Annotated in this window: 47 protein-coding genes and 3 tRNA genes (2 of these 50 cut by a window edge); 21 read left to right on the plus strand and 29 right to left on the minus strand. The window is 59.2% G+C overall.

Translation table 11 applies throughout. The annotated features are described in order from the left end of the window. The 3 genes from ACQ4OE_RS02525 to ACQ4OE_RS02535 all read left to right on the plus strand — a co-directional run. A protein-coding gene (locus ACQ4OE_RS02525; protein ID WP_430945556.1) for an ATP-binding protein crosses the window boundary here: on the plus strand, positions 1-843 show its 3' portion. 162 nt of this gene lie to the left of the window's left edge; 843 of the gene's 1005 nt are visible here — the last part of the coding sequence; its start codon lies beyond the left edge, outside the window; the stop codon is at positions 841-843. Then, positions 825-1508 (plus strand): vWA domain-containing protein, encoded by a 684-nt coding sequence (locus tag ACQ4OE_RS02530; RefSeq protein ID WP_430945758.1) that lies wholly within the window; start codon positions 825-827, stop codon positions 1506-1508. The genes ACQ4OE_RS02525 and ACQ4OE_RS02530 overlap by 19 nt, the downstream gene beginning before the upstream one ends. A 373-nt stretch (positions 1509-1881) precedes the next feature. Beyond that, positions 1882-3441, plus strand: coding sequence for a TerC family protein (locus ACQ4OE_RS02535; RefSeq protein WP_430945557.1), 1560 nt, complete (start codon positions 1882-1884; stop codon positions 3439-3441). Positions 3442-3459: 18 nt separating this feature from the next. On the opposite strand, the gene ACQ4OE_RS02540 is transcribed toward ACQ4OE_RS02535, so the two are convergent. The 6 genes from ACQ4OE_RS02540 to ACQ4OE_RS02565 all read right to left on the minus strand — a co-directional run bounded on the left by ACQ4OE_RS02540 (position 3460) and on the right by ACQ4OE_RS02565 (position 12487). Next, positions 3460-4536 (minus strand): GGDEF domain-containing protein, encoded by a 1077-nt coding sequence (locus ACQ4OE_RS02540; RefSeq protein WP_430945558.1) that lies wholly within the window; start codon positions 4534-4536, stop codon positions 3460-3462. After that, positions 4520-5398 (minus strand): DUF4434 family protein, encoded by an 879-nt coding sequence (locus tag ACQ4OE_RS02545; protein WP_430945559.1) that lies wholly within the window; start codon positions 5396-5398, stop codon positions 4520-4522. Before ACQ4OE_RS02545 ends, ACQ4OE_RS02540 begins: the two co-directional genes overlap by 17 nt. Beyond that, positions 5398-8559 carry an NfrA family protein gene (locus ACQ4OE_RS02550; protein WP_430945560.1) on the minus strand — a complete coding sequence of 1054 codons (3162 nt, stop codon included), beginning with the start codon at positions 8557-8559 and terminating at the stop codon, positions 5398-5400. The genes ACQ4OE_RS02545 and ACQ4OE_RS02550 overlap by 1 nt, the downstream gene beginning before the upstream one ends. After that, on the minus strand, positions 8556-10730 hold the full coding sequence (gene nrfB / locus ACQ4OE_RS02555; protein ID WP_430945561.1) for a cyclic di-3',5'-guanylate-activated glycosyltransferase NrfB: 2175 nt from the start codon (positions 10728-10730) through the stop codon (positions 8556-8558). Before nrfB ends, ACQ4OE_RS02550 begins: the two co-directional genes overlap by 4 nt. Next, positions 10727-11881 (minus strand): non-hydrolyzing UDP-N-acetylglucosamine 2-epimerase, encoded by a 1155-nt coding sequence (wecB, locus tag ACQ4OE_RS02560; RefSeq protein ID WP_430945562.1) that lies wholly within the window; start codon positions 11879-11881, stop codon positions 10727-10729. Before wecB ends, nrfB begins: the two co-directional genes overlap by 4 nt. Before the next feature lie 174 nt (positions 11882-12055). Beyond that, positions 12056-12487 carry a thioredoxin family protein gene (locus ACQ4OE_RS02565; RefSeq protein WP_430945563.1) on the minus strand — a complete coding sequence of 144 codons (432 nt, stop codon included), beginning with the start codon at positions 12485-12487 and terminating at the stop codon, positions 12056-12058. 335 nt (positions 12488-12822) lie between these two features. On the opposite strand from ACQ4OE_RS02565, the gene ACQ4OE_RS02570 reads away from it, so the two are divergent. The 8 genes from ACQ4OE_RS02570 (at position 12823) to ACQ4OE_RS02605 (ending at position 19506) form a co-directional block, all read left to right on the plus strand. Next, the gene (locus ACQ4OE_RS02570; RefSeq protein ID WP_430945564.1) at positions 12823-13671 is read left to right on the plus strand and encodes a transporter substrate-binding domain-containing protein; all 849 of its coding nucleotides are present in this window, start codon (positions 12823-12825) and stop codon (positions 13669-13671) included. Between the two features lie 51 nt (positions 13672-13722). Beyond that, positions 13723-14385, plus strand: a complete 663-nt coding sequence (locus ACQ4OE_RS02575; protein WP_003225455.1) for an amino acid ABC transporter permease — start codon at positions 13723-13725, stop codon at positions 14383-14385. Between the two features lie 9 nt (positions 14386-14394). Beyond that, on the plus strand, positions 14395-15057 hold the full coding sequence (locus tag ACQ4OE_RS02580) for an amino acid ABC transporter permease (RefSeq protein ID WP_122590829.1): 663 nt from the start codon (positions 14395-14397) through the stop codon (positions 15055-15057). Next, positions 15054-15851, plus strand: a complete 798-nt coding sequence (locus tag ACQ4OE_RS02585) for an amino acid ABC transporter ATP-binding protein (protein ID WP_008078018.1) — start codon at positions 15054-15056, stop codon at positions 15849-15851. Before ACQ4OE_RS02580 ends, ACQ4OE_RS02585 begins: the two co-directional genes overlap by 4 nt. 30 nt (positions 15852-15881) lie before the next feature. Then, the gene (locus ACQ4OE_RS02590) at positions 15882-16271 is read left to right on the plus strand and encodes a RidA family protein (protein ID WP_430945565.1); all 390 of its coding nucleotides are present in this window, start codon (positions 15882-15884) and stop codon (positions 16269-16271) included. 157 nt (positions 16272-16428) lie between these two features. Further along, positions 16429-17193 (plus strand): IclR family transcriptional regulator, encoded by a 765-nt coding sequence (locus ACQ4OE_RS02595; protein ID WP_430945759.1) that lies wholly within the window; start codon positions 16429-16431, stop codon positions 17191-17193. Positions 17194-17232: 39 nt separating this feature from the next. After that, the gene (locus tag ACQ4OE_RS02600) at positions 17233-18447 is read left to right on the plus strand and encodes an amino acid deaminase (protein WP_430945566.1); all 1215 of its coding nucleotides are present in this window, start codon (positions 17233-17235) and stop codon (positions 18445-18447) included. A gap of 126 nt (positions 18448-18573) precedes the next feature. After that, the gene (locus ACQ4OE_RS02605; protein WP_430945567.1) at positions 18574-19506 is read left to right on the plus strand and encodes a sugar kinase; all 933 of its coding nucleotides are present in this window, start codon (positions 18574-18576) and stop codon (positions 19504-19506) included. 115 nt (positions 19507-19621) lie between these two features. On the opposite strand, the gene ACQ4OE_RS02610 is transcribed toward ACQ4OE_RS02605, so the two are convergent. Together ACQ4OE_RS02610 and ACQ4OE_RS02615 are read right to left on the minus strand one after the other, a co-directional pair. Beyond that, positions 19622-19897, minus strand: coding sequence for a peptidylprolyl isomerase (locus ACQ4OE_RS02610; protein ID WP_007912322.1), 276 nt, complete (start codon positions 19895-19897; stop codon positions 19622-19624). Between the two features lie 52 nt (positions 19898-19949). Continuing rightward, positions 19950-22487, minus strand: a complete 2538-nt coding sequence (locus tag ACQ4OE_RS02615; protein ID WP_430945568.1) for a PAS domain-containing protein — start codon at positions 22485-22487, stop codon at positions 19950-19952. Between the two features lie 131 nt (positions 22488-22618). On the opposite strand from ACQ4OE_RS02615, the gene ACQ4OE_RS02620 reads away from it, so the two are divergent. Beyond that, the gene (locus ACQ4OE_RS02620; protein ID WP_430945569.1) at positions 22619-23728 is read left to right on the plus strand and encodes a PilT/PilU family type 4a pilus ATPase; all 1110 of its coding nucleotides are present in this window, start codon (positions 22619-22621) and stop codon (positions 23726-23728) included. A 136-nt stretch (positions 23729-23864) separates the two neighbouring features. Continuing rightward, entirely contained in the window at positions 23865-27620 is a 3756-nt protein-coding gene (locus tag ACQ4OE_RS02625; protein ID WP_430945570.1) for a hypothetical protein, read from the plus strand. Positions 27621-27657: 37 nt separating this feature from the next. Here ACQ4OE_RS02625 and ACQ4OE_RS02630 read toward each other — a convergent pair whose 3' ends face one another. The 10 genes from ACQ4OE_RS02630 to ACQ4OE_RS02675 all read right to left on the minus strand — a co-directional run bounded on the left by ACQ4OE_RS02630 (position 27658) and on the right by ACQ4OE_RS02675 (position 40529). Continuing rightward, positions 27658-29613, minus strand: coding sequence for an acetoacetate--CoA ligase (locus ACQ4OE_RS02630; protein ID WP_430945571.1), 1956 nt, complete (start codon positions 29611-29613; stop codon positions 27658-27660). Positions 29614-29672: 59 nt separating this feature from the next. Beyond that, positions 29673-30446 carry a 3-hydroxybutyrate dehydrogenase gene (hbdH, locus tag ACQ4OE_RS02635; protein WP_430945572.1) on the minus strand — a complete coding sequence of 258 codons (774 nt, stop codon included), beginning with the start codon at positions 30444-30446 and terminating at the stop codon, positions 29673-29675. 7 nt (positions 30447-30453) lie between these two features. After that, the gene (locus ACQ4OE_RS02640; RefSeq protein WP_430945573.1) at positions 30454-31845 is read right to left on the minus strand and encodes a GntP family permease; all 1392 of its coding nucleotides are present in this window, start codon (positions 31843-31845) and stop codon (positions 30454-30456) included. Between the two features lie 284 nt (positions 31846-32129). Continuing rightward, positions 32130-33536 carry a sigma-54 interaction domain-containing protein gene (locus ACQ4OE_RS02645; RefSeq protein WP_430945574.1) on the minus strand — a complete coding sequence of 469 codons (1407 nt, stop codon included), beginning with the start codon at positions 33534-33536 and terminating at the stop codon, positions 32130-32132. Between the two features lie 76 nt (positions 33537-33612). Next, entirely contained in the window at positions 33613-35187 is a 1575-nt protein-coding gene (locus tag ACQ4OE_RS02650) for an ABC transporter ATP-binding protein (protein ID WP_430945575.1), read from the minus strand. A gap of 9 nt (positions 35188-35196) precedes the next feature. Continuing rightward, entirely contained in the window at positions 35197-36219 is a 1023-nt protein-coding gene (locus tag ACQ4OE_RS02655) for an ABC transporter permease (RefSeq protein ID WP_430945576.1), read from the minus strand. Then, positions 36219-37280 (minus strand): microcin C ABC transporter permease YejB, encoded by a 1062-nt coding sequence (locus ACQ4OE_RS02660; protein ID WP_430945577.1) that lies wholly within the window; start codon positions 37278-37280, stop codon positions 36219-36221. The genes ACQ4OE_RS02655 and ACQ4OE_RS02660 overlap by 1 nt, the downstream gene beginning before the upstream one ends. After that, the gene (locus ACQ4OE_RS02665) at positions 37280-39148 is read right to left on the minus strand and encodes an extracellular solute-binding protein (RefSeq protein ID WP_430945578.1); all 1869 of its coding nucleotides are present in this window, start codon (positions 39146-39148) and stop codon (positions 37280-37282) included. The genes ACQ4OE_RS02660 and ACQ4OE_RS02665 overlap by 1 nt, the downstream gene beginning before the upstream one ends. A gap of 133 nt (positions 39149-39281) precedes the next feature. Continuing rightward, positions 39282-39563 (minus strand): peptidylprolyl isomerase, encoded by a 282-nt coding sequence (locus tag ACQ4OE_RS02670; RefSeq protein WP_122590857.1) that lies wholly within the window; start codon positions 39561-39563, stop codon positions 39282-39284. A 96-nt stretch (positions 39564-39659) separates the two neighbouring features. Next, positions 39660-40529, minus strand: coding sequence for an esterase/lipase family protein (locus ACQ4OE_RS02675; RefSeq protein WP_430945760.1), 870 nt, complete (start codon positions 40527-40529; stop codon positions 39660-39662). Positions 40530-40864: 335 nt separating this feature from the next. On the opposite strand from ACQ4OE_RS02675, the gene ACQ4OE_RS02680 reads away from it, so the two are divergent. After that, positions 40865-41944, plus strand: coding sequence for a hypothetical protein (locus ACQ4OE_RS02680; RefSeq protein ID WP_430945579.1), 1080 nt, complete (start codon positions 40865-40867; stop codon positions 41942-41944). 57 nt (positions 41945-42001) lie between these two features. Here ACQ4OE_RS02680 and ACQ4OE_RS02685 read toward each other — a convergent pair whose 3' ends face one another. Continuing rightward, positions 42002-43078 carry a 3-deoxy-7-phosphoheptulonate synthase gene (locus ACQ4OE_RS02685; RefSeq protein WP_430945580.1) on the minus strand — a complete coding sequence of 359 codons (1077 nt, stop codon included), beginning with the start codon at positions 43076-43078 and terminating at the stop codon, positions 42002-42004. A gap of 634 nt (positions 43079-43712) precedes the next feature. Here ACQ4OE_RS02685 and ACQ4OE_RS02690 point away from each other — a divergent pair. The 7 genes from ACQ4OE_RS02690 to ACQ4OE_RS02720 all read left to right on the plus strand — a co-directional run bounded on the left by ACQ4OE_RS02690 (position 43713) and on the right by ACQ4OE_RS02720 (position 47883). Continuing rightward, positions 43713-44156: a GNAT family N-acetyltransferase gene (locus tag ACQ4OE_RS02690; protein WP_430945581.1), complete on the plus strand. Its 444-nt coding sequence runs from the start codon at positions 43713-43715 to the stop codon at positions 44154-44156. A 127-nt stretch (positions 44157-44283) separates the two neighbouring features. Continuing rightward, positions 44284-44925, plus strand: a complete 642-nt coding sequence (gacA, locus tag ACQ4OE_RS02695) for a response regulator transcription factor GacA (protein ID WP_024012761.1) — start codon at positions 44284-44286, stop codon at positions 44923-44925. A gap of 2 nt (positions 44926-44927) precedes the next feature. Beyond that, positions 44928-46751: an excinuclease ABC subunit UvrC gene (uvrC, locus tag ACQ4OE_RS02700; protein WP_430945582.1), complete on the plus strand. Its 1824-nt coding sequence runs from the start codon at positions 44928-44930 to the stop codon at positions 46749-46751. Between the two features lie 32 nt (positions 46752-46783). Further along, positions 46784-47344, plus strand: a complete 561-nt coding sequence (pgsA, locus tag ACQ4OE_RS02705) for a CDP-diacylglycerol--glycerol-3-phosphate 3-phosphatidyltransferase (protein ID WP_122590866.1) — start codon at positions 46784-46786, stop codon at positions 47342-47344. 60 nt (positions 47345-47404) lie between these two features. Next, positions 47405-47480, plus strand: a tRNA-Gly gene (locus ACQ4OE_RS02710). 46 nt (positions 47481-47526) lie between these two features. Then, positions 47527-47600, plus strand: a tRNA-Cys gene (locus tag ACQ4OE_RS02715). 196 nt (positions 47601-47796) lie between these two features. Beyond that, a tRNA-Leu gene (locus ACQ4OE_RS02720) sits at positions 47797-47883 on the plus strand. A gap of 71 nt (positions 47884-47954) precedes the next feature. Here ACQ4OE_RS02720 and ACQ4OE_RS02725 read toward each other — a convergent pair. From ACQ4OE_RS02725 to ACQ4OE_RS02770, 10 genes are all read right to left on the minus strand, one after another. Next, on the minus strand, positions 47955-48239 hold the full coding sequence (locus tag ACQ4OE_RS02725; RefSeq protein WP_430945583.1) for a hypothetical protein: 285 nt from the start codon (positions 48237-48239) through the stop codon (positions 47955-47957). A 110-nt stretch (positions 48240-48349) separates the two neighbouring features. Beyond that, positions 48350-48580 (minus strand): hypothetical protein, encoded by a 231-nt coding sequence (locus ACQ4OE_RS02730; protein WP_122590945.1) that lies wholly within the window; start codon positions 48578-48580, stop codon positions 48350-48352. A 118-nt stretch (positions 48581-48698) separates the two neighbouring features. Beyond that, positions 48699-48929 carry a hypothetical protein gene (locus ACQ4OE_RS02735; RefSeq protein ID WP_122590947.1) on the minus strand — a complete coding sequence of 77 codons (231 nt, stop codon included), beginning with the start codon at positions 48927-48929 and terminating at the stop codon, positions 48699-48701. Between the two features lie 71 nt (positions 48930-49000). Continuing rightward, positions 49001-50638 carry an ATP-binding cassette domain-containing protein gene (locus tag ACQ4OE_RS02740; RefSeq protein ID WP_430945584.1) on the minus strand — a complete coding sequence of 546 codons (1638 nt, stop codon included), beginning with the start codon at positions 50636-50638 and terminating at the stop codon, positions 49001-49003. 145 nt (positions 50639-50783) lie between these two features. After that, positions 50784-51821, minus strand: coding sequence for a DNA topoisomerase IB (locus tag ACQ4OE_RS02745; protein ID WP_430945585.1), 1038 nt, complete (start codon positions 51819-51821; stop codon positions 50784-50786). A gap of 72 nt (positions 51822-51893) precedes the next feature. Further along, positions 51894-52973 carry a molybdenum ABC transporter ATP-binding protein gene (gene modC, locus ACQ4OE_RS02750; RefSeq protein ID WP_430945586.1) on the minus strand — a complete coding sequence of 360 codons (1080 nt, stop codon included), beginning with the start codon at positions 52971-52973 and terminating at the stop codon, positions 51894-51896. A 3-nt stretch (positions 52974-52976) separates the two neighbouring features. After that, entirely contained in the window at positions 52977-53657 is a 681-nt protein-coding gene (gene modB / locus ACQ4OE_RS02755; protein WP_122590953.1) for a molybdate ABC transporter permease subunit, read from the minus strand. Beyond that, complete coding sequence (gene modA / locus ACQ4OE_RS02760; protein ID WP_122590955.1) at positions 53658-54425, minus strand: molybdate ABC transporter substrate-binding protein; 768 nt, start codon at positions 54423-54425, stop codon at positions 53658-53660. A 168-nt stretch (positions 54426-54593) separates the two neighbouring features. Beyond that, positions 54594-55658 carry an NAD(P)H-dependent flavin oxidoreductase gene (locus ACQ4OE_RS02765; protein WP_430945587.1) on the minus strand — a complete coding sequence of 355 codons (1065 nt, stop codon included), beginning with the start codon at positions 55656-55658 and terminating at the stop codon, positions 54594-54596. Between the two features lie 107 nt (positions 55659-55765). Continuing rightward, positions 55766-57671: the 3' portion of an autotransporter gene (locus tag ACQ4OE_RS02770; RefSeq protein WP_430945588.1), read on the minus strand. 536 nt of this gene lie beyond the right edge of the window; only the last 1906 of its 2442 coding nucleotides appear in the window; its start codon lies beyond the right edge, outside the window; it ends in the stop codon at positions 55766-55768.

Here is a 57671-nt window from a genome sequence, read left to right on the forward strand (position 1 = left end):
CTCGCCAGCGGCCAGTTCGTCACCTTGCCGTTGGGGGCGACCGAAGAGCGTCTGGTCGGCACGCTGGACCTCGACGCCGCACTGAGCGAAGGGCGCGCGCAGTTTTCCCCCGGGGTGCTGGCCAAGGCCGACGGCGGCGTGCTCTACGTCGACGAAGTCAATCTGCTGGCCGATCACTTGGTCGATCTGCTGCTCGATGTCGCGGCCAGTGGCACCAACCTGATCGAGCGTGACGGCATTTCCCATCGGCACTCGGCGAAGTTTGTCCTGATCGGCACGATGAACCCTGAAGAGGGCGAGTTGCGTCCGCAGTTGCTCGACCGCTTCGGTCTCAACGTGGCCCTCAGCGGACACACCGCGCCCATCGAACGCGGCCAGATCATTCGGCGGCGACTGGATTTCGACAGCGACCCGCAAGGGTTCTGTGCGCAGTGGGAAGCGCAGCAACAGGCTTTGCGCACGCGTTGCGAGAGCGCTCGGGCTGCTTTGGCGAATATTGCGCTGGACGATGCGGCGCTGGCGCAAATCACCGAACGTTGTTTTGCGGCCGGGGTGGATGGTTTGCGCGCCGATCTGGTCTGGCTGCGTGCGGCCCGCGCTCATGCGGCATGGCGGGGTGCCGCGGTGATTGGCGAAGAAGATATCGACGCCGTGGCCGAGTTTGCCCTGCGCCATCGACGCCGTGAGCAACCGCCAACCAATCCACAACAATCGGCGCAGTCGCCGGCTGAAAGTCAGGCCACGAAACCAAGCGACGGTCAGGGGCAGTGGGGCGATATGCCCGCTCCTGCGCTTGCCACCGGTGCCCGCCGCGAAGTGCCGAGCTGGCCAAAAAAGCCTTAGGCATTCGCCCCCGATCCGATGCGGGGGCGAATGCCAGACCCCGCGCCGGACAACTGGACAATGGACGCCAAGGTAAACGCCACACGGCCCGCAGCGGCACGGTAAATTGGCCGGGCACGCTGCTCAATGGACGCCCGCGCGCGCGCAAAGACCTGCTGTTTCAGTTGCGCACGCGGTCGCCTCACGAGCTGTGGCTGGTGATCGTCGACGCTTCCGCTTCGACTCGCCGTCATCAATCCTTGAGCGATGCCAAAGGCCTGCTTGCGCAGTTGTTCGATGACGCGTACCGGCAGCGTGCGCGACTGGCGTTGTTGACTGCCAGCGGCACGGTGCCGAAATGGCAGGTGCAGGGTTTGAAAGCGTCCAGCGGCCTGCGCGTCTGGCTGGATCAGCTGGGCGCCGGCGGCGGGACACCGTTGCTGGCGGCGTTGGCCCAGGCGCAGGAATGGTTGACGGTTCGGCGCAAGCGCTTTGCGGCCGAACAGCAGCGGTTGCTGGTGGTGACGGATGGGCGTTTGAAAGATCTGACGACGGTGTCGGCACCGGAGTGCCCGGGGCTGTTGATTGACATTGAGCGCGGGCCGATTCGGCTGGGCCGGGCGAGGGAGCTGGCTGCGGCGCTTGAGGCGGACTATCGGCATATCGATGAATTGCTTAGCTTCTGATATTTCCTGTAGCTGAACAGGCCTCATCGCGAGCAGGCTCACGCCTACATTTGAAACGCGTTTTTCCCAGTGGGAGCGAGCTTGCTCGCGATGCTTTTCAAGCTGCTACAGATTTTGAAATGATTTGCCGCTGTAGGAAATGTTCCCAAAGGCTGTACGCTCCAAGGCCATTTTTCCTTCAGGATTTACATGAACACCCTCTCGGAACCTCCCAGTTGTAGTTCCCCCACGCGCCATGGCGCGGTCTTGACGCACTCGCAGCATCCGGTTTTCCGACCCCCGACTATCGTTGTCAATGCGGCTCCCAAGCCTTCGCGTTGCGCTTTGCCGTGCCCGGCAGCCTGAATTCACTGAAGAGAGATCGAGACGTTTTATGGAATGGTTAGCGGATCCCACGGCTTGGTTGGGCTTGTTGACATTGATCGTGCTGGAGTTGGTGCTGGGCATCGACAACCTGGTGTTCATCGCAATTCTTGCGGACAAACTGCCGCCGCATCAGCGCGACCGCGCACGCATCATTGGTCTGTCATTGGCGCTGATCATGCGCTTGGGCCTGTTGGCGAGCATTTCCTGGCTGGTGACGCTCACCCAGCCGTTGTTCGAGGTGTTCGACAAGAGCTTCTCCGGTCGTGACCTGATCATGTTGTTCGGCGGTGTGTTCCTGCTGTTCAAGGCGACGATGGAGTTGCACGAACGGCTCGAGGGCCACGTTGGCGAGCGTTCGACGAATACCGCGTATGCCTTGTTCTGGCCGATCGTCGCGCAGATCGTGGTGCTGGACGCGGTGTTCTCACTCGACGCGGTGATCACTGCCGTGGGCATGGTCGATGAGCTGGCGGTGATGATAATCGCCGTGATCATTTCCATTGGCCTGATGATCGTTGCCAGCAAGCCGTTGACGCGCTTCGTCAACGCACACCCGACGGTGATCATGCTGTGCCTGGGCTTCCTGATGATGATCGGTTTTGCCCTGACCGCTGAAGGCCTGGGCTTCCACATTCCGAAAGGCTATCTGTACGCAGCCATCGGTTTCTCGATCCTGATCGAAGTGTTCAACCAGATTGCCCGCGCCCGTCGCAAGCGCTCGATGCAGGGTTTGCGCCCGATACGCGAGCGCACCGCCCACGCAGTCATGCGTTTGCTCGGTGGACGAAAACTGGCGGTGGAGGAGGTCGGCGAGGATATTTCCGATCTGCTGGACGATGGCGAAGCGCCGAATGCAGAGCTGTTCGATCGGCGTGAACGGGTCATGATCAGCGGTGTGCTGCAACTGGCGGAGCGTCCGATCCGCGCCCTGATGACCGTTCGCGCTGACGTCGATAGCATCGATCTGGCTGACGACGCGGAGGCGATTCGTACGAAGTTGATGCATTCGTCCTACTCGCGCCTGCCATTGATTCGTGACGGTGCGGTGGATGAACCGTTGGGCTTTGTGCACAAGAAGGAATTGCTCAAGGAATATCTGGCCGGTATCGAACCGAATCTGGAGCATCTGGCCCGCAAAACCATCAATTTGCTCGACAGCTATTCCATCCTGAATGCGCTGGAGCAAATGCGCGGCGCATCCACGCACATTGCCTTCGTGGTCAATGAATTCGGCGATTTCGTCGGTGTGTTGACCATGACCGACATCCTTGAATCGATTGCCGGCGAATTGCCCGATGCCAGCGAAATCGAAGGCCCGGACGTTGTCGAAGAGCAGGGCGGGTTTATGGTCAGTGGTGCGTTGAACCTGACCCGGGTTCGCCAGCGCACCGGCTTCGGCGCGGAGCCGACCGAGGATTACCAGACCATGGCTGGACTGGTGATGAGCTTGCTGGACCGATTGCCGATGAAAGGTGATCGCCTGGCCCATGAGGGTTGGCAGATGACGGTTGTCGCGGTTGAGGAACGGCGTGTGACGCGGGTGTTGTTGGTTCCTGAGGCCGCGTAATACCGAAGCCGGCTTAATCTACTGATGAAAAGTGTACCGATCCTTGCCGGTATGCTTTGACTCATACAGTGCAGCATCGGCCTTGATCAGCGCCTGGTTCAGGGTGTCGTTGTCCTCCACGCGGGTCACGCCGATGCTGATGGTCACCGGGTGCCGCGTGGGTCGCTCGCGCACCAATCGGCACAGTTCGGTCGCGAGGGCTTCCACGTCTTCGCGGCGGACGCCGGCCAGATAAATCGCAAACTCTTCTCCGCCCAGTCGGGCGTAATCGAACGGCAGCATGACGGTTTTGATGTCGGCGGCAACGCGTTTCAACACCTCATCGCCGATGTCGTGGCCGTAGGTGTCATTCACTTTCTTGAAGTTGTCGATGTCGATCATGGCCAGGTAGTGGTCATGTTCGCGCGGGACGGCGTGCAGGTGTTGTTCGGCGACGGTCATGAAGGAACGGCGGTTGGGAATTTCCGTGAGGGGGTCGTTATAGGCCTGATCCAGCAGCAGCCTGGACATGATGTAGTTGTAGAGCTTGGCCTCGCGCAATTTCAGAAAGGTGTAGATGGTCAGTGCGCAGAGAAACACGCTGTAGCACGCGGTCAGCACGCCTCTGAGTTCGAACAGGCTGATGGTGGTGTTGATAAACGGGTTGAGTAGCCCCCAGATCAGCGCCTGCACAACAAAGAATGACCAGCGACTCAGCGGCAGCACTGAAATGCTGTAGAGCATGCTCGCCGCCGCGAGGACCAGCCAGGAACTGTGCACGGCGGGTGGAAGGCCGTTGACGATAAAGCGTATGCCGACGGTCAGACCGAGCACGAACAGCACGCTGATGACATCGAAGTGCCGAGCCTTGCGGGTAAACGCCAGCACCACAGTCAACACCGCAAACAACGCCAGGAAAACCATCGAGCGCCAGGTGAATCCCTGACCGCCGAGTAAGCTCACGATCAGGTCGAATAGCAGCCACATGCCCATGCTGACGATGTAGATCAGCACGCTGAAGGAATGCAAGCGCTCGAATTCATGCTGGATGAACTCCGCCCGCAATTCGGCGGGCGCAGTTTTCTTCAGGACTTGCTCTTCAATGGTTTTGTACATCGCTGCCCTGATGTTGGCGCTGGTTGTCGAGAATCACCCGGCCCCATGGACGATAGCGCAGTGAGAACACCGCGCCAGGGTGACAGCCGGTCGGCGTCGCATCGGGAGCGGCGGGTTCGGCGTGGAAGGCTTGGCCTTCGCGGCTGACCTGACGAAACGCCTCTCGCACGATGCCGACGGAGCAGGGCAGTGCGCTGACATAGCCGTTGCGCACCACCGCAGGCAAGCGACCCGTACCGGCGCCATCCTGCCACCACACTTGAATGCCTGCCGTGCTGAGTTCCCCCAGCCATTGTCCGTTGACCGACGGGGCGAGTTTGCCGGCACTGAACGCGCTGACGTGCAACGGTGCATCGAGCTTGCCGGCAAAGTCCTTGAGCTGGCGTTGCAGGGTTACCCGGCGATCTGCCGCGAGAGAGTGAAAGTCATCCAGTTCCAGCGGCAGATACCAGCCCTGTACCGGCAACTTCCAGTCTTTGCGCAGCTTCTGCTGTTGAGCCAGTGACTGGCCCAATTGCGCTTGCCAATATTTACCGAGACCGGCTGTGTCCAGTTCATCGATGCGTTGGTAGTAGGCCGGGTCCATTTTCAGGCCCAAGACCAATTGCAAGCCTTGCTGTTGAGCGATTTTCAGACTGTTGGCGAGCCAGCCGTTGGCGCCACCGAAATCGGCGTCGCCATAGGCCGTCCACTGCACAATCAGCGTGCGCGCGCCTTGTCTGGCGGTGTCCTGCCAGATTTTTTGCCACTGCGCCTGGTTCAGGCTGGCGTCGACATTCAGCGGTTGATAGAACACTCGCTCATCGGCGCGTGCGACGACAGTGCCCAGCATCAGGCAGAAAAACAGCATCCAGCGCGCCATCAGAAACTCCACTCCACGCCCAGCAGCACACCGTTGCCGCCTTCGTACAGATTGCCGCCGAGCGACTGTTGATATTCGGTGCGCACGGTCAGCTTGGAGCGGTACGCATTGTAGCGATCATCGTCATACCACCATTGCCAACGCAGGCCGACACCGGTGCGCAGGTCCTGGCGCCAATCGTTGCCCGGATCCTGACTGGCAAACTCGAGGAAGCCATACGGCATGAGGGTCTGAGCGCCATTGAAGGGCAGTTTCCACGCATGACCTTGCTGGAAACGCGACAGCCATTGGTGATCGCCGGCCTTGGTCCACCACGCGGCGTCGAGGTAGAGGAAGCGTTCGTCCCATTCGCTTTCGTCAACGCGCCAGTCGTTGCGGTACTTTCCCTGATCGAGGAACGAGGCGGTGGCACGCAGCAGGTAGTCGGTGGTGGTGTGGCCGTCCTCGCGGTGATCGTCGAGCTGGTCCGAGAGTTTGTCGGGATTGATTAATTGGCCGAGGCTGAGGCCATGGTTGTCGTTGTCGTCGAATTGGCTCTGCTTGTAGATCTCACCGTAGAAGTTGATGTTTTGCGTGCCCCACGGCTTGTAGCGCAAGCCGACGCCTGCCGCGACGGATTCGGCGTAACTGGAGCGGCCTTGCCCGCCGAGCAACACGCGGCCATAAACCGACAGCGAACTGCCGGCGCGGCTTGGTTCCTCACCCAGGGCGTGATCCCACATGGCGACCTGAACGTTTTGCGAGTTGGGGCTGCGGTTTGAACCCGTGCTGTCATCGTCACGCAAGAAGTCGTTAGTCGATACCCCGGCCGGCGACCAGGTACTGGCGATTGTAAAACTGTCGCGACGAGCCAGCGCTTCATGGGCGCGCCGCTGGCGATAGCGCCGCGCCTCCATGCTGCCGTCTTCATCGTCAGCGGCCACCGGGTTCTGTTCCAGATCGATGACCCGGCGCAGCTCTTTGCGCGCTGAGGCGCTGTCCTCGATTTCGTCGTAACGCCACGCCAGGGTTTCGCCGAGTTGATAGTCCTCAGGGAAATCGTGGGTCGCCTGTTGCAGATAGGGTATGGCCGTGGCGCGTTCTTCGCGGGTTTGCGCACCGGACAAGCGCATGCCGTAGTCGGCTCGATAACGCGGATTGGCCGGGTCGCGACGCACGGCTTCGGCCAGCCAGGCATTGCTTTGCGGCAGGTCACCCGCCTTTTGCGCCGAGACTGAAGCCGCGTAGAAATGCCCGGCGTCGGGGGCGAGTTGCAAGGCTTGGCGTTGCCGTTGCAGCGCGACTGCATGATCACTGCGAGCATCGGCGATGGCCGCACCGAGTGACCATTCATTGGCACCGCGCGTGCTGCTTTGCTGCCAGAAGCGCTCAGCGGTTTGATTGTCGCCCGCGTTCAATGCGCTGCGGCTAGCAGTAAGACGCGCATTGTCTGTGAGTTCGGCCGGCGGAATGCTGCGCCAGATGGCCAATGCGCCGGCGGAATCGCCGGCAGCTTCCAGCGCGTAGGCCAACGGCACACGGCTGCCGCGATCACCGAGTTTTTCCGCCTGCTGGTAATACACCACGGCTTCACCGGGACGATCAGGCATGGCACAGCGACCGAGGGCGCGATAGTCGCCGGCCACGTGTGGCTGACTGCCGATGGCTTGTTGGACGATATCGCATTGGCCGGTCTCGGCCAGTTGTGCGAGCAGTTGGCCACGGGTTGCGCCGTCGATATGACCGATCAAGGACGCCATGCGCCGTTGTTGCGCGGGCGTGGTGTCTTTTGTTGACGCATAAAGCCCTGCCAGACGTTGCAGCGCCGCTGGCGGCAGGCGCGCACCGTGACGGTCGTAGGCATTTTCCAGCAGTTGCTGCGCGTGGACGCGATCCCCGCTTTGCAGTGCAAGGAAACTTGCCTGATTCAGCGACGCGGGATTGCCGGTTTGCCGGTAGTGGTATTCCCACAGCGTCTGTTCTTCCGTGTGGCGACCCATGCGCTGGGCCAGTTCGGCCCTGCGTTTGACCACGGCCGGGGTCTGCGTCTGGCCGGCGAGCCAGACCATGACTTTGCTGCTCTCGCCCTGTTCCTCCCAGACATCGACCAATTGGGCCTGACGACGGCTGTCCCAGGGCTCGGGCAATCGCGTGCTCTGCAGTAAATCCGTGGCTTGCAGGCGCTGCGCGAGCACCAGCCATGTTTGCGGATCCTCCGAGGGTTGGCACTGTCGCAGTTGTGTCAGTGCGGCTTCAGGGTCACGGCGCGAGAGCCACTCTGCGGTTTCCAGGCAAGGGCGCTGCAAGTCATTGCTCAGGCGTTGCACGGTGGGCGCATCGTCGGTCTGCCGCGCCAGTTCCCACAGGCGCTGGCGTTGCGCCGGATCGGCGAGGTCTTCGGCAGGCAAGGATTGCAGCCAGCGCTGCGCCTGTTGGTCGTGGCCCATGGCGATGGCGCGATCGACCATCGCCAGACGCACGGTGCGCGCAGCTTGCGGGCTTGGCGCCTGCTGCAACAGCCGTTGCAGGGGTTTTTCATCGAGGCGTTGGACGTAGGCGTTGGCCAGCCGCTGCCAGCCTTCGGCATCCAGTTGGTCGCGGGCGGCGAGTGGTGCCAGTTCGTCGATGGTGCCGCTCCAGTCACGCAGTTGTTCCGACCAGTTGGCCCGGGCCAGACGCAGAATGTTTTCATCACCCTTGGGCGAAAGCTGCGCCAGCCAGTCGTGGGCCTTGGCCGCACCGCCAAACTTGGCCAGGCTCAGGCTGTAAGCCTGCCAAAGCCGTACGCGATCGTTTAGATCGCTGGTGGCCATCCATTGCTCGACCTGTGTGCTGCTCGGTGGGTCCTGTTCGATCCAGGTCAGGCGCAGGTCGAGCAGCGCTTCACCGTTATCTTTCGGCAACGCCTGAACGGCATCCTTGTAGCGACGCTGGTTGGCCAACGCCTCCACGAGCAAGGCGCGTGCTTCATCGTTTTTCGGCACTTTCTCCAGCAAGTGCCGCATCAAGCGTTCAACTTCTTTCCAGTTGCCTTTTTTCGCCTCGCGATAGCTGCGATCCATATAGGGGTAGCTGCGGAACTGCTCGAAGTCGCTCAGCGGTTCGGCTTGTAAGGGGTACGCTGCGCCCAGGCCGAGTAACAGGCTGGCGATCAACAGGGTGTGACGGTGAACAGGCTTCATGCGACCTCCCGAGCGATGCGGTAGGCAGCCTGTTGCTCGCTGGCCTGGTCGGCCAGTGCTTGTTCGAGCACTTCCTGAGTGATCATGCCGCGAGAAATCAAATGTTCGCCGAGCGACATTTTCTCGGCATCGAAATCGATCATGGCTTGATTGAACAGGGTGGGCGGCACCATGCCGCGTACCTGCAGCAGATTGCCGAGCAGCACCTGATGGCGACCGACGCGTTCCAATAAAGCTTCGTCGTCCTGATGACGTTCCAGCACCTCCAGCATATGGTGCATTTCCTCATTTTGGCGGGGGCTGGCATACCAGTAACGAATCCCCAGTGTCACTCGGCCCTGGGGTGCCAGTCGGCTACGCACAGGACGCTTCAATTGCCGGCTGATTGCGCCGAGGGACACTTGGCTGACGGGGCCTTCTGAGGCCAGCACCAAGGTGTCGCCTTCTTCGGCGACGGGCAGTACACCGTAATGCGACGCGACCCGCCGCGGCACAGCGTCGATCAGACGTTTGTCGAGTTTGAACGGGTTGAGCGGCGCCCACTCCAGGTCCAGTTGTTCAGCCAGTGCCTGAACCAGTTGCGTGCTGTCGATGTACCCGCGCAGCAGCAGTTCACGCCCGAGACGCCGACGTACCGGGCTGGTAATGGCCGCTTCCAGTTGTTCTTCGGTGAGCAGGCCTTTTTCCACCAGTCGATGGCCCAGCGGCACACGTTGTGCCGTGGTCAACGCCGGAAATTCGTGGGTGGTCTTGTCCCAGGCCACGCGTCGCGAGTCGCCCATTTCCATGACCTGACGCAGTGCGCGCAGGTTGGCAAAGAAGTTGACGAAGTTGCTCCACATCATCCGGGGCGCCGACAGCAGGCCCTCGACCAGTCCGTAATAGCGGGTGACGAACCAGCCACGCTGGAAAAGTCGATTGAGCAGCATGAAACCGTTGAGCCAGAGCAGCACGGGGAGAATTGAACTGTCGGAGAGAATTGATGGATAACGCCACGACTCTGGAGAAATCACCGTCACCAGCCACATGGCAAACAGGACAACGAACAACAGGTTGACCAGAAAACTCAGCATGTAGGCGATCAGCCCGCGACGGTCACGCCAGAGGAAATAGTTGAGCAGTCCTTTGCGGCTCCAGCCGAGGTTCTTGGTGCCCTGAAACACGATGCCGACGATCCAGCGAGATTTCTGTCTGATCGCGTGTTGCAAGTCCCGGGGAAAATGCTCGCGTACGCAGATGACCTGGGAGAATTCTCGGTTCATGCCGAACACCCACGGCTGCTCCAGCGCGAGCTTCGGATCGCTGACCGAGTAACGGGCGAAGATGCACTTCATGCCTTTCTGCTTGAGGCGGAAACCGATGTCGTAGTCCTCGGTGAGACTCTGCACATCGAAGGCGATCCCGTCGCCGTCTTCGAGCAGGGCGCTGATGGCCTTGCGGCTGAAGCAGGTGCCGACGCCCGCACTCGGCACCTGACCCGTCAGCGCTTCGCGGACAATCACGTCCTTGCCGTGGTTCTCGGCGAACTCGTCGACATAGTGCCCGGCGGTGAAGCCTTTCCATTCCGGCGCATACGGGTAGACCGGGATCTGAATCAGATCCTTGTTCGGCAGCAAATAATTGAACAGGCGCAATTCCATCGGCGAAATCACGTCTTCGGCATCGTGCAGGATGAACCCGGCGAACTGGATTTTCGCTTCGCTTTCGAAACGCAGAATCGCGTCGATGATGTTGTTCAGGCAATCGGCCTTGCTGGTCGGGCCGGGACGGGCGCAGACCACTTTGTGCACATTGGGGTAGTGCTGGCAGACCGCGTCGACGTCCGCTTGGGTTTCGGCGTCGTTGGGGTAGGTGCCGACGAAGATCTGGTAGTTCTCGTAATCGATGGTCGATGCCGCCAGACGCGCCATTTCACCGACCACGCCGACTTCATTCCAGGCGGGCACCATGATCGCCAGCGGCTTTTCCGCAATGGTGTACAGCCGTTCTTCATCGGCGCGGTCAAATTTTTCGTAGATCCGCCAGCGCCGAATCAGCTTGCGGCCCCAGTACACAAGGTCGATGAACAAGTCATCCAGACCGAGAAAGAACATCAGCAGGGCGAGGGCAATCGCCACATATTTAAGACCGAACAGCACATACGCAAAGAAATCGACCCAACCCAGACTCATGCTCCGTTACCCACGGTCGAGCGAGCGCTCAACCAGGCTTGGAGGCGGGTGGCAATCAGTTCGCTGGCATGGCCGTCCCCATAGGGGAAATGCACGCGACTCATGCGCGTGTAGGTTTCCTGATCGTCGAGCAACTGGCTCGCCTCCTTGACGATGCGTGCCTTGTCAGTACCGACCAGCAGCATGGTGCCGCTTTCCAGCACTGAAGGTCTCTCGGTGACGTCGCGTAATACCAGCAGCGGCTTGCCAATGGCAGGCGCTTCTTCTTGCACGCCACCGGAGTCGGTCAGGATGAAATGCGCACGGCCCATGAGCCAGACGAAATTCGGGTAGTCCTGCGGTGCGACCAGATAAATGTTCGGTGTGTTGGCGAGCATGCCGTACACCACTTCCTGCACCAGCGGGTTGAGATGCACCGGGTAGACGAATTGCACGTCCGGGTAACGCTCGGCGAGTTCCGCCAAGGCTTGGCAGATGTTCTGAAAGCCATCGCCGAGGTTTTCCCGACGATGGCTGGTCACCAGAATCATCCGCCGCTTGTCATCGAGCACCGCCAGCGGCGAGTCAGCCGCCGGGTGCCAATCGCTGTGTTGCTGATGGGCACGCATCCACAGCAAGGCATCGATCACCGTGTTGCCGGTGATTTCAATGTTGTCCTCGGGCACGCCTTCGCGCAGCAGATTGGCTGCGGATTTCGATGTCGGCGGGAAGTGCAGATCGGCGATGACGCCCGTCAGGCGCCGATTGGCCTCTTCAGGCCACGGGGCTCGCAGGTTGCCGGTACGCAGGCCCGCTTCGACATGGCCGATGGGCAGTTGCCGATTGAACGCGGCGAGGGCGGCGATGAAGCTGGTGGTGGTATCACCGTGGACCAGCACGATATCGGGTTTGACCCGGTCGTACGCCTGATCAAGCTGTGCCAGCAGGTGTTGCGACAAACCGTTGAGCGTCTGACCCTGGGTCATCACTTGCAGGTCTTCATCGACTGTCAGTTCAAATGCGTCGAGCACCTGAGTGAGCATCTCGCGATGCTGACCGGTGGAGCAGATGTTCAGTTGGATGTCAGGCCACTGACGCAGAACCCGGGCCAGCGGAGCCATTTTGATGGCCTCCGGGCGAGTACCGAAAACCATCATGACTTTGAAAGACATTGACCCCTCCTGGACTTGGCACCGCTTGGGGCAAAGCTGCCGGAAGCGTGATCTCTTACTGAGAAATAAAGAAAAGCAGCCAGATGGGAGCTTGTCCAATCTGGCTTGAGGCTTGTTTGTTACCGATGATTTGGAGCGAAAGTGCCATCGTTTGATGGCTTTTAGCTGGCACTTTCAGGAAAAGTTCCAGCGGTTTGCACGCGTAACGGTGCGCAGGGTGCGCAGGGTCTGCCGCAGCCAAGTCAGATCATGCGAGGGTTTGCGGCGGGCGGAAGGGGCTTTGGTCTTGCCGATATGTTCGGCAAAATCCCTTGCGAGGGAATCTTCGGAGCCGATGCCTTTGAGTTTTTTCACCAGCCTGCCGTTTTTGTAGAACAGCACCGTCGGCGTGCCGGTCACTTGCGGATGGCGGGGAGACTCGCTGGTGCTGAGCATATAAATGTTGGCGCGATGCCGATACGGCTCGGCGGTCTGACGAAAGATCGGCCCGGCCCATTCGCAGGCCTGGCAGTGTTCGTTGGCGAAATACAGGATCACCGGGCGCCAGGTTTTCAGGGCTTTGCGGTAGGTGGGCGACAACTCGGAGAGAGGGGCATTCACGCTCATGGAGATCTCCTTCAGGTGCGGCGGGATGCGTTCAAGGTAGGTGAGCTCGCCATCCGCGCCAACTGTCAGAGTTGACAGGTGCAATGTGCTTTGTTTTGTGCCGCACGCCCTGAAATGTGGCCCTAGTACTCGCCTGGTGTGGTCATCGGTAGCGTGTTGGAAATCAACCGTACGGAGCGTTCATGCAGCGATGCTCCGCATCTCTCTGATTCTCATGTTATTTCAATCTGTTCCTGATTCCAGGCCATTCTTGTGGCACACTTTCTGCTGTCTATTCCGTAGTAACAAACCGTGTTCCGGTATAGCGGAATAAACACAATTCTGGAGTGCTTGCCATGCATCGCCGTCCTTCGTTGTTCAATGCGTGTGTTTTTGTTCTCGCGGCTTCGTCCGCTGTTATGGGTATGGCCCAGGCAGCCGACAGCAAGCTCGACAGTGTGCTGGCCCGTGGCAAATTGATCGTGGGTACCGGCAGCACCAATGCGCCTTGGCACTTTCAGGGCGCGGACGGCAAGTTGCAGGGTTTTGATATCGACATCGCGCGCATCGTCGCCAAAGGACTGTTCAACGACCCGAGCAAGGTCGAGTTCGTGGTGCAGTCGTCCGATGCACGGATTCCCAATCTGCTGACCGACAAGGTCGACATGAGCTGTCAGTTCATCACTGTGACCGCCAGCCGTGCGCAGCAAGTCGCGTTCACCCTGCCGTACTACCGCGAAGGCGTTGGGCTGCTGCTGCCGAACAACAGCAAGTACAAGGAAATCGAAGACCTGCAAGCGGGCGGTGACGGCGTCACCGTGGCGGTGCTGCAAAACGTCTACGCGGAAGAACTGGTGCATCAGGCACTACCGAAAGCCAAGGTCGATCAGTACGACAGCGTTGACCTGATGTATCAGGCCGTGAACTCCGGCCGTGCCGATGCCGCCGCCACCGACCAGTCTTCGGTCAAATACCTAATGGTGCAGAACCCTGGCCGCTACCGCAGCCCGACGTATGCGTGGAGCCCGCAAACCTATGCCTGCGCAGTTAAACGCGGCGATCAGGACTGGTTGAATTTCGTCAACACCGCGTTGCATGAGGCCATGACCGGCGTTGAGTTCCCGACCTATGCCGCCTCGTTCAAGCAATGGTTCGGCGTTGACCTGCCATCGCCTGCGATCGGTTTCCCTGTTGAATTCAAATGATCCCGTGAGAGTGGGGCGGCTCATGTCGCCCCGCTCAAGGTACTGCTGACCATGAACTATCAGTTGAACTTTGCCGCCGTGTGGCGCGATTTCGACACCTTGCTGGCGGGGCTCGGTCTGGGGCTTGAGCTGGCACTGGTGTCGATCGCCATCGGCTGCGTGATCGGCCTGCTGATGGCGTTTGCGTTGCTGTCAAAGCATCGCGCCTTGCGGGTGCTGGCTTCGGTGTACGTCACGGTGGTGCGTAACACGCCGATTCTGGTGTTGATTCTATTGATCTACTTTGCCCTGCCGAGCCTGGGGATCCGTCTGGACAAGATCCCGTCGTTCATCATCACGCTCTCGTTGTATGCCGGGGCCTACCTGACGGAGGTGTTCCGTGGTGGCTTGTTGAGCATCCCCAAAGGGCAGCGCGAAGCCGGGCTGGCGATTGGTCTCGGTGAATGGCAGGTCAAGGCTTACGTCACCGTGCCAGTGATGCTGCGCAACGTCCTGCCGGCGCTGTCGAACAACTTCATCTCGCTGTTCAAGGACACTTCGCTGGCCGCTGCGATTGCAGTGCCGGAGCTGACCTATTACGCGCGCAAGATCAACGTCGAGAGCTACCGGGTGATTGAAACCTGGCTGGTGACCACTGCGTTGTATGTCGCGGCCTGTTACCTCATTGCCATGCTGCTGCGTTACCTCGAGCAGCGTCTGGCAATTCGCCGATAGGAGGCTGCGATGTACGAATCTCCGAGTTGGTTACATGAATTGTGGGTCGCCCGCGAGCCTTTATGGCAGGGCTTTTTGACCAGTGTGCAAGTCTCGGCGCTGGCGATTCTGCTCGGCACGATGCTCGGCGTAGTAACCGGTCTGGTGCTGACCTACGGCAAGTTCTGGATGCGCGCACCGTTTCGTTTTTACGTCGATCTGATTCGCGGAACGCCAGTGTTTGTGCTGGTGCTGGCCTGCTTTTATATGGCGCCGGCGCTGGGCTGGCAGATCAGCGCGTTCCAGGCCGGCGCCTTGGGCCTGACGCTGTTCTGCGGCTCGCACGTTGCCGAGATCGTTCGCGGTGCGTTGCAAGCGTTGCCGCGCGGGCAGATGGAGGCGAGCCAGGCCATCGGCCTGACGTTCTACCAATCCCTCGGCTACGTGCTGTTGCCTCAGGCGTTGCGGCAGATCCTGCCGACCTGGGTCAACTCGTCCACCGAAATCGTCAAGGCCTCGACCTTGCTCTCGGTCATCGGCGTCGCCGAATTGCTCCTCAGCACCCAACAGATCATCGCCCGGAACTTCATGACTTTGGAGTTCTACCTGTTCGCCGGTTTTCTGTTCTTCGTCATCAACTACGGCATCGAATTACTCGGCCGGCACATTGAAAAGCGGGTGGCCTTGCCATGACTGAAGCTCAAGTTTCCAACGTTCAAAACGGCCAGCCGCTGCTGGACATCCGTGGCCTGCACAAGCAATACGGCGCGGTCGAAGTGCTCAAGGGTGTCGACCTGAGCATGCAACGCGGCAACGTGGTGACGCTGATCGGCTCCAGCGGTTCGGGCAAAACCACGCTGCTGCGTTGCGTCAACATGCTCGAAGAGTTCCAGGGCGGGCAGATCCTGCTCGACGGCGAATCGATCGGCTACGACGAAAGCAACGGCAAACGCGTGCGCCATGCGGAAAAGGTCATCGCCCGGCACCGCGCAATGACCGGCATGGCGTTTCAGCAATTCAATCTGTTCCCGCATCTCACCGCGTTACAGAACGTCACCTTGGGCCTGCTCAAAGTGAAGAAGATGCACAAGGACGAAGCCGTGGTGCTTGCCGAGAAATGGCTGGAGCGCGTTGGCCTGCTGGAGCGGCGCAATCACTTTCCCGGCCAGTTGTCCGGTGGTCAGCAGCAGCGCGTGGCGATTGCCCGAGCGATTGCGATGAACCCGAGTTTGATGCTGTTCGATGAGGTCACTTCGGCCCTCGACCCAGAGTTGGTCGGCGAAGTGCTCAACGTGATCAAGGGTCTGGCCGAAGACGGCATGACCATGTTGCTGGTGACCCACGAGATGCGGTTTGCCTTCGAGGTCTCGGACAAGATCGTTTTCATGAATCAGGGGCGGATCGAAGAGCAGGGGCCTCCCAAGGATCTGTTCGAACGCCCGCAATCACCGCGTCTGGCTGAGTTTCTGAAAAGCACGCGGTTTTGATTTTTCATTTTGTAAACAGGAGAAGTACCCATGAGCATTACTCGTTACGGCACCGGCAGCACCGCCGCTGGCGGCCAGCCACGTCCATTCGCCCGCGCGGTTGAAGCGGATGGCTGGCTGCATGTGTCCGGTCAGGTGCCGGCGGTGGATGGCGAGATTATCGTTGGCGGCATCGTCGAGCAGACTCATCAGACCATGAAGAACCTGATCGCGATCCTCGAAGAGGCCGGTTATGGCCTGGAAGACGTGGTGCGTGCCGGCGTGTGGCTGGACGATCCGCGTGATTTCAGCAGTTTCAACAAGGTCTTCGGCGAGTACTTCCAGCCTGAGCACGCCCCGGCGCGGGCCTGTGTGCAGGCGAGCATGATGGTCGACTGCAAGGTCGAGATCGACTGCATTGCGTACAAGAAAAAGGCTTGAACTACAGATGATCGTTCCCACGCTCTGCGTGGGAATGCCTCACGGAACGCTCCGCTTTCCAAGGGACGCAGAGCGTCCCGGGCTGCGTCCCCCACGCGGAGCATGGGAACGATCATTAGCGGTAAACTCCCGGCGAATTTGAATGGGAACCACTGAAATGACCGAAGACACCATCAAACGCCGGGCACGCGGTCTGGACCGGGCGTTCGATATCCTCGATTTCCTCAAGGAAATCGGCCAGCCGTTGCGCCCGAACGATATCGCCAACGGCATTGGCAGCCCGAAATCCACGGTCTACGAACTCGTTGCTTCGCTGTTGGAACGACGGATTCTTGAGCCGGTGGGCAAGGACGGTCATGTCTATCTTGGCCGTCAGTTGTATTTCCTCGGTCAGGCCCACCTGCGTCACTTCGACCTCAGCCGTGAGGCCGATCACGCCTTGCAGGAGATCGTCAGCCAGACCCGTGAAACCGCGCAGATGTGCCTGCTCAACGGGCGCAAATACACGGTGGCGTTGATGAAGGAGGGCGAGCGGCATTTCCGCATTTCTTCCGACATCGGCGAAAACGCGCCGATCCCGTGGACCGCTTCCGGACGTTTGCTGCTCGCGCACTTGAGCGATCAACAGATCATCGACCTGATCGACGAGGACGACTACATCCTGCCCGACGGCGAACGCCTGCCGCTGCAACGTTTTCTGGGCGAAATCCGCCAGGCCGGCATCGATGGATTTTTCTCCTTCGACAGTGTCGCCGACACCTTTACCCATTGCTTCGCCGCACCGGTCAAAGACCGCCACGGCGTGGCCATTTGCACCTTGTGCATCGTCGCCCCACGGGCCGATGCGAAGAACAATTACAACGACTATCGCCGGGTACTGATCGAGAGCGCCAATAGCCTCGCCCGGCGTATCAACGAATAACCGCGGCTGCCTGCGGCCGCGACTGTGAGGAGTTCGACCATGACGACTGCCAATACACACGCTGTGGAGAAGGGTAACGCTGCCATCGGCGCGCATCTGGGGCGTGATGTCAGCCTGCCGGCGCTGGTGCTGCACCGTGAAGCGCTGGAACACAACATTCGCTGGATGCAGAAATTCGTCAGCGACAGTGGCGCCGAACTCGCGCCCCACGGCAAAACCAGCATGACCCCGGCGCTGTTCAAGCGTCAGCTCGATGCCGGCGCGTGGGGCATCACCCTCGCCAGCGCCACCCAGACCCGTGCGGCTTACGCCCACGGCGTGCGTCGCGTGCTGATGGCCAACCAATTGGTCGGCACACCGAACATGGCACTGATTGCCGATTTGCTCGCCGATCCGTCGTTCGATTTCTATTGCATGGTCGATCACCCGGACAACGTCGCCGATCTCGGCGCTTACTTCGCTTCGCGCGGAGTGAAGCTCAACGTGATGATCGAGTACGGCGTGGTCGGTGGCCGTTGCGGTTGCCGCAGCGAGCAGGAAGTCATCGAACTGGCCAAGGCGATCAACGCGCAACCGGCGTTGGCGCTGACCGGCATCGAAGGCTACGAAGGCGTGATTCATGGCGACCACGCGGTCAGCGGCATTCGCGAATTCGCCGCGTCGCTGGTGCGTCTGGCGGTGCAGTTGCAGGACAGCGGCGCGTTTGCGATCGCCAAGCCGATCATCACGGCTTCCGGTTCGGCGTGGTACGACCTGATTGCCGAGTCGTTCGAAGCGCAAAACGCCGGCGGGCGGTTCCTCAGCGTCTTGCGTCCCGGCAGTTACGTGGCCCATGACCACGGTATCTATAAAGAAGCGCAGTGCTGCGTGCTCGACCGGCGCAGTGATCTGCACGAAGGCTTGCGTCCGGCGCTGGAAGTCTGGGCGCACGTGCAGTCGCTGCCGGAACCGGGTTTCGCAGTGATCGCCCTGGGCAAACGCGACGTGGCGTACGACGCCGGTTTGCCGGTGCCATTGCGGCGTTACAAGGCCGGCGTCGTGCCGGCGGTGGGCGATGATGTCGGCGCGTGCAAGGTGACGGCGGTGATGGATCAGCACGCGTTCATGACGGTGGCGCCGGGGGTTGAGTTGCGTGTGGGGGACATCATTTCCTTTGGCACTTCGCATCCGTGCCTGACGTTTGACAAGTGGCGCACCGGTTTGCTGGTGGATGAGCAGTTGTCGGTGATCGAGAGCATGGAAACCTGTTTCTAAGGTTTCAGACCGAGTCGTCGCCATTCGCGAGCAGGCTCGCTCCCACAGGGGAATGCATTTCAATGTGGGAGCGAGCCTGCTCGCGAAGGCGTCAGTTCAGACACCCGAGAAAGAGCAGGCAACCCGATGACAAGCTTCTACCCCAAAGGGCACAAAACTCCGCGCATTGCCCTGATCGGCGAGTGCATGATCGAACTCCAGCAGCGCGCCGACGGCAGCCTGCAACAGAGTTTCGGCGGCGACACCCTCAACACGGCGGTCTATCTCGCTCGGGCGTTGGGCGGCAAGGCGCAGGTCGATTACGTCACCGCGCTGGGCGATGACAGTTTCAGCGACGCCATGTGCCAGATCTGGTCCGACGAAGGCATCGGCCTCGATCTGGTGCAGCGCTTGCCCGGTCGCTTGCCGGGCCTGTATTGCATTCAGACCGATGCCAATGGTGAACGTCGTTTTCTCTATTGGCGCAACGAAGCCGCCGTGCGCGACTGCTTCACGACGCCGGCAGCCGAGCCGATTCTGGCGGCATTGGCGGATTACGACGTGCTGTATTTCAGCGGCATCACTTTGGCGGTGCTCGGCGCGAAGGGGCGGGAACAACTGATCCACACGCTGATCGAGGCCCGGCGGCGCGGTGCGCGGGCGGTCTTCGACAACAATTACCGACCTCGTCTGTGGGCTTCGCGCGAGGACGCACAGGCGGCGTATAACAGCGTTCTGCCCTATGTTGATATGGCGTTGCTGACGGTGGATGACGAGCAAGCATTGTTTGGGTATGCCGACAGCGATGCAGTGCTCGAGGCCTACGAAACGATTGGTACGCCGGAGGTGGTGCTCAAGCGCGGCGCCGAGGCGTGTCTGATTCTGTGTGATGGCGAGGCGTTTGAAGTGCCGGCGCAGAAAGTCGAGAAAGTGGTCGACACGACGGCGGCGGGGGATTCGTTCAGTGCGGCGTATCTGGCTGCCCGGTTGATGGGCGGCAACCCGGAAGAGGCAGCGCAGGCTGGACACCTGCTGGCCAGCAAAGTGATTCAAGTGCCGGGGGCGCTGATCCCTAAATAGATCTGAATGGCCGTTTGCTGCGCAATCGGTTCGCGAGCAGGCTCGCTCCCACAGGGGGAACGCATTCCAAATGTGGGAGCGAGCCTGCTCGCGAAGAGGCCCTCGCTCCAATCCATTAATCCCGGTAAAACACCTGCACCAAGTGATACCCAAACTTGCTCTTGATCGGACCATGCACGGTCCGCAAAGGCTTCTTGAAAATCACCGCATCAATCGCTCCGACCATCTGCCCTGGACGCACTTCACCCAGATCGCCGCCGCGTTTGCCGGAGGGGCAGGTCGAAAACTTTTTCGCCAGCACATCGAACGCCTCGCCCTTGGCGATACGTTGTTTGAGCTGTTCGGCTTCTTCGGCAGTTTTCACCAGAATGTGGCGGGCTTGGGCTTTCATCGTGCGATACCTGATAACGGGGTGACGGCGGGGCGCGGGATTATGCCTCAAGTCACGCGGTTTGGTTGATCATCGTGCGGATCTTGTTGGCCAGCAAATCCAGTACGAACGGTTTGGCGATCATGTCCATGCCCTCTTCAAGGAAGCCTTGGCGTTCGGCGGTGATTTGCGCATAGCCGGTCATGAACAGCACTTTGAGCCTTGGTCGATGCTGGCGGGCAATTTCTGCCAGTTGCCGGCCATTCATGCCCGGCAGGCCGACATCGGTGACCAGCAGATCCACGCGCCAATCCGCTTCCAACAGCGCAAGAGCTGCCGTGGCATCGACTGCTTCGAAGGCTCGATAACCCAGCTCCTTGAGCAGATTGAGCACCAGCATGCGCACCGCCGGGTCGTCTTCGACAATCACCACGGTTTCCCCGGGGGTCGCCGTGGACGGTTCGCTGACCGCCGCCTCGGCTGTCTGCTCCGGCAGTTGCAGGTGCAGCCGCGGCAGGTAAAGCCGAACACAGGTGCCCTGATCCGGCCGGCTATCGAGGCTGACGTGGCCGCCCGATTGCTGGGCAAAACCATAAATCATCGATAGCCCCAGGCCTGTGCCCTGGCCGATGGGTTTGGTGGTAAAGAACGGATCGAACGCCTTGGCCAGTACCGAAGGCGTCATGCCGGTGCCATTGTCGCTAACCGCCAGCATCAGGTAGTCGCCCGCCTTGACCGGTTCGAGGGTGGTGATGTCGGTGCCATCGAGGTAAACGTTGGCGGTCTCGATCAGCAGTTCGCCGCCGTTGGGCATGGCGTCGCGGGCGTTGATCACCAGGTTGAGCAGCGCGTTCTCCAGTTGGCTGACATCGGTACTGACCGGCCACAGGTTCTCGGCCAGTTGCAGCTTGAGTTCGATCGGGTCGCCCTTGGTGCGGCGGATCAAGTCTTCCAGCGAATGAATCAGCTCGTTGACGTCGAGCCTCTTGCGATCCAGTGATTGGCGCCGCGAGAAGGCCAGCAGACGATGGGTCAGCGCCGCCGCGCGATTGGCAGACGACACCGCCGCGTCGGTAAACCGCCCGATTTCGCTGGCCCGGCCATCGGCGATGTAGCGCTGCATCAGGTCGAGGCTGCCAATAATCCCGGTGAGCATATTGTTGAAATCGTGGGCGATGCCGCCGGTCAACTGGCCGACCGCTTCCATTTTCTGCGCATGCCGCAGCGCATCTTCGGCGCGCTCGCGCTCGAACATTTCATTCTGCAAACGCTGGTTGGCCTGGGCCAGTTGTTCCGTGCGTGCGCTGACGCGCTCTTCAAGGGTTTCGTTGAGATTGCGCAGGGCTTCTTCGGTTTTCTTGCGCTCGGTTTCATCGATCACAAAGATATAGAAGCCGTTCACCGCACCGTCCGCACCGTGGCGCGGCAAGTAATTCATCAGGGCATGCCGATTGCTGCCGTCGCGGTGGTGGGTGTACAGGCTGAACGAACAGGACCTGCCTGCCAGGGCTTCGGCGATGTAGGGCGCGCGCAGAAAGTAGGCTTCTTCGCCGATCACGTCGCGAATGGTGCGGCCATAGAGTTCTTGCGGGGTGAGCCCGTACCAGTCCAGATACGCCGCATTGTTCAGGCGGAAACGTTCTTCGTGGTCGACGTAACTGATCAGAATCGGCATGGCGTTGATGATCAGCTGCAATTCGGTCTGACTTTGCCGCAGCGCCTGCTCGGTGTGTTTGCGCTCGGTCAGGTCCAACGCCGCGCCGAGGAAGCGCATGGGCCGGCCATGATGGTCCTTGTAGCAGCGTCCCCGCGCGAACACCCAGCGCAGCTCGCCGTCGGGCTGCAGCAGCCGATATTCCTCGGCGTACTCGGTGCCGTGGGTGATGCAGTACTTGATGCTGCGCGCCACCATCGCGCGATCCTCGGGATGCACGCCTTGCAGGTAGTCGCTGATCGGCAACTCTGCGGATTGCACCGGATCGACGCCATGCAACTGCGCGAAATGCGCGTCGGCGATGAATCGGTCTTCGCCAATGTCCCAATCCCACGTGCCCACGGCATCGGTGGCAGCCAGTGCCAACTGCAGGCGCTCTTCAGTTTCGCGCTGGGACTTGAGGCTTTCTTCGGAACGCTGTTGCAACTCCAGCGCGATGCGCCGCCGCTCATTGGTTTCGATGGCGGTGACCAGAATGCCAGCGACTTGCGCGGTTTCATCGCGGATCGGGCTGTAGGTCAAATCCAGCCAGAAGTCGGATTCTTTGCCGTCATGCTGCAAGGTAAAGCGTCGTTCGCTGTAAGTGCGCACCTGACCTTGTAGGACGGCGCTGTAAATCGGGTCAGTAAAGTCGCGAAGTTCCGGCCATATCTGGTGTGCCGGTTGTCCGAAAGCGCGCGGATGCTTGCTGCCGGCGAGCAGGGCGAAGCCGTTGTTGTAGATCTGCGTGAGCTGCGGCCCCCATAAAAGCAACATCGGCATCGGCGAGTGAATGACGATGTCCACCGCGGTGCGCAGGCTTTGCGGCCAGGCGGCGGAGGCACCCAGCGGGCCTTTGCTCCAGTCGGTACGGGCGATCAAGGCCTGAGCGTCATCGTTGGTGGGTACAGCATTCATCACGTAAGTCCTGAGCAGCGTTCGGTAAGGCGGCGTCTACTATCCTTCAGGAGGGTAGACGCTCAATGCACCGCTGCGTCACGACAGCGGGGCACGTCTGAATATTGAATGCTTCGCGGGTGTTTTTTGCCATGGAAATCGATGCACTGCTAACACGTTTGGCCAGCCAGCATGGCTCGGATCTGTTTTTGTCCACCGGAGCCCCGCCCAGTGCGCGCTTTCAGGGGGTGCTGACGCCACTGAGCGAGCAGCCTTTCAAGCCTGGAGAGATCGCAGCCATCGGCCATTCTCTGATGGACGCCGAGCAGCGCCAGACGTTCGATCGGGATCTGGAAATGAACTTGGCGATCTCGCGTCCCGGTATCGGGCGCTTTCGGGTGAATCTGTTCAAACAACGCAACGACGTGTCGATCGTCATCCGCAACGTCAAACTCGATATTCCACGATTCGAAGATCTCAAGTTACCACCGGTACTGCTCGAAACCGTGATGCTCAAGCAAGGGCTGATCCTGTTCGTCGGCGCGACCGACTCTGGCAAATCGACCTCGCTGGCGGCATTGATCGACCATCGCAACCGCCACAGCAGCGGGCACATTATCACCATCGAAGACCCGATCGAATACATCCACCAGCACCACCGCTCGATCGTCAATCAACGTGAAGTCGGGGTCGACACCCGCAGTTTCCACGCGGCGTTGAAAAATACCCTGCGTCAGGCACCGGACGTGGTTTTGATCGGTGAGATCCGCGATCGCGAGACCATGGAACATGCGCTGGCATTTGCGGAAACCGGGCATCTGGTGCTGTCGACCTTGCATGCCAACAATGCCAATCAGGTCCTCGAGCGGATCATCAATATGTTTGCCGAGGAGCGACGGCCGCAGTTGCTCAACGCGTTAGGCAACAACCTGAAAGCATTTGTCTCACAGCGCCTGGTCCGTACCGTTGATGGGCAGCGGAGGGCAGCGGTCGAAGTGATGCTGGGAACGCCTACCATTGCCGATCTGGTGCGGCGGGGCCAGTTCGAAGAGCTTAAGCCGATCATGGAGAAGTCCACGGAACTGGGCATGCAAACATTCGACGGCGCGTTGTTTGGGTTGGTCTGCGAGGGGGCGATTAACGAAGCCGAGGCGCTGAAGAATGCGGATTCGGTCAATAACTTGAAGCTGCGCATAAAGCTTTCCAGTGACGTGCCAAGCGCTCCAGTTTCACCAATGGGGGACTGGGGTTTGGTGGAGTGAAGTTAGTTGGTTGGACGAAAGTAAAAGCAGAGTCTTGTAATAAGGTTAAATGCTTTAAAGGTAGATCGTTTTTAGCAACGTCAGTAGAACTTCATCATGCTGAGCTGTTCAGCAATCAACTTGATGAGGTGGATACGTGAGTGTAATTAAGAAAAATAAAGAATTTCAATGTTCGGACCTCGCGCTCGCAGAGTGGCGTCGAAAGACAGAAGCCGATGCGATTGAGCGCGAGCGGGTCCTGATTGAACTGGAAACGACATTGGATAAATATTCCGATGATCAAGTAATTATCTGGTTTGACTATCAAATAGAGTTGCGGGAAGGCTCGTCGCTGTACGAGGTTTATAACCCCGGACGGTTGCTGTTCAATTCGCTGCTGACAACGAGCCCGGTGCACAGTGCAATTTCTCAGGAGCGCGGGAGTGCTGAACTGATATGCGCAAAGCCAGGCCCCGAGCTGGAAACGCTGAGCGATTCAGGTTGGATAGACCTGGTTGCGGCGGGCCACTTCCACTCCAGCGAATCGACGCTCGCCGAGCTGGAACTTCTTTCAGAGTTCGCTAAAGTGGCGGGTGGTTATATCTGGCCTGATTGTGAAATAACACTAGATCAATGGTTTGCATTTCATGAGATATCCATTCCCAAGACCAAGGCGCAAGTGAAGAATCTTATTGGATTTTTGAAGTTCGATCCGCAAGCAACTGAGTTTGGGAACTACTGGGAATATATCGAGGCGGATGATCAAATGTTCGTCTCGTTAAATCAAGAACAGTTATCGGCCGTTCGTAAAGCGACGTCAAAACTTATTCCTGGCAAGTACCTGCTGAGCATGTTGCATGGTTACAGCTCTAGGCTTTCGATCTCACATGAAAGTGCAGCACAGCGAGTCGTCGATTTTGTCTCGTCCCCTAAAGCCAGCCAGCTGGCACGGCGATATCTGGTGGAGCTGGGTTGGTTCGGCAATGGTGCAGGGCAGGAGGTCTCCGAAAACATGCTCCGACAATTGCTGGTCACGGCCGCGCTCCTGCAACTGCATCCGGCGATAGAGCAACTGCGCCAAGGGAAAAACATCTTCGGGTTTGAGCTGTACGGACCGGCCAATGTCGATCGTCATCCGTCGGTAGTCCGTGAGGAACTGATGGTGGCTGTACGGGGCAAACTGAGCGTCGATCGTGATTTGGCACCTGTGGCCACTCATTTGATATTGGCGCGCATGGCACCTGAATTTCTGGTCGCGGATGTCCCGACCGCGATCAACGTCGGGTCAATTGCGTGGATCAATTTATGTCGAGCGGTCGTGCTGGTGGAAACGGCGAGAGCAGGTGCGTCGCGCGTCCTGACATATGCGCAGATCATGGCGTACGCCGACCTGGAACCTGTCAGTGATGCTCAGCAGCACTTGCGCGAACTGGCGATGGTTAACCCGATCGTTAACTGGGCGTTGATAAATCAGGTGGTGACATCCACTGAGCTTGAGCAGGCGCGGGAAGCCAACACTCGACGTGCGATTGAGGCGTTCGAGCAGCATTCGGAAACGTTCGTCCAGATAGCCCGGGCGTTCTCGACTGCATTACCCAGCCGAGCAGACATTGCCCGTGCCGCCTTGAAGCTCGCGGCGCCGGGATGCGACACGCTGGATGAGAAAGCCCTATCGGTGGAGGGCGGGCAGCAAGTCATGTCCATGCTCGATCTGCATCAATCGGGCGATCTGGTCACTGGGAAGTGGGACCGACGCACTGTGCGTCTGGTCACTAACGGAATCCCCAGGCCGCCCATCAATTACAACCCTTCGGGTATCAGCCTCTACAAGCGGTATCCAAAATTACTCAAGCTCAAATCCTGTGACGAGGAAATGGATCGCCAATTGGCCGTCCATTTGAAAGGCCTCAACGGTGCCATGTTGTCGACCGTGAAACTGGCACTGGCGCTGATGCCCGAGCAGGATTTGCGAGCCTTTCTGAGTGCCCAGATCAATCTGTTCACGGTGCGTGGGTCAGCCATTTATACCGTCTCCCGTCGTGTCAGTGGCCCCATCAGCACTGACCAGTCAAGAGAAACACAGCAAAGCATAGACGCCGCCACCGGGCGTTTTGGTTTAGTGATGTGGGTGTCTTACAAAAATTCGATCGTTTGTTACGAACTCTTCACGTCTCGAGGGGAGTTCCGCAGGAACAACGCTTTGGGGGAATTGATCGTCCGCCAAAATATAATGAAACAACGTCCGAGGATGACCCGTCCTGCAGACTTGACCGTCCAGAGAACGCCGACTGATCTGCAATTTCTACCGCTCCACCTGCAACGCTACACCCATGCTGTAGCAGAAGATCCGTCAGTGACCAGCAGCATGGCGCTTATTGACTATTTCGGCGTGCTGCCGGCCCCCGCGACAGCAGCCGATCCCAAGCAAGGTTTTTATCAACGGTTCAACGATCCGAACATCGCGCGGATCGCCGAATTTATCGTCGAGCACCGCCCGTTCCTCCAAGCCCAGGAACTCAGAGAGCTGGTACGCATCCCAACGCTTCTCGAAAGCTCCCGAGAGGAGGGCGAGCGGCTGCTCACTTATTTCATCGACCTGGTGGTGCCGTTCAAGAAGTGTATCGAGGACATTGCCTCCGGTGAGCATGACAAGATGATCGACGGGGCCTACGGCTGCTTGATGGACGGTATAGGGTTGGTGGGCACGGTGGCCGGAGCCGGTTCGAAAGCGCTGAGTATTTCAGCCAAGGCGATCTCAACGACGTCTAAAGCGGCGCGTTTGACGAAACTGGCTTTCACTTCGGCCATTTCCCTGTTCAACCCGGTCGACGGTGTGCCCTCAGGCATGCAGTCGGGCTCAAGGCTCGTGCACAAAGGTCTGTTGCGCTTCAATAAAAATACCCACGAGTTGCTCGCCAGTGCGAACAGACAGTTGCGTACACTCAGTAGTCGCCGACAGTCCTGGGATTTGATTGAAAACAGTGGCCGAACACAATGGGGGCTTGGCAGTTGGCGGCCGCGTGGTGCTGCGAGCGACGCTGCTACGGTAGCGGCTGCGCGCCGTGACACTCAATGGTTCGCCTTGGATCGTCGCGGCAGTCTGTGGGGCAAACCGCTGGATGGCTTTTCCTATGACGCTCCCTTGCGGTTGCCTTGTTCGCCAAAAACCTTGCCGGAGAACTACACGAGAAGGTTTATCGAGAAGAGCCTGCCCCGTGCCCGGGCGAAGATCGACCATGCCATTGATGCCCTCGGTCGACATGACTTCAAACGTGATTGCAGTCAGGTGATGAAAACACTGTTCGGCGACACCTCAGACGTTGCCACAAACCGCCTGATGAACACTCTGCGCCTAGTCCGTTTCGACTTCGCGGGCTTCTCCCTCAGCAACATTGCACTTGATGCAATCAAGGAACACGCCACGCTCGCGACGTTCGATGTGGACAGTTACAACCGCTGGAAAAGCGCCGGTAACGGGACGAGTATCGCCTTCGTTGAAGTGTATGCAAAAAACCTCAACAAACGGTTTGTCAGCCAGGGCTTCAACAACGATGTGGTGGCCGATGATCTGATTCATGAGCTGTTCCGTGCCAGTGCGCAAACCGACGATATCGGTAACGCCATCGACGCGCAGAGTAGCCACGAAAGCGGGCAGCGGGTCAATGTGGCTTCATTGCTGAATATTGCCTCGGGTTGTTTGCCGGTGTCAGAAGGCAGCACGGTGTGCCATGCAGCTGCGAAAGCCTTTGCCAACGCCGATTCGCTGACGCTGGCGACATCTCTGTTAAGTCAGCTCTGCACAGACAGAGCCACCTACGAGCGCAATATATCGACGATCTACGCGGCACTCGAGGCCAGTGATGGCAAGGCGATTATCGACCCGGTCCTCATCACCTTGAATAAACCGGAGTGATTGCGCCAGCCTTCGGTTAACGCAATACACCGCCCGTTCAAATCATCAACTCTGGCCGATCCCGAAACTGCTCCAGCGCTTCGGGATTGGCCAGCGCGTCGGTGTTCTTGACCTTCTCGCCATGCACCACATTGCGCACGGCGAGTTCAACGACCTTGCCACTGATGGTTCGAGGAATGTCCGTCACCGCAACGATTTTTGCCGGCACATGCCGTGGCGTGGTGTTGGCGCGGATCACTTGGCGAATCTGCTGCTGCAAGGCGTCGTCCAGTCTGACGCCGTCCTGCAGGCGCACGAATAACACTACGCGCACATCATCTTGCCACTGCTGCCCGATGGCCACACTGTCGAGCACCTGCGGGACTTTATCCACCTGACGATAGATCTCCGCTGTGCCGATGCGCACGCCGCCGGGATTGAGCACGGCATCCGAGCGCCCGTGAATCATCATCGCGCCATGAGGCAGTTGTTCGGCGTAGTCGCCCTGAGCCCAGACCCCGGGAAACAAGCTGAAATACGACTGCCGCAGCTTGCTGCCATCGGCGTCATTCCACAGCCTGATCGGCATCGCCGGAAAATGCCGGGTACACACCAACTCACCTTTTTCACCGATCACCGGTTCGCCCGCGTCGTTCCACACCTCAACTGCCATGCCCAGGCTCTTGCCCATGATTTCCCCGCGCCGGACGGGCGACAGCGGATTGCCGTTGACGAAGCACGAAACGATATCGGTGCCGCCCGACATCGAGGCCAGACAAACGTCGGGTTTAACATCGCGATAGACGAAGTCGTAGCTTTGCGGCGATAGGGCTGAGCCCGTGCACAGCAGGGTTTTCAGACTGCCCAGATCATGACTTGCTCGGGGTTTGACTTCGCTGCTTTCCAGCGTCGCGAGAAACTTGGGGCTGGTGCCGAACACGCTGATGCGCTCGTCATCGATCAAGTCGAGCAAGCGTTGGTGGTCCGGGTAAAAGGGCGACCCGTCGTACAGCACCACGGCGCTGCCGACCGCGAGCGCCGACACTAGCCAGTTCCACATCATCCAGCCGCACGTGGTGTAGTAAAACAGTCGATCGCCGGGTCCGAGGTCGCAGTGCAGGCCGTGTTCCTTGACGAGTTGCAACAACACGCCGCCGGTGCTGTGGACGATGCATTTCGGCACGCCGGTGGTGCCGCTGGAATACAGCACGTACAGCGGATGATTGAACGGGACCGCGACGAAATCCGGCTCGCCGCCTGGTTCATAAAAGTCGTCCCACAAGCTCACGTCGGCGCGAGTGCGATAGTCCGTGACGTGAGCGGTTGGGCGGGCGTAAGGCACGATGATCAACTGCTTCAGCGTGGGCAGTTGCTGCAGAATCTCATTGAGTTTGCGGGTCTGGTCGATCTCTTTGCCGGCGTAGCGGTAACCGGCGCAGGTGATCAGCACCTTGGGTTCGATCTGGCCGAAACGATCGATCACCCCGTGGGTGCCGAAGTCCGGCGAGGAGCATGACCAGATCGCGCCAAGACTGGTGGTCGCGAGCATCGCCACCAACGTTTGCCAAGTGTTCGGCATGCACGCCGCGACGCGATCACCAAGGCCGACACCGGCGGCCTGCAGACTGGCCTGAAATCCGGCGACATGCTCGGCCAGTTCGGCCCAGCTCAACTGTTCGCGCTGGCCGTTTTCACCCACGGCAATCACCGCCACGGCATCGTCACGACGACGCAACAAGTGCTCGGCGAAGTTCAGCGTTGCGCCGGGAAACCATTCAGCGCTGGGCATTTGCGCACCCTCACGCAACACCGCATCGGGTTGGCTATGGAAGCGGATATCGAAGCAGTCGACGATGTCCTGCCAGAAGTCTGCACGCTGGTCGACGCTCCATTGGTGCAGGGCAGGGTAGTCGTCGAGTTTCAGCCCATGACGTTGATTGACCGAGCGCCGGAAAGTGTCCATGCGCGATTGGGCGATACGCTTGGCGTCGGGTTGCCAGAGGATGTCGGACATTGCTTGCCTCTTGTTTTATTCATGCACGGGTCAAGGTCACACAGAGGGATATGGCAGTGCTACTGGGCCAGCCAGCCACCATCAATATTCCACGCTGCACCGCGCACCTGGCTGCCGGCCTCGCTGCACAAGAACAACACCAACTCGCCCAGATGCTGCGGCGTGACAAACTCCAGCGACGGCTGCTTCTCGGCCAGCAAATCATGCTGCGCCTGCTGCGGATCGACGCCTTTGGCCGCACGATCATCGATCTGCTTCTGTACCAGCGGTGTCAACACCCAGCCCGGGCAGATCGCGTTGCACGTCACGTTGCTTGTCGCGGTTTCCAGGCCGACCACTTTGGTCAAACCGATGACCCCGTGTTTGGCAGCGACGTAAGCGGCTTTGCCGGTAGAGCCGACCTGACCATGCACCGAAGCAATGTTGATGATCCGCCCCCAGTTCTTCGCGCGCATGCCCTGCAGGCTCAGGCGCGTGCTGTGAAACACCGAAGACAGATTGATCGCAATGATCGAATCCCAGCGCTCCACCGGAAATTCTTCCACCGCCGCGACATGCTGGATGCCGGCGTTGTTGACCAGAATGTCGACGCCGCCGAACTCGCGTTCGGCGTAGGCGATCATGTCGGCGATCTGCGCCGGGTCGCTGACATCGGCCGGATGATGGCCAACCTTGCCGCCGAATTGGCCGACTTCAGCGATGACCTTCGAGGCATCACCAAAACCATTCAGAATCAGGTTGGCGCCAGCCTTGGCCAGGCTCAGCGCAATGCCCAAGCCGATGCCGCTGGTGGAGCCGGTTACCAGTGCGGTCTTGCCGGAAAGAGTGGTCATCAATACCTCACACAATGCCAGTGGCGTAGAAAGTGCCGATCACTACGAAAACCGCGAGGGTCTTGATCAGCGTAATACAGAAAATGTCTTTATAGGCTTCGCGGTGGGTCAACCCGGTGACCGCCAGCAGGGTGATCACCGCGCCATTATGCGGCAGGGTGTCCATGCCGCCGCTGGCCATCGCCGCCACGCGGTGCAGCACTTCCAGTGGGATATTGGCGGCGTGGGCCGCTGCAATGAATTGCTCGGACATCGCCGCCAGGGCAATGCTCATACCGCCCGATGCCGAACCGGTGATGCCGGCCAGCAGCGTCACGGTGATGGCTTCGTTGACCAGCGGATTGGGGATTTGCTTGAGCCAGTCGGCCAGCACCAGAAAGCCCGGCAGCGACGCGATCACCGCACCGAAACCGTATTCGGACGCTGTGTTCATGGCCGCGAGCAACGCGCCGCTGACCGCGCTTTTGCTGCCTTCGGCGAGTTTGCTGCGGATCGCCTTGAAGCCGAACACCAGCACCATCAGGATGCCGATCAGCAACGCTGCCTGTACCGCCCAGATCGCCGTCAGTTTGGCGATTTCAGTGGTCACCGGCGTGGCCATGCCCGGCAGCGCCAGGCTGTGGGTTTTGCCGTACCACTGCGGAATCCACTGGGTGAACAGCAGGTTCATGATGCCCACCGCCAGCAATGGCGACAGGGCGATCCATGGGTTGGGCAGCTTCAGGTCTTCAGCGGTTTCCGGCTCGTTGCGCAGTTCAGTGCCGTAACCTTCACCGGCACGTTGCGCCTTGTTGCGCTGGCGCTGAAGAAACAGCATGCCGGTGCAAAACACGAAAATAGTGCCGATCACACCCAGCCACGGCGCCGCCCACGCGGTGGTGTTGAAAAAGGTGCTGGGAATGATGTTCTGGATTTGCGGGGTGCCGGGCAGGGCGTCCATGGTGAACGAAAACGCGCCGAGGGCGATGGTCGCCGGGATCAGGCGCTTGGGAATATTGCTCTGGCGGAACATCTCGGCGGCAAACGGATACACCGCAAACACCACGACGAACAGCGACACGCCACCGTAGGTGAGGAGGGCGCAGACCAGCACGATCACAAGCATCGCTTGTTTGGTGCCGAGCAAACGAATCGCCGCAGCGACGATCGAGCGCGAGAACCCCGACAACTCGATCAACTTGCCGAACACGGCACCGAGCAGGAACACGGGAAAGTACAGTTTGATGAAACCGACCATTTTCTCCATGAACACGCCGGTGAAGGCGGGTGCGACGGCAGAAGGGTCGGTAAGCAACACTGCGCCAAGGGCGGCAATCGGGGCGAAGAGGATAACGCTGTAGCCACGGTAGGCGGCGAGCATCAGCAGCGCGAGGGCCGCCAAGGCAATGATCACACTCATGGTGTGTCTCTCCAGAATTGTTATTTTTGTGGGTGAAACGGTGTGGGAGAGGCTTTAGCGAGATTTGTGCCAGATCGTTAAGTGTTTGAAATATATGGTCTATTTTGATTTTTTTAATGTGTTTGGAATATTTTGTCTCTTTTCTGAGATTGTCGTTGCTTGTTCTGGCCTCTTCGCGAGCAGGCTCGCTCCCGCATTTAGAATGCGCACACCTTTTGGGAGCGAGCCTGCTCGCGAAGTTGTTGATCTGTCTCTAGGAAGAGACCTATATCTCAATATTGAGATCAGGCCATGCCTAAGGCGACCATCTTCTTGTACAGCGTCGACCGCCCCAGTCCCAGTGAAGCCGCCGCCTCCGGCACTTTGCCCGCGCATTGATCGAGGGCTGCCTGAATCACCTGCCGATCAAAACGCTCTCGCGCCTGTGCAAATGTTTCCTGCTTCGACGGTTTCAAGGTCGGTGCCGCAGCGTGCTCGACGGGGGTGAACGTGCCGATAGCCGCGCGAATATCGCTTTCGGTCAACATCAAGTCATCACTGAGCAACGCCGCCCGCTCCAGCACATTGCGCAGTTCGCGAATGTTACCCGGCCACGCGTGCTGCCCCAGCAAGTCGAGCGCATCGCGGTGCAATTCGTGCTGACTGCGCAGCTCTTCAAGGATCGCTTCACTGAGCGCCGGCAGATCGTCGAGACGTTCACGCAGGGGCGGCACCTGAATCGGCAGTACATTGAGGCGGTAGTACAAATCGGCGCGGAATTCGCCACGTTGAATCGCCGCTTGCAGATCCGTCGAAGTCGCGGCAATCACGCGAACATCGCTCTGGATCACCTCGTTGGAGCCGACGGGTTCGAATTCTTTTTCCTGTAATACCCGCAGCAGTTTGCTTTGCAGGGGCAGCGGCATGTCGCCGATTTCGTCGAGGAACAAGGTGCCGCCCTGAGCGATCTGCAACTTGCCGGTCCGACCCTTGCGGTCGGCGCCGGTGAACGCGCCGGGTGCGGTGCCGAAGAACTCCGCTTCCAGCAGCGTCTCGGGAATCGCCGCGCTGTTGATGCTGACGAAGGCCTTGTGTGCCCGTGGCGAGGCGCTGTGAATCGCTTGGGCGAGCAACTCTTTGCCGGTGCCGGTCTCGCCGAGCAGCAACACTGGCGATTCGGCGCTGGCACTGCGCCGCGCCCGCCGTTTGACTTCGAGGCTGGCGGCGCTGGTGCCGATGAAATGGGCGAAGTTGTATTTGGTCTGCCGCGCGCGCAGCAGTGAGCGGGTCGACGCCAGCTCTTCCTGCATGCTCAGGTAGCGTTTGAGCATTGGCGACAACGTGCGCAACTCATCGAACAGGGCAAAACCGATGGCGCCGATCACCGTGCCGACGTCGTCGTGGATCGGCAGGCGCATCACCACCAGCGGCTCTTTCGGCGTGTCTTGCATGTCGAGCAGGATCGGCCGCCCAGTACGCACCACTTCACGCAGCAGGCTGCCGGGGATCACGCTTTCGCACGGCTTGCCGATGGCGACGGCGGCGGATTCGAGGCCAAAACGCCGGGCGTAACGCTCGTTCATCCAGACGATATTGGCGTCGCGATCAACGATCACCGTACCTTCGCTGGACTGCTCGATGATCTCGAACAGCGAGCGGATCGCCAGGGTCCGCACCCTTTGATAATCCTTGAGGCTTTCGGTGGTGTTCATCTGACGGCTGATCCTGATGATGTGTTGTCTGTGCCGGCCTCTTCGCGACTCGGTTTCAAGTCGGTTGGCGATACCCTCACCCCGGATGCGCCGCCGCCAACAGCTCCTGGGTATACGGATGCTGCGGCGCATCGAACACCGCATGACTGGCGCCACGCTCGACGACTTTGCCGTCCTTGATCACGATCATGTCGTGGGCGAGGGCGCGCACCACCGCCAGATCGTGGCTGATGAACAGGTACGTCAGGCCGTGTTTTTCCTGTAGATCGCGGAGCAGGGCGACCACTTGTTTCTGCACCGTGCGATCCAGCGCCGACGTTGGTTCGTCAAGCAGGATCAGCGCCGGTTTCAGCACCAGTGCCCGGGCGATGGCGATGCGTTGGCGCTGACCGCCGGAGAATTCGTGGGGGTAGCGATGGCGGCTTTCCGGGTCGAGACCGACTTCCTTGAGCACGCGGATCACTTGCTCATCGCATTCATCGGCGCTCGATTCGCAATGCACTTCCAGGCCTTCACTGATGATCTGCGCCACCGACATGCGCGGGCTGAGGCTGCCGAACGGATCCTGAAACACCACTTGCATCTGACGACGCCACGGGCGCAGCTGTTTCTGATTGAGACCGTCGAGCGCTTCGCCCTGAAAACGAATGCTGCCTTCTGAATCAAGCAGACGCAGGATCGCCTGACCCAGCGTCGATTTGCCTGAGCCGGATTCGCCGACGATCCCGAGGGTCTTGCCGCGCTGAATGCTCAGACTGATGCCGTCCACTGCGCGCAGGTATTGTTTGCGTTGAAACAGTCCGCCACCGACGACGAACTCGACCTTTAAATCTTCTACCTCGAGCACGTTCTCGCGCTCATCCCGGGGCAAGGCCTCACCTTCAGGTTCGGCATTGAGCAGCACGCAGCTGTAAGGATGTTTAGGTTCGGTAAACAGGGTTTCGCAGGGTGCCTGTTCGACGATCTGCCCGGCCTTCATCACGCACACGCGCTGAGCAATGCTGCGCACCAGATTGAGGTCGTGGCTGATCAACAGCAGGGACATGCCGAGGCGTTGTTGCAGGGATTTGAGCAGTAGCAGAATCTTGCGCTGCACGGTGACATCGAGCGCGGTGGTCGGCTCGTCGGCGATCAACAGTTCCGGCTCGCAGGCCAGTGCCATGGCAATCATCACCCGTTGGCGTTGCCCGCCCGACAGTTGGTGCGGGTACGCCTTGAGGCGTTCCTTGGGTTTTTGGATGCCGACCAGGCCAAGTAATTCGAGAATGCGCTGTTGCGCCGCTTTGCCGCCCAGGCCCCGGTGCAGCAGTAGGGTTTCGCCAATCTGCTTTTCGATGGTGTGCAGCGGATTGAGCGACGTCATCGGTTCCTGAAAGATCATCGCGATGCGGTTGCCGCGCAGTTCCCGCAGGACCTTGGGGTCGGCGCCGAGCAGTTCCTGGCCACGGTAGCGAATACTGCCAGTGGTTTGCGCTTCACTTTCAGGCAGCAGCTGAAGAATCGAATGCGCCGTGACCGATTTGCCCGAGCCCGATTCACCGACCAGCGCCAGACATTCACCGGGGCGAATATCCAGGCACAGATCGCGCACCACAGGCTGGCCATGGAAGGCGACATTGAGGTTGCGAATTTCGATCAGGTTATCAGTCATGGTCACGCTTCAGGATCGTGGGTCGAATGCGTCACGCAACGCTTCGCCGATGAATACCAGTAAAGAAAGGATCAATGCCAGGGTGAAGAACGCCGTCAGCCCAAGCCACGGTGCTTGCAGGTTTTGCTTGCCCTGACCGATCAGTTCACCGAGGGAGGCGCTGCCGGCGGGCATGCCGAAGCCGAGGAAGTCCAATGCCGTCAGGGTAGAAATCGCCCCGGTCAGAATGAACGGCAGGTAACTCAACGTGGCGTTCATGGCGTTGGGCAAGATGTGCCGGACAATCACTTTGCGATCGCTCAGGCCCAATGCCCGGGCGGCTTTGACGTATTCCAGATTGCGTCCGCGCAGGAACTCGGCACGTACGACGTCGACCAGTGCGAGCCATGAGAACAACGCCATGATGCCCAGTAACCACCAGAAATTCGGCTCGACGAAACCGGAAAGAATAATCAGCAGGTACAACACCGGCAGCCCCGACCAGACTTCCAGCAAGCGTTGCCCCAGCAAATCGATCCAGCCGCCGTAATAGCCTTGCAGCGCACCGGCAGCAATGCCGATCAGCGCACTGACAAATGTCAGCATCAGCGCAAACAGGATCGACACCCGGGCGCCGAAAATCACCCGCGCCAACACGTCTCGCGCCTGATCATCGGTGCCGAGCCAATTGACCGAGGTTGGCGGGCTCGGCGCCGGTTTGTTGAGGTCATAGTTCGGCGTGTCGTCACTGAACGGAATCGGTGGGAATAGCAACCAGCCGCCGTCCTTGCGAATCAGGTTCTGCACATAGTCGCTGCGATAGTCGGCCTGAAAGGGCAGTTGCCCGCCGAACTCCTGCTCGGTATGGCGTTTGAACACCGGGAAGTACCACTGCCCCTGATAGCTGACCACCAGCGGCTTATCGTTGGCGATCAACTCGCCACCCAATGTCAGCATGAACAAACCGATAAACAGCCACAGGGACCACCAGCCCCGGCGATTTTTCTTGAAACGTTCGAACCGGCGACGGCCCAACGGCGAGAATTTGAACATCAGGCGTTCCTCGCGGCGAAATCGATGCGCGGATCGACCAGCGTATAGCAGAGGTCACCAATCAGTTTTATCAGTAGCCCGAACAGCGTGAAGATGAACAGCGAGCCAAACACCACCGGGTAATCCCGCGATACTGCCGCTTCGTAACTCATGCGGCCGAGGCCGTCGAGCGAGAAGATCACCTCGATCAGCAACGAGCCGGCGAAGAACACGCTGATGAACGCTTGGGGGATGCCTGAGACCACCAGCAACATGGCGTTGCGGAAAACGTGCCCATAGAGCACACGACGTTCGCTCAGGCCTTTGGCTCGAGCGGTGACCACGTACTGTCGGGTGATTTCGTTGAGGAACGAGTTTTTGGTGAGGATCGTCAATGTGGCGAAACCGCCAATCACCAGCGCCGTCACCGGCAAGACCAGGTGCCAGAAGTAGTCGGCGATCTTGCCCAGGGTCGACAGCGACTCGAAGTTGTCCGAAACCAGACCGCGCACCGGAAACCAGTTCAGCGAAGTACCTCCGGCGAACACCACGATCAGGAACATGGCGAACAGGAAGGCCGGCATCGCGTAACCGATGATGATCGCCGTGCTGCTCCAGATGTCGAAATGACTGCCGTGGTGCACCGCTTTGCGAATGCCCAGTGGAATTGAAACCAGATAGGTGATCAGCGTTGCCCATAGTCCGAGGGAAATGGTCACTGGCATCTTTTCCAGGATCAGGTCGGTGACCGTAGCGCCGCGGAAGAAACTCTTGCCGAAGTCCAGGTGCGCGTAGTTCTTGAGCATCAACCACAGACGTTCATGGGCAGGCTTGTCGAAGCCGTATTGTTTTTCGATGTCCTTGATCAGTTGCGGATCGAGGCCGCGACTGGCGCGGGACGTGCTGCTCATGGTCTCGCTCGCGCCGCCACCGACACTGGCGCCGCCGATGCCTTGCAGATGCGCGATGGCCTGCTCGACCGGGCCGCCGGGTGCGGCTTGAATGATCACGAAATTGACCAGCAGAATGATCACCAGCGTCGGAATGATCAGCAACAGACGCCTGAATATGTAACCCCACATCAGTGCGGCCCTCCGGGTCTGCCGCGGCCAATTTTCTCGGCGGTCATCTGCTGATTGGTCAGCGGCGTGCTGCTGATTTCCCACCAGCTCTCGATCGCTTCGTCATTGCTCGCCTGCACCGACGGTATGCCGAAGCGGTTCCACCAAACCGTCGAGGTTCCCGGCGGATAATAATTGGGGATCCAGTAGTAATTCCATTGCAGGACTCGATCCAGTGCGTGGGCGTAGTGCAGCATGTCCGATTGCGTTGAAGCGCGAATCAGACCGTTGATCAAAGTGTCCACGGCGGGGTTTTTCAGGACCATGTAGTTGTTGGCGCCGGGGTCGTTGGCGGACGCCGAGCCGAAGTAATTCAATAACTCGCCACCGGGTGAAGTGCTGACCGGATAACCAGTGACGATCATGTCGTAGTCGCGGCTCATCAGGCGATTGACGTACTGCGAGGAGTCGATGCGACGGATATTGAGGTCGATGCCGATTTGCTTGAGCGTGCGCTTGTACGGGAGCAACAAGCGGTCCATGCCATTCTGGCTGACCAGAAAGGTAAAACTCAGCGGTTCGCCCTCGGCATTCACCAACTGATCACCGTCGGGTTTCCAGCCTGCCTGCTCCAGCAACTCAAGGGCTTGCAGCTGTTTGTCCCGGATGATCCCGCTGCCATCGGTTTTCGGCGCTTCGAAAACGGTGGTGAAGACCTCGTCGGGAATCTGCCCGCGCAACGGTTCAAGAATTTTCAGCTCCTGAGCGTCGGGCAATTGCCGGGCGGCGAGGTCGGTGTTGGAAAAGTAGCTTTGCTGGCGGATGTACAGGTTGCGCATCATCTGCCTGTTGCTCCATTCGAAATCCCAGAGCATGGCCAAGGCCTGGCGCACACGGCGGTCCTGGAACATCGGTTTTTGCAGGTTGAAGACGAAACCTTGCGCCGACTGCGGTGCTTCGGTCGCTAGGTGAGCCTTTTGCAGGCGCCCATCCTTGAGGGCAGGGCTGTCGTAGCCGATCGAATAACCGGTCGCGGAGAATTCGCGGTTGTAGTCATAGGCTCCGCCGCGCAGGACCTGACGGGCTACATCGGTGTCACCGAAGTATTCGATGCTGAAATGATCGAAGTTGTAGAGCCCTCGACTCACCGGCAGGTCTTTGCCCCACCAGTCGGCATTGCGTTCAAAGGTAATGCTGCGGCCCGAATCGACTTTGCCAACGCGGTAGGGGCCGCTGCCCAATGGTGGCTCATAACCGCCGCCGCCCGCGAAGTCGCGAGTCTTCCACCAATGTTCGGGAAAAACCGGGAGCGTCGCGATATCCAGCGGCAGCGTGCGGTTTTCGTTGCTCTTGAAGTCGAAGCGTACGGTCAGCGGGGCTTCCACTTCGACGGCTTTGACATCGGCAAACTGGGTGCGATAACGCAGGCTGCCCTGGGTCATCAACAAATCGTAGGTGTAGCGCACATCTTCGGCGGTGATCGGCTTACCGTCGGCGAAGCGTGCTTTGGGATTGATAAAGAAGCGCAGGGACAGACCGTCGTCGGAGCGCTCCATCTTCTGCGCTACCAGACCGTAGACGGTGTAGGGCTCATCCAGCGAGCGCTGAGCCAGTGGCGAATACAGCATGCCGTCAATCTGGGTGACACCGATGCCCTTGTCTATATAAGGAAGGACGTGATCGAAGTGACCGATTTCGATGGCCGAGCGGCGCATCGTTCCGCCCTTCGGGGCTTGCACATTGGTGTAATCGAAGTGGCTGAAACCGGCGGGGTATTTGGCAGGTTCGCCGTAAACGGTCAACGCATGTTGCGGTGCAGCGTTCACGCTGGCGGCGCCCGAGAGCAGCGCGAGAGCGGTGAGCATCAATGTGGGGAAAACCAGTCGCATCGTCAGCCTTGGAACCGGGAAATCGATAAGCGCAATTTGTACGCGAGAGACGCGTCAGCCGCCAGCCGTATGTGTAACTGAAACACAACGGCCCACCATAAGGCGGGCCGTTGTAGAGCGATCAGGCGACGAATCAGTCCTGACGGCTGGTGACTTCCAGCAAGTGATAACCGAACTGGGTCTTCACTGGGCCTTGCACGACATTGATCGGCGCGCTGAATACCACGGTGTCGAATTCCTTGACCATCTGGCCAGGACCGAACGAACCCAGATCTCCGCCCTGACGGCTGGATGGGCAGGTGGAGTTGGCCTTGGCGACTTCGGCGAAATCAGCGCCGCCTTCGATTTGGGTTTTGAGTTCGTTGCACTTGTCTTCGCTGGAAACCAGGATGTGGCGGGCAGTGGCTTTAGCCATGGGAAACTCTCCAATCTATTTCAGTAAAGTGTGGAGCCTACCGGAATCAGTGGGCGAATTCTCGGCAAAGTTCCATTCGGTAAACGTTGGCGTTCGTCAGAGGCCGGCGGCCTGCAGGCGCATGGCGTGTTCAACATAAAGTTGAATCGGGTCATGCACCAAGTGATTGTCGCCGGGGCTGCGCCGCAGGCTGCCCAAGTGATCCATGGGGTAATCGGAGCGGATTACGTGGCCAAGATGGGAGCTGAAGCGGCCGACAAAGCCATCATTTTGTTGGGCTTCGGTTGTAAAGTACTGGGCCATTTCCTGACAGATGCGTTGAGCCGGGTCCAGCGAGCGCGGCGCATTGGCCGGTAGGACGCCGCTCCATGAGTAGTACTGAACATCGTTGACCTGCGCAGGACCTTGGCCTCCCCAGCTCTGGGGCAGCCCTTGCGGATACTTGTCGTTGAAGTCCCCGACACCTTCGGTTGTCAGCGCATTCAGCGCCGCGACGGCATTTTGCGGCAGCGAAATGCTACCACTGAGCAATGACAGTAAATCGGCAAACAGCGTCGCCACGCTCTGCGCGACTATTTCTGGAAGTCGACCGGGGATGAGGGCCTTGCGCAGGAAGTCAGCCAGTTCCGAACCATGGTTCGGTCCGCTGACCGACGTCACCGAGGCGACGCTGTGTGGGGCAAGCGCCGCCGCGTAACGTGCCGCCAATGCGCCCTGACTGTGACCGATGAGGTTGACTTTACTAGCGCCGGTTCCACGTAAAACCGCCTCTATTTGAGTCAGCAGTTGCTCGCCTCTGATTTCGTTCTTATGGGTGGCGGAGAGGTGGGGCACAAACACTCGGTTGCCGGCCGCTTTCAGAACGTCCTTAACGTCACGAAATAGCTCGACATGGCCGATGCGCTCGAATCCAAACAGGCCGTGTACCAACAGGATAGGGTAACGAGTTGTAGCATTCCGTTGCATGTTCAGACCTTTTTCGCAGAAGTTCATCGAATAATTACATCGCTCACTCTAAAACACTCATTCTGTTGAAGAAGTACGAATAGGCTTCAGATGACTGTCGAATCTGGACTAGGGTCTGTATGAAATTTCGGATTTCTCTGAACTCCAAATCGGAAGTTCTGGCCATCCAGCGCTCAGAAAAGTGTGATTTCGTCTCGTGCTCTTACTTGGCTCGTAGCCTTTGCCCCGGCGTCGCGGCGTAATGGCCTGACATCAATACCGCGGGAATTCGTTTTCAATATGGGTCGTCGACGCTGTCAATGATGACGGCGCCTTATCCAAGGAATGGGCCAAGCATGACCACTCATGAAGTCGAGTTTTATTACCGCGCCAGCCACCCGATCAGTGCCTGCAAACAGACCGTCGCATTGCCTGCGGTGACGATCGATTCGTTGAACGATGATGTGCTGGACCCGTCACTGACCAAGGTACTCGTTCGGGTCGCGGCCTACCCCGACATGGCGTGTGGCGATCAGTTGTTGTTGAGCTGGGACGGCCTGGATATCGAGGGCTTTGCCTATCAGCACGAGATGGTGCGATTTGTCAGCGAAGCACAGGTGGGCAAGGAACTCGTTTTCGTCGTTAAAAGCCTGCACCTGGCGGCGCTGGATGGCGGATCGCTGGAAGTCTACTGGACGCTGCTGAAGGCAAATTTGCCGCAATCGCTCGAATCCGAGCGCCTGCAGTTGTCGGTCGGCGATGTGCGAAAGAATCTGCTTGCGCCGCAGATTGAAAATGCAGTGGGAGGTTCGCTTGATCCAGAGCGAGTGCCGGAGGGGACCCTAGTGTCGCTGCAACCTTACGCCAGAATGTCTGCCGGCGACCGGGTTCTCTTGTCGTGGAAAAGCGATGCGTCGGTGGAGGCCTTCAACGATACGTTGAAGGTCGAAGCCTTTGCTGTCGCCGAGGCCTTGTCATTCTGGATTCCGCCGCCGTGCATTGAAGCCAATCGGGGATTGGCCGTGACGGTGACTTACCGCGTCGAACGTGCAGGCGGGGAGGTTGAAACGTCGGATCCGACGAAGGTTTTCATTGGGCCATTGGTTCGCGGTGAGCTGGCGCCACCCCAGGTGCTCGAAGCCCCGGACGGCGTGTTGTCCGTGGCAGATTCGACCGCCGGCGTTACCCTTGTGATCAGCGACGCTCAGACGCAAGAGGGGGAGCTGGTTTATCTCAGGTGCGACGGCGAGCTTTTCAGCCACCGGGATGACCGCGACATCAGTGCGGAAACGGCCGGTCGGCCGCTCATTTTTGTTGTGCCGCATTCTTTCTGGCGTGAACATCAGGGCTCGACCGTAGACATCACCTACTCGGTGGAACGCCTGGATGATGTCAGCCAGGAATCGGCAGAGACGCGCATCCGAATCGACGCCTAGCGTTCAACACCTCAGCCCTCCGTTTTCCTTGAAATCGGAGGGCTTTTGCGCAAGGCGTCAGTCCCGGGCGTGGGTGCCGAGGCGTTGTGCTGCGTCTAGCAGCAACTGCTCCGTTGCACTGAAGCCAAGGCAGCCATCAGTCACAGAAACGCCGTAACGCAGGGATGCGCTCAATGGCTGGCAGCCTTCGAACAGATGAGACTCAAGCATCATGCCGATCAGTGAACGATCACCTTGCAGGCGTTGCTCAAGCACTTCATTGAACACGCCGGGCTGGCGCAATGGATCTTTGCCGCTATTGGCATGGCTGCAATCGACCATGATCCGGCCAGGAATCTTCAAACGATTCAGGTCCGCCTTGATGCGGTTCACGCTGGCGCGATCATGATTTGGACCGTGGTGTCCGCCGCGCAGCACCAGGTGTGTATCGGGATTGCCAGCGGTCTGGATCATTGCCGGGTGACCCTGGCTGTCCACGCCGAAATGCCGGTGTGGGTGGGCTGCAGAACGCATGGCATCGACGGCCACGGCGACACCACCGTCAGTGCCGTTTTTGAAACCGACTGGCATGCTTAAGCCACTGGCCATTTCGCGATGAATCTGCGATTCAGTGGTGCGCGCACCTATGGCAACCCAACTGAGCAAATCATCGAAGTAACCGGCGGCCATGGGTTGCAACAACTCGGTGGCTACGGGCAGGCCGAGGCGGATCATTTCCAGCATAAGTTCGCGGGACAGGGTCAGGCCGCCAGCCATGTCGTCACTGCCATCCAGATGCGGATCGTAGGCGAGGCCTTTCCAGCCAATGGTGGTGCGGGGTTTTTCGACGTAGGCACGCATGACCAACAACATCGAGTCGCTGACTTCGGCAGCGAGTCGAGCCAGTTTGCCGGCGTATTCGAGGGCGGATTGCGGGTCATGAATCGAACAAGGGCCGACAATCACCAGCAAGCGAGGGTCTTCAGCGTTGAGAATGGCGCGAACCGCCTGACGATGGGCGGCGACTTGCTGACTCAATGCCGAGGTCAGGGGCAGTTGCTGTTTGAGTTGCAACGAACTGGGCAGACGCAAGGTCAGCGCTTCGTTGGCGGAATCGAGGTTGGACAGTGGCAGAGCAGAAACGGACGAGTTCATATTCGGTCTTCCTGGGCTGGCGGCGGGTGCTTCCCGCGCGCTCGGCCCTACTGGGGTGTTCGACAATTGGCCGTATTGGCTACGTGTGTGTGCTTGCCACCTGTGGGTGACCGATCGGAGGCGGCAGGCTGTCCCGAGCGGAGGCTGGTAAATCGCCAGGCGGTAAAAGTGTCGTAACGGCAATAAGTGGCGTAGTTCATTTTGTGATTCCTCAAAGTGTCTGGTGTGTCGCTGAAAAGAGTGGGGCCAGAAAAAACAAAACCCCCGGTCGGGAGGCCGACCGGGGGTTGAGAATTCTCTGGTTGGCGACCCGTTGTTATGGGCGCCGTGTGGGTATCAGGCGCGCCAGTGGCTAAACCAATACCCAAAATAAAAGCTGACCGGAGCGCAAACGTCATTCACCCGGGCAGCCGCAACCGAGCGCAGGGCGCTGGCGGCACATAGCTGTGAAAGGGCGTTGAACATGGTCTATCTCCAGTGAATGCGCCGAGCTTACAAGAGGCCGACACGGCTCGGCAATCAGAAAATGCTATTGCGTCGCCAACAAAAAACCTATCGCTTGAGCGCTTCAACAGTTGTGACACACTCCGTGTTTGGCTCGAAAACAAGGTTGAACCATGGTAACGGTGACCTCATGACTTTTCTGATGCGTCTTGCGACCGCCGAGGATCTGACGTTCGCGCGCGAGCTGACCTGTCAGAACATGCTGCGTTATTACATCCAGCATGACCTGTTGTGGCAGGACGATGCATTCGATTTGGCCTGGTCGGGGCGCGATAACTGGCTGATATCGCGGGGCGATACAGCGGTAGGTTTTTTCAGTCTGAGCCGCGACCTGCGGGCGCTGTATATTCGTGAGCTACAGATTGCCAAGGCGTTTCAGGGGCAGGGGGCGGGTTCCTGGGCAATTGATCAGGTTATTGATATCGCCAAAACAGAAAAGCGACCGGCAGTGCGCTTGACCGTCTTCGAAAACAATCCGGCAAGAAACTTGTATGAAAGAAAAGGACTACGCGTTCAGGGTGAGGACGCGTGTTTCCTGAGGATGCAGCTCGATATCAGTACAGCTCTGGGCTGAAACCCACGGCGCACATGACTTCAATGATGAATTGAAACTTTTTAAATGCGGCTTTCCGCTAGGTCTGTCTGGCACTTTTTGCTAAGGTGTCCGGCATCCCAATAAGACCATATCGCGAGGTGTCTGCTTGATTAGGGTGCTAGTGGTCGATGACCATGATCTCGTTCGTACAGGCATTACACGGATGCTGGCCGATATCGATGGCCTGCAGGTGGTGGGGCAGGCCGAGTCAGGTGAAGAGTCCCTGATCAAGGCCCGAGAGCTGAAGCCCGATGTGGTGCTGATGGACGTCAAGATGCCTGGCATCGGCGGCTTGGAAGCCACGCGCAAACTGCTGCGCAGTCACCCGGATATCAAGGTGGTTGCCGTCACCGTGTGCGAAGAAGACCCGTTCCCCACGCGCTTGCTGCAAGCGGGTGCCGCGGGTTATCTGACCAAGGGCGCAGGTTTGCCGGAAATGGTTCAGGCGATTCGCCTGGTGTTCGCCGGCCAGCGCTACATCAGTCCGCAGATTGCTCAACAGTTGGCGATCAAATCCTTTCAGCCGACCAATGATTCCCCGTTCGATGCCTTGTCGGAGCGGGAGATTCAGATCGCGTTGATGATTGTCGGCTGCCAGAAGGTTCAGATCATTTCCGACAAGTTATGCCTCTCACCGAAAACCGTGAACACCTACCGTTACCGTATCTTCGAAAAGCTTTCGATCAGCAGCGACGTTGAGTTGACACTGTTGGCGGTTCGTCACGGCATGGTTGATGCCAGCGCCTGATCATGACTGACACTTTCGATTCCGGCGCCTTTCTGTCAACGGTCAGCGGGCGCCCCGGCGTTTACCGCATGTTCGACAGCGAGGCGCGACTGCTTTACGTCGGCAAGGCCAAAAATCTCAAGAAACGTTTGGCCAGCTATTTCCGCAAAACCGGTCTGGCGCCGAAAACGGCTGCCCTGGTGGGGCGCATTGCCCAGGTCGAGACGACCATTACCGCCAACGAAACCGAAGCACTGCTGCTTGAGCAAACGCTGATCAAAGAATGGCGGCCGCCGTACAACATTCTGTTGCGCGACGATAAATCCTATCCTTACGTGTTTCTCTCGGACGGCCAGTTTCCGCGTCTGAGCATTCATCGGGGGGCGAAAAAAGCCAAGGGCAAATACTTCGGGCCGTATCCCAGTGCCGGTGCCATTCGTGAAAGTCTGAGTCTGTTGCAGAAAACGTTTTTCGTCCGGCAATGTGAAGACAGTTACTACAAGAACCGCACACGTCCGTGTCTGCAGTACCAGATCAAGCGCTGCAAGGCGCCTTGTGTCGGACTCGTCGAGCCTGAGGTTTATGCCGAGGATGTGCGTCACTCGGTGATGTTCCTCGAAGGGCGTAGTCACGCGCTGACCAATGAATTGTCCACGGCAATGGAGGAGGCAGCGATCAACCTTGAGTTCGAGCGCGCCGCCGAATTGCGTGACCAGATTGCGCTGCTGCGACGCGTTCAGGATCAACAGAGCATGGAGGGCGGCACCGGTGACATCGATGTCATCGCCGCTTTCGTCAATCCGGGCGGTGCCTGCGTGCATTTGATCAGTGTGCGGGGAGGGCGAGTGCTTGGCAGCAAAAACTTCTTCCCGCAGGTTGGTATCGAGGAAGACGTTTCGGAAGTCATGGCGGCGTTTCTTGGCCAATACTTCATCAGCAGCCCTGAGCGCGATCTGCCGAGCGAATTGATCGTCAACGTCGTTCACGAAGACTTCCCGACGCTGATCGAGGCCATTCACTCGTCTCGTGGCCGAGAGTTGGCAATCAGTCATCGGGTGCGCGGTACACGGGCGCGCTGGCAGCAATTGGCAGTCACCAACGCCGAACAGGCGCTTGGTGCGCGGCTTGCCAATCGGCAACATACCGCTGCGCGTTTCGATGCCTTGGCGGAAGTCTTGAATCTGGATGAACCGCCGCAACGGCTGGAGTGCTATGACATCAGCCACTCCAGCGGCGAGGCGACAGTGGCGTCCTGCGTGGTATTCGGTCCGGAAGGGGCGATCAAGTCGGATTACCGTCGCTACAACATCGAAGGTGTTACGGCGGGTGATGACTACGCGGCGATGCATCAGGCCTTGACCCGACGCTTCAGCAAATTGAAAGACGGCGAGGGCAAGCTGCCCGACATTCTCCTGGTCGATGGCGGCAAGGGGCAGTTGTCGATGGCCCGCGACGTGCTTAATGAACTGGCGGTGCCGGATCTGATCTTGCTCGGTGTCGCCAAGGGCGCGACGCGCAAGGCCGGTTTCGAAACTCTGTATCTGAATGATGCGGCGCACGAGTTCACCTTGCGCGGCGACTCTCCGGCCTTGCATCTTATTCAGCAGATTCGCGACGAAGCCCACCGATTTGCCATCACAGGACATCGCGCGCGGCGCGGCAAAACCCGGCGAACGTCAACGCTGGAAGGCGTTGCAGGCGTTGGCCCAACCCGTCGTCGCGATTTGTTGAAACATTTTGGTGGATTGCAGGAGCTGTCTCGTGCCAGCATCGAAGAGATCGCCAAAGCCCCGGGGATCAGTAAAAAGCTCGCAGAGTCGATTTATGCGAACCTGCATAGCGAGTAGAATGCCCCTTCACCTCGTAGCCAGTTGTGCCGATGAATATCCCTAATCTGATTACCGTTCTACGCGTCCTGCTCATCCCGATCTTCATTTTGCTGTTTTACCTGCCTTACCAATGGAGTTACATGGCCTCCGCTTCGGTGTTCGCCTTTGCGGCAGCCACAGACTGGCTGGATGGTTACCTGGCTCGCCGCCTGGAGCAGAGCACCCCCTTCGGTGCGTTCCTTGACCCGGTCGCCGACAAACTCATGGTTGCTGTTGCGCTGGTTCTGCTGGTACAAGAGCACGGCAATCTCTGGCTCACGTTGCCAGCAGCCGTCATTATCGGTCGCGAGATCGTGGTGTCGGCATTGCGTGAATGGATGGCCGAACTCGGCGCCCGCGCCCATGTTGCGGTATCGAATCTGGGCAAATGGAAAACCGCTGCACAGATGCTTGCACTGGTGATCCTGTTGGCCAATCCAAAGGACTTCACCTTCTGGGTTGTTCTCGGTTACGCCTTGCTGATGGTCTCTGCCGGCCTGACGTTGTGGTCGATGGTTCAGTACCTTCGCGCCGCGTGGCCGCATCTGAAGACCGATGTTCAAAAGAAATAAAACTTTTTTGAATCAAGGGGTTGACGGAGCTTCTTAATTCTATAGAATGCGCATCACCAAGCGGGAATAGCTCAGTTGGTAGAGCACGACCTTGCCAAGGTCGGGGTCGCGAGTTCGAGTCTCGTTTCCCGCTCCAAGTTAAAACGCGTTTGTTGTTGTGCTACTGATGACAGACGTTTTGAGGCCGAGTAGCAAAATGGTTATGCAGTGGATTGCAAATCCACCTACGCCGGTTCGATTCCGACCTCGGCCTCCACTATAAACAAGCTCCGTAGATCCATGATTTACGGAGCTTTTTTATTTGCAGTCCGCAGCAAGATTTAGTCTTGAAAACGGCGATTGCAAACTTGCTTCACCGGGAAGTGATGTATATATTTCCCGCTCGGCTGTTCAGCGTGCATCCTCTCAGGATCGCGACCCTGCAGTTGAATGGAAGGCTACACCGCGCTACCGCCCGAATGGCGAAACTGGTAGACGCATGGGACTTAAAATCCCCCGCTCGTAAGGGCGTGCCGGTTCGATTCCGGCTTCGGGCACCATGAATAGCAAGGGCTTGCATGAATAACTTCATGCAAGCCCTTTTTTTGTCTTGAATTAAGTCAGTTGGCACTCAAACGTAAGCTTGGCGGGCAAAGCCCCGTGGCAAGCGTTGGCGGCCAGCCATCGCTGTGAGGCGTTGCTGCCACTCAGTGCGCCAGTTCACCGCGCTATGCGCAGTTTTGCCTTGGCGGGACGTGCGTCGCGCCGCATTTCGTTGATCTTTACGAGCTTGTTTATACGCTTCAGTGTTGCGGCAACTGCGGCATTTGACGCGGTTGAGTTCGCGACTTGCCGTGAGATGTTGGCCTTTGTGACCACAGGCCAGATGTCCGTCGATGTTGAAATGAATGACCATCAGACGCCTCCTTCGTGACGTGTACAGTTTTTTGACCGCGCACGAAAGAAGGCGTTCATGAGAACGAAACGCGGGTAAAACTCCGTAAACCGAGGTGTCGCTGCAATCGCTTATCTGAACCGCGGCAGCGGCCGATCGGCAGGCTTGAGTGACGACAGCGTATTGCGGATCAGCGGTGCATCTTTCTCGATGTCGTTCAGACGATCACGGATGCGCAGGGCTGTTGGATGCCCGCCTTGATGGTCGACCCAGTCGGCGATCTCTTTGCAGGCGGCTGCCAGGCGCGCCTGGCGGGCGTCGAGCAGGGTGAGGAGGGTGGTGATGGACTCTTTTTCGGACATGGAACACCTCCGTTCTATGAAACCTGAGCTGCAGCAAAAAGCCCGCGAGCTGCGAGCCAGATGCCGTGGGGCGCCGCTCCATCAGCTGGTTTCAGTATAGACCCGCTTTAGCGCGGCATCAGCCGGAAGGCTGGCGGGCCGGTGATGGGGAACTGGCTGCGTTGAGGCGCTGACATTCTTTGAGTGCATCCCGCTCGACGTCGTAGCCATCGCCGATGAAACCATTCGTGCGCGTGTCGCAAATGCGAAACCAGCCAATCGCCTCGGCGGGTTCATGCAGGGTTTCTCCGGCGCGTCGACCGTGAATGATGACTTTCTTGCAGCGCTTCACGACGAATATGTCTTCCATGGCATCACCGCAGCTGATTCGTGTCACATCAACTATAGAAGCCCTCAGCAATCGTGCAAAAAATAGACAGCTCAGCTCGTCGGTTGCAGGAGCCAGCCGTGTGGCTGCCAGTGCAAGTGATGACTGGCATCCAATGCCCGCAGAAACGCCTGATCGTGGGACACCGCGACAATTGCACCAGGAAATGTCTGCAACGCCCGTTCGAAGGCCTCCACCGAAGGCAGATCCAGATGATTGGTTGGCTCATCGAGCAGCAATAGCTGCGCCGGTGTCTGGCGCCACAATGCGAGGGCGAGGGCAGCTTTCAGTCGCTCACCGCCACTGAGCGAGGCGCAGGGTTGGGTCGCGCGTCGCGCATCCAGTTGCAGGTGAGCGAGATAGCTGCGCAAGGTGCCTTCGTTTAACGGCGTTTGCTGCGCCTGCAACTGCTCGACAATTGAAGTTCGCTCATCGAGCAGTCGCAGATGCTGATCGAGAAAGGCGAACGGCACATGAGTGGCGCATTCTCCACTCACGGGAGCCAGTTCTGTGGCGAGCATTTTCAGCAATGTCGATTTGCCGCAGCCATTGGGGCCGGTGACCGCAATGCGCATCGGTCCATGGACGGTAAGGTTCAGACAGGCTGCCGGCGAATCGACTGGCAACCAGGGCAAACGGGCATCAATCAACGTGCAGACCTGGCGAGCACTCGGCACGCCACTTCCCGGCAGGTTGATCAGCACGTCATCCTCCGGCAAAACGTTGGCGTAAGCTTCACGGACGCGCGCATCCAGACCGGATTTGCGCGTTTGCTGGGCAGCTTTTACCTGCCCCATGATCTCCTTCGCTGCGGCTTTCATGGCCGCTCGCTCAAACCCGGCAACGTTGGCGGTTTGCGCATCGCGTCGACTGCCCGCCGCGTGACGCTGGATGGTGTCGTGCTCACGTTGCAGCCGTGTTCGCTCCCGTTGGCGTTCACTTCGCACCTGATCGAGCTGAGCCTGAGCAGCAACCTGGTGGATCTGACGCTGCTCAACGAATTGTGAATAACGGCCGCTGAAGACGGTTGCACCCGACGGAGTGAGTTCGACGATGCGCCGCATCTGCTCCAGCAATTGGCGGTCATGACTGACGACAATCAAGCCGCCGCGCCATTGTTCCAGCCTGTTCATCAGCCATTCTCGCCCCGCACTGTCGAGGTGATTGGTCGGCTCATCCAGCAGCAATAATTGCGCATCACTCAACAGCGCACCGATCACGGCGATTCTGGCTTGCTGGCCGCCGCTGAGGTTTGCTGTCAGATCAGTTGCAGTGATGTCGCGGAGGTCCGCCTCATCGAGACGCTGACGCAAGCGCTCCGCTAGGTCCCAGCGCTCGCCGATAAGGTCGAAATCTTCGGCCGAGGCGCCGCCCTGATTCACTCTTTCCAGCGCCGCGAGCACTCTTGCGCTGCCCGTCGCCTCGGCAACGGTTTGCCCGGCTGTGGCGCCGAATGATTGCGCAACGTAATGCACAGTGGCGTAGCGTATGACGTGGCCTGCAGTGGGCTTCAATTGCCCGGCGATCAACCGCGCAAGCACACTTTTGCCGACGCCGTTGCGCCCGACGATTGCGGTCGGTTGATGGTCGAACGTGAGATTCAGCTCATCGAAAATCGTCTCGCCATTGGCGAATTGAAAACTCGATTGATTTAGAGAAACGAGAGCGGGCGTACGCGAGACGTGAGTCATCGGCACCTCCAAAAAATGTCGTAATAACTGACAAGCGCCGAGCACGGCGTGTCGCGAAGGCATTTTTAGAAGGTTGCGTTGTTCACTTCTGCGGTCATCCAGAGGGAGGGAAGGGCGCCTAGCCTAGAGGACGTCGCCGCACGGATCAAGGTGCGTCTGTCACTTCACTCATGCGCTCAAGGAACATCGCCAACGCCACTTCCTCGGGACGCAGGCCTTTGCGTACGCGCGGACGCGGCAATTCGGCGAGGGCGCCGAGCATGAAGTTTTCCACCACGGCCGGGTGGATATAGCACTTGCGACACACGGCAGGCGTGTTGCCCAATTGCTTGGCCACCCCTTTGACCATTTCCACCACATGCCGCTTGGCCTCGGTTTCGGTCTCGTGGGTCAGTTCGCGCAGCACCGACAGCGCCAAGGCACTGCCGGCCCAAGTGCGGTAGTCCTTGGCCGTGAATTCAGCGCCAGTGAGGGTTTGCAGATAGCTGTTGACGTCGGACGAGCTGACGGTGTGCCGCTCGCCGTGCTCATCCAGATATTGAAACAGGTTCTGGCCGGGCAGTTCTAGGCAGCGTTTGATGATGCGCGCCAGGCGACGGTCCTTGACGGTGATCTGGTGTTCCACGCCGCTTTTGCCGCGAAACTGGAAGAGGATCGCGCTGCCGTTGACCTCGACGTGGCGGCTGCGCAGGGTGGTCAGACCGTAGGAGCGATTGTCTCGCGCGTATTGCGTGTTGCCGACGCGGATCAGCGTGGCGTCGAGTAACGTAATCACGGTGGCCATGACTTTGTCACGGCTGAAACCCGGCGCGGCGATCAACGCTTCGAGCTGCTTGCGCAACTTCGGCAAGGCCAGACCAAACTCCCGCAAGCGTGAATACTTGTCGGCATCGCGCACTTCGCGCCAGCGCGGGTGATAGCGATATTGCTTGCGACCACGAGCATCAATCCCGGTGGCCTGCAGATGGCCGCGCGGATCGGCGCAGATCCAGACGTTGGTGTAGGCCGGGGGCACGGCGAGGGCGTTGATGCGTTTGATTTCGTCCGGGTCGGTAATCCGTTGGCCTGACGGCTCGAAATAACTGAACTTGCCGCGCAGTTTCTTGCGGGAAATACCGGGCTGGGTGTCATCGACGTAGTGCAGGTCGGATGGCAGTGTGAGATTGAGCTCGGTATCTGGCATGGCGGCTTCCCGGGATTATGCGGCGGTCTGTAAATCCATTGACCGCGCGCCGTTGCCGTCGTGCCGAATGATTTACGCGAGCACCGCCACAGCCTTGATCTGCGCCCACAGTTGCTGGCCCGGATGCACGCCCAGTTGGTCCCGGGAAAAACGCGTGATCCGTGCAAGCAGCGGCGTGCCACCGGCGTCGAGCCGGATCAGCACATGGGCGTCGTTGTCCGCCGCTTGCTCACTGACGACGGTGACCGGCAGGCGATTGAGAATGCTGCTGAATTCGCTGTTGTGCAGGCTCAGGCTGATATCACGCGCATGCACCTTGCAACGCAGGGTCTGGCCGACAGACATCGGCGCATGCGTCACGCGGATGCTCATCTCGGTCGCCGGCAGTTGCAGGCTCAGCAATTGATAGTCCGCATCGTATGCGCTGACCTGACCTTCGATGATCACGCCGGCGTCGTTGTCCATCGCCAGCGGCAAGTCCAGCCGTGCGAGGGTTTCACCGATCGGGCCACTGGCCAGGGCTTTGCCGTCGCTGAGCAACACCAGGTGGTCGGCCAGTCGGGCGACTTCATCCTGCGCGTGACTGACGTACAGCACCGGGATGTCCAGTTCGTCATGCAGGCGTTGCAGGTACGGCAGGATTTCGCTTTTGCGCTGGCTATCGAGCGCGGCCAGCGGTTCATCCATCAGCAGCAGTTTCGGGCTGGTCAACAGGGCGCGGGCGATGCCGACGCGCTGACGCTCGCCGCCCGACAGGTGTTGCGGGTGACGCTCCAGCAAATGACCGATGCCGAGCAATTCGGTGGCTTGGGCCATGTCCACCCGACGCTGGGATCTGGCGATGCGCTTGAGGCCGAATTGCAGATTGGCCAGCACCGACAGATGCGGGAACAGGCTGGCTTCCTGAAACACATAGCCGAGCGCGCGTTTGTGCGGCGGGACGAACAGGCCTTTTTCACTGTCTTGCCAGACTTCGTCGTTGATCTGCACGAAACCTTGCTCGGCCCGTTCGAGTCCGGCAATGCAGCGCAGGCACGCGGTCTTGCCCGAGCCGGAATGACCGAACAGTGCAGAAACGCCGCGACCGGGCAACTGCAGGTCAACGTCCAGGCTGAAGCCGGAGTAAGCGAGTTTCAGGCGTGCATCAATCATCGATCAGCTCCAGCCAGCGCGAGTCTTGCGGCTCGAATACAGCGCAAGCAACACCAGAAACGAAAACACCAGCATCGCACCGGCCAGCCAATGGGCCTGCGCGTATTCCATCGCTTCGACGTGATCGTAAATTTGCACTGAGACCACGCGAGTCTTGTCGGGAATGTTGCCGCCGATCATCAACACCACGCCGAATTCACCGACGGTGTGGGCGAAACCGAGGATCGCCGCAGTGACGAACCCGGGGCGGGCCAACGGCAGAATCACGCTGAAAAAAGTGTCCCACGGATTGGCGCGCAAGGTCGCGGCCACTTCCAGTGGCCGGGTGCCGATCGCCGCGAACGCGTTTTGCAGCGGTTGCACCACGAACGGCATGGAATAGATCACCGAGCCAATCACCAGCCCGGTGAAACTGAAGGTCAGAGTGCCCAAGCCCAGCCATTGGGTGAACTGGCCGAGAAAACCGTGCGGCCCCATCATCAACAGCAGATAAAAACCGATGACAGTGGGTGGCAGCACGAGGGGCAGGGCGACGATCGCCCCGATCGGACCGCGCAACCACGACCGGCTGCGCGATAACCACAGGGCAATCGGAGTGCCGATCACCAGCAGGATCGCGGTGGTCAGGGACGCCAGCTTCAGGGTCAGCCAGATCGCCGCAAAATCAGCACTCGTCAGCGACATTTAGAGCTGGTAACCGTAGGACTTGATCACCGCAGCGGCTTTCGGGCCTTTGAGGTATTCAACCAGTGCCTTGGCAGCAGCGTTGTCCTTGCCTTTGTTCAGAATCACCGCGTCCTGTTTGATCGGATCGTGCATGCTCGCTGGGACGATCCACGCCGAGCCGCTGCTGACTTTGCCGTCCTTGTAGATCTGCGACAGGGCCACGAAACCCAACTCGGCGTTGCCGGTGGAAACGAACTGATACGCCTGAGTGATGTTCTGGCCTTCAACAATCTTGGCCTTGGTCGCTTCTGTCAGCTTGAGTTTTTCCAGCACTTGCGTGGCAGCCAGACCGTACGGCGCGGCTTTCGGGTTGGCGATGGACAGATGCTGGTACTGGTTTTTCTTCAGAACTTCGCCTTTGGCATCGACGTAACCTTCTTTCGCCGACCACAACGCCAGGGTGCCGATGGCGTAAGTGAAGCGCGAGCCTTTGACGGTATCGCCTTCTTTTTCGAGTTTTTCCGGTGTGGTGTCGTCAGCCGAGAGGAACACTTCGAACGGCGCGCCGTTTTTGATCTGGGTGTAGAACTGGCCGGTGGCGCCGTAGGCAGCGACCAGTTTGTGCCCGGTGTCTTTCTCGAAGTCGGCAGCGATCGCCTGGATCGGTGCAGTGAAGTTAGCGGCAACAGCCACCTGCACTTCATCTGCCTGAACAGCGCCCACCGCGAAGACGGCGAGCAAAGAAGCCAGGCAGGTGGGGGCAAAACGTGCGGCACGAATGGTCATGTAACAGCTCCGTTGTTGGCAGTGCAGAGGGCAGTGATTGTTGGAGGTGGACTGCGCCGATGCGAGGGGTGAAATCGCTATATACGGAAATATATAGCGAAATGCCGCTAAACGGGAAGTGCTGGTTGAAACTGCCGTAGGCGGATTCGTTGGTTCGCAGGATTCAAGTCATGGGCGAGTCAAGTTTTTCAGGGCACCTGCGGCCAACAACCGGGTCAATTCGGCGCTGCTAACGTCTTTGCCCAATGTTAATGCCTGGCCGGCCCAGAGGTTGGCGAACTGGGCGTCATCTTTGGCCCGCAACGGCATCAATGCACCGCCGGCCAACGGAAATGCTGGCGCTTGGGCTGACATCGGCCCCAGTTCGCGCATGACGCGATTGAGAATACCCCGCGCCGGTCGCCCGGTAAAAATATTGGTGATCGCGGTCTCGCTTTCTTTCGCCGTGCGCAGTGCCTTGTGATGCCAGGCGCTGACTTTTGCTTCTGGCGTAAACAGATACGCCGTGCCGACTTGCACCGCCGAGGCGCCCAACATGAACGCTGCAGCGACGCCACGCGCATCGCCAATCGCCCCCGCCGCAATCACGGGAATGCGCACGGCGTCGACTATTTGCGGCACTAGCGCGAAGGTACCGACCTGGCTGCTCAGATCATCACTGAGAAACATCCCGCGATGGCCGCCGGCTTCATAGCCCATGGCGATAATGGCATCGCAGCCGTTCCGCTCAAGCCATTTAGCCTCATCCACAGTGGTTGCCGAAGAGAGGATTTTCGCCCCGGTCGCCTTCACCCGATCGAGCAGGGCTTTTTCCGGCAAGCCGAAATGGAAGCTCACCACTTCAGGCCGAAACTCTTCCACCACCTCGCACGCTGCTGTATCGAACGGTGCGCGATTGGAGACCGGAGTCGGTGCATCGAAATCAGCGCCCAGTTCGCGGTAGTACGGCTCAAGCAAATTCTTCCACTCGCGGGCACGTTGTTCATCGGCGGCGGGCGGTTGATGGCAAAAGAAATTCACATTGAACGGTTTGTCGGTGTGCTGACGAATCGTCTGCAGCTCTTCGCGCAATTGCTCGACACTGAGCATTGCTGCGGGCATCGAACCGAGACCGCCGGCGTTGCAAACCGCGATGACCATCGAGGAGTTGCTAGCACCGGCCATCGGGCCCTGAATGATCGGCAGCTCGATACCAAGCAGATCGAGAATGCGGGTGTCTGGCCAGTGGCTCATGAAAGCGGTTCTCCGAACGACGAAACGGGCAGGGTAACTGACCCGGTTTTTAACAGTTAAACCGGACTCGGGGCCAGTTTGAAATTCAGAACATCTTGTGCAGTTTTTCAGCGCCGATGGAAGCCGCCGCCTCCGAACGAGTGGTTCATGAACTGCGAGGAGTTGTGAAAGTTGGTGGTGCGCTGATTTCCGAAGTTGCGCGCGGCGGACTCTCGATTGAGGTTCTGCAATTGCGCATTATTGTTGATCGGCGTTGTGCGTGTCGCGCCGCCACCGACCATTGATTGCCAGCCACTGTCGGTCCTCTTGTAGACATTGCCGTCATGGCCGGCGTAGACGTTGTCGCCGACATGCGCGGCGCCGCCATTGCGGCCATGGATGCCGCCGAACTGTGTGGTGTTGCCCGTGTTGGGGTTGTAGACGGCGCCGCGATTGGCCGTGACCTGGCTGCCGTTGCGTATGTTGCCGGCGGTCACTCGACCTCCGGCAATGGCTCCACCATTCGGCCCGACGGCTGCACCGCTGCGTCCGGCGGCATAGTTGCCGTTATAGACGTTGTGAACCGCGCCTCGTTGACCTGCGGCAGCCACACCGGTGCGGGAGTTATAGGAAGAGCCGACCTGGCCGGCCCAGCGATTGCCCGTCCACGCGTTATATCCCGCACCGTAACGGCTGACCGTGGCCCGATCACCCCATTGGTGATAGAGGTTGCCAGTGGTTCCCGCCCAGCCGCCGGGTCCCCAAGCGACGGCGCCGCCGCGATAGCCATAAGCTGCACCGCCCCAGGCTAACGGCGCCGGGTACAAGTGAGGGCCCCACGCGTAACCCCAGCCGTAATTGCCCCACCATGGATACGCGCCCCAGCCCCAACCCATGGCCGCAGTGCTGCCGCCCCAGCTCCAGCCGAAACCGAAACCGAAGGTCCAGCCAGTCCAGGGCGTATAGCGAATGGCGACACCGAATCCGTAAGTCACCGGCGGCCCGTACCAGACGCTGCCGACCCACGGGGTGTACGGATAACCGGTGCCATAAACCACCACACCGGTGGCGGGATCGAGATTCGAGCCTTGATACCCCGGCGTATAGCCGACGACCACGGTGTCACCGCTGGACTCGTAGACTTTCACGTAGGTCAGGTAATGCATCGGTGAGCTGGGCGGGATCGAGTAGATCACCGCCGGGACTGAGCTGGCCACGACCCACGGGCCATTCACTGTGGTTGCCGTGAACCAGATGCCGTTTTCCACCGCCCACCAACTGTTGTTGTCGACGCGAATGATCCGCGTGGCGCTGTTGATCACGTATTGCAGCGGCGTGTTGTTGATGGCTTTGAGTTGCGGTTCGCCATCGAACTGCGGTGCCGTCATTTTCACTGCGCTTTTCTTGATCGCCGAGGTCTGTGGAATCGTCGCGGCGATTGCGGCTTCCTTGGCCTGCGGGGTGCCAGCGACCGAGGCCTTGACGTTTTCCTTCGGACTGTCATCGGGGATGTTGGCGAAGTCGGCTGGCAGTTTGTCTGCCGGGGTAAAGGTCCATGGCCCGTTCAAGTCACTGGCACGAAACCAGCGCCCGGAAATCAACACATAGCTGTTCTGATCACCGAGTTCCTTGAAGATATGTCCGGTGGTGTTGCTCACGTACAACAGGCTCGTGCCCTGAATGGGCAACCATTGCGGCGCGCCTTCGGTGACCAGCAATTCCGTGGGAGTAGTGGCCACGAAAATCTTCGGTTGAGGCGGTTTGGCCAGGCTGGGGATTTTGTCCTTCGGGTCGCTTTGTCCGGTGAGGAGGTCCACTTGCCGGCTCTTGATCGCTGCCTGTTTGGCTTTCTCCAGATCGGCTGTCGGCGAAGCCAGTCGCGTGTAATCGCCAGTCAACTGATCGGCAGTCATCCAGCCATCGAAGACGTGCAGGTAATGTTTGCCTTGTGCATCCTTGAGCAGCAGCGGGCGAGTGTTGATCACTCGTTGCAAGTCAGTGCCGTCGACGGGCCGATAAGCCGCATCCCCATCG

Source organism: Pseudomonas sp. WC2, from assembly GCF_050586545.1.
In the GTDB taxonomy this organism is placed as follows: domain Bacteria; phylum Pseudomonadota; class Gammaproteobacteria; order Pseudomonadales; family Pseudomonadaceae; genus Aquipseudomonas.

Excerpts from the sequence above, each read along its gene's own strand:
- ACQ4OE_RS02535 (WP_430945557.1), top strand. The coding sequence starts at position 1,882 with ATGGAATGGTTAGCGGATCCCACGGCTTGGTTGGGCTTGTTGACATTG.
- ACQ4OE_RS02540 (WP_430945558.1), bottom strand. The coding sequence starts at position 4,536 with ATGTACAAAACCATTGAAGAGCAAGTCCTGAAGAAAACTGCGCCCGCC.
- ACQ4OE_RS02545 (WP_430945559.1), bottom strand. The coding sequence starts at position 5,398 with ATGGCGCGCTGGATGCTGTTTTTCTGCCTGATGCTGGGCACTGTCGTC.
- ACQ4OE_RS02550 (WP_430945560.1), bottom strand. The coding sequence starts at position 8,559 with ATGAAGCCTGTTCACCGTCACACCCTGTTGATCGCCAGCCTGTTACTC.
- nrfB (WP_430945561.1), bottom strand. The coding sequence starts at position 10,730 with ATGAGTCTGGGTTGGGTCGATTTCTTTGCGTATGTGCTGTTCGGTCTT.
- wecB (WP_430945562.1), bottom strand. The coding sequence starts at position 11,881 with ATGTCTTTCAAAGTCATGATGGTTTTCGGTACTCGCCCGGAGGCCATC.
- ACQ4OE_RS02565 (WP_430945563.1), bottom strand. The coding sequence starts at position 12,487 with ATGAGCGTGAATGCCCCTCTCTCCGAGTTGTCGCCCACCTACCGCAAA.
- ACQ4OE_RS02570 (WP_430945564.1), top strand. The coding sequence starts at position 12,823 with ATGCATCGCCGTCCTTCGTTGTTCAATGCGTGTGTTTTTGTTCTCGCG.
- ACQ4OE_RS02575 (WP_003225455.1), top strand. The coding sequence starts at position 13,723 with ATGAACTATCAGTTGAACTTTGCCGCCGTGTGGCGCGATTTCGACACC.
- ACQ4OE_RS02580 (WP_122590829.1), top strand. The coding sequence starts at position 14,395 with ATGTACGAATCTCCGAGTTGGTTACATGAATTGTGGGTCGCCCGCGAG.
- ACQ4OE_RS02585 (WP_008078018.1), top strand. The coding sequence starts at position 15,054 with ATGACTGAAGCTCAAGTTTCCAACGTTCAAAACGGCCAGCCGCTGCTG.
- ACQ4OE_RS02590 (WP_430945565.1), top strand. The coding sequence starts at position 15,882 with ATGAGCATTACTCGTTACGGCACCGGCAGCACCGCCGCTGGCGGCCAG.
- ACQ4OE_RS02595 (WP_430945759.1), top strand. The coding sequence starts at position 16,429 with ATGACCGAAGACACCATCAAACGCCGGGCACGCGGTCTGGACCGGGCG.
- ACQ4OE_RS02600 (WP_430945566.1), top strand. The coding sequence starts at position 17,233 with ATGACGACTGCCAATACACACGCTGTGGAGAAGGGTAACGCTGCCATC.
- ACQ4OE_RS02605 (WP_430945567.1), top strand. The coding sequence starts at position 18,574 with ATGACAAGCTTCTACCCCAAAGGGCACAAAACTCCGCGCATTGCCCTG.
- ACQ4OE_RS02610 (WP_007912322.1), bottom strand. The coding sequence starts at position 19,897 with ATGAAAGCCCAAGCCCGCCACATTCTGGTGAAAACTGCCGAAGAAGCC.
- ACQ4OE_RS02615 (WP_430945568.1), bottom strand. The coding sequence starts at position 22,487 with ATGAATGCTGTACCCACCAACGATGACGCTCAGGCCTTGATCGCCCGT.
- ACQ4OE_RS02620 (WP_430945569.1), top strand. The coding sequence starts at position 22,619 with ATGGAAATCGATGCACTGCTAACACGTTTGGCCAGCCAGCATGGCTCG.
- ACQ4OE_RS02630 (WP_430945571.1), bottom strand. The coding sequence starts at position 29,613 with ATGTCCGACATCCTCTGGCAACCCGACGCCAAGCGTATCGCCCAATCG.
- hbdH (WP_430945572.1), bottom strand. The coding sequence starts at position 30,446 with ATGACCACTCTTTCCGGCAAGACCGCACTGGTAACCGGCTCCACCAGC.
- ACQ4OE_RS02640 (WP_430945573.1), bottom strand. The coding sequence starts at position 31,845 with ATGAGTGTGATCATTGCCTTGGCGGCCCTCGCGCTGCTGATGCTCGCC.
- ACQ4OE_RS02645 (WP_430945574.1), bottom strand. The coding sequence starts at position 33,536 with ATGAACACCACCGAAAGCCTCAAGGATTATCAAAGGGTGCGGACCCTG.
- ACQ4OE_RS02650 (WP_430945575.1), bottom strand. The coding sequence starts at position 35,187 with ATGACTGATAACCTGATCGAAATTCGCAACCTCAATGTCGCCTTCCAT.
- ACQ4OE_RS02655 (WP_430945576.1), bottom strand. The coding sequence starts at position 36,219 with ATGTTCAAATTCTCGCCGTTGGGCCGTCGCCGGTTCGAACGTTTCAAG.
- ACQ4OE_RS02660 (WP_430945577.1), bottom strand. The coding sequence starts at position 37,280 with ATGTGGGGTTACATATTCAGGCGTCTGTTGCTGATCATTCCGACGCTG.
- ACQ4OE_RS02665 (WP_430945578.1), bottom strand. The coding sequence starts at position 39,148 with ATGCGACTGGTTTTCCCCACATTGATGCTCACCGCTCTCGCGCTGCTC.
- ACQ4OE_RS02670 (WP_122590857.1), bottom strand. The coding sequence starts at position 39,563 with ATGGCTAAAGCCACTGCCCGCCACATCCTGGTTTCCAGCGAAGACAAG.
- ACQ4OE_RS02675 (WP_430945760.1), bottom strand. The coding sequence starts at position 40,529 with ATGCAACGGAATGCTACAACTCGTTACCCTATCCTGTTGGTACACGGC.
- ACQ4OE_RS02680 (WP_430945579.1), top strand. The coding sequence starts at position 40,865 with ATGACCACTCATGAAGTCGAGTTTTATTACCGCGCCAGCCACCCGATC.
- ACQ4OE_RS02685 (WP_430945580.1), bottom strand. The coding sequence starts at position 43,078 with ATGAACTCGTCCGTTTCTGCTCTGCCACTGTCCAACCTCGATTCCGCC.
- ACQ4OE_RS02690 (WP_430945581.1), top strand. The coding sequence starts at position 43,713 with ATGACTTTTCTGATGCGTCTTGCGACCGCCGAGGATCTGACGTTCGCG.
- uvrC (WP_430945582.1), top strand. The coding sequence starts at position 44,928 with ATGACTGACACTTTCGATTCCGGCGCCTTTCTGTCAACGGTCAGCGGG.
- pgsA (WP_122590866.1), top strand. The coding sequence starts at position 46,784 with ATGAATATCCCTAATCTGATTACCGTTCTACGCGTCCTGCTCATCCCG.
- ACQ4OE_RS02725 (WP_430945583.1), bottom strand. The coding sequence starts at position 48,239 with ATGGTCATTCATTTCAACATCGACGGACATCTGGCCTGTGGTCACAAA.
- ACQ4OE_RS02730 (WP_122590945.1), bottom strand. The coding sequence starts at position 48,580 with ATGTCCGAAAAAGAGTCCATCACCACCCTCCTCACCCTGCTCGACGCC.
- ACQ4OE_RS02735 (WP_122590947.1), bottom strand. The coding sequence starts at position 48,929 with ATGGAAGACATATTCGTCGTGAAGCGCTGCAAGAAAGTCATCATTCAC.
- ACQ4OE_RS02740 (WP_430945584.1), bottom strand. The coding sequence starts at position 50,638 with ATGACTCACGTCTCGCGTACGCCCGCTCTCGTTTCTCTAAATCAATCG.
- ACQ4OE_RS02745 (WP_430945585.1), bottom strand. The coding sequence starts at position 51,821 with ATGCCAGATACCGAGCTCAATCTCACACTGCCATCCGACCTGCACTAC.
- modC (WP_430945586.1), bottom strand. The coding sequence starts at position 52,973 with ATGATTGATGCACGCCTGAAACTCGCTTACTCCGGCTTCAGCCTGGAC.
- modB (WP_122590953.1), bottom strand. The coding sequence starts at position 53,657 with ATGTCGCTGACGAGTGCTGATTTTGCGGCGATCTGGCTGACCCTGAAG.
- modA (WP_122590955.1), bottom strand. The coding sequence starts at position 54,425 with ATGACCATTCGTGCCGCACGTTTTGCCCCCACCTGCCTGGCTTCTTTG.
- ACQ4OE_RS02765 (WP_430945587.1), bottom strand. The coding sequence starts at position 55,658 with ATGAGCCACTGGCCAGACACCCGCATTCTCGATCTGCTTGGTATCGAG.